Source organism: Dietzia sp. ANT_WB102 (assembly GCF_008369165.1).
Taxonomy (GTDB): domain Bacteria; phylum Actinomycetota; class Actinomycetes; order Mycobacteriales; family Mycobacteriaceae; genus Dietzia.
In genome coordinates this window covers 2,341,776-2,399,446 of the sequence record NZ_VOBA01000001.1, presented here as the reverse complement: position 1 = coordinate 2,399,446, position 57,671 = coordinate 2,341,776, and the positions used below count along the sequence as shown (strand labels likewise).

Annotated in this window: 51 protein-coding genes (2 of these 51 cut by a window edge); 25 read left to right on the top strand and 26 right to left on the bottom strand. The window is 67.8% G+C overall.

Features of this window, described 5'->3' with window-relative positions; all coding sequences use genetic code 11:
• From FQ137_RS11040 to FQ137_RS11010, 7 genes are all read left to right on the top strand, one after another.
• On the top strand, positions 1-260 hold the 3' portion of the coding sequence (locus tag FQ137_RS11040) for a TfoX/Sxy family protein (RefSeq protein WP_149292420.1). 103 nt of this gene lie to the left of the window's left edge; 260 of the gene's 363 nt are visible here — the last part of the coding sequence; its start codon lies off the left edge, out of view; its stop codon occupies positions 258-260.
• A 16-nt stretch (positions 261-276) separates the two neighbouring features.
• Positions 277-1,182: an ABC transporter ATP-binding protein gene (locus tag FQ137_RS11035; protein WP_149292419.1), complete on the top strand. Its 906-nt coding sequence runs from the start codon at positions 277-279 to the stop codon at positions 1,180-1,182.
• A complete protein-coding gene (locus tag FQ137_RS11030) occupies positions 1,182-2,777 on the top strand; it encodes an ABC transporter permease (RefSeq protein ID WP_149292418.1) in 1,596 nt (531 codons plus the stop codon). Before FQ137_RS11035 ends, FQ137_RS11030 begins: the two co-directional genes overlap by 1 nt.
• A gap of 97 nt (positions 2,778-2,874) precedes the next feature.
• On the top strand, positions 2,875-4,323 hold the full coding sequence (locus tag FQ137_RS11025) for an SDR family NAD(P)-dependent oxidoreductase (RefSeq protein WP_149292417.1): 1,449 nt from the start codon (positions 2,875-2,877) through the stop codon (positions 4,321-4,323).
• A 46-nt stretch (positions 4,324-4,369) separates the two neighbouring features.
• The gene (locus FQ137_RS11020) at positions 4,370-5,374 is read left to right on the top strand and encodes a nucleoside hydrolase (protein ID WP_149292416.1); all 1,005 of its coding nucleotides are present in this window, start codon (positions 4,370-4,372) and stop codon (positions 5,372-5,374) included.
• Between the two features lie 187 nt (positions 5,375-5,561).
• Positions 5,562-6,980: an acyltransferase gene (locus FQ137_RS11015; RefSeq protein WP_149292415.1), complete on the top strand. Its 1,419-nt coding sequence runs from the start codon at positions 5,562-5,564 to the stop codon at positions 6,978-6,980.
• A gap of 154 nt (positions 6,981-7,134) precedes the next feature.
• Positions 7,135-7,926 (top strand): class I SAM-dependent methyltransferase, encoded by a 792-nt coding sequence (locus tag FQ137_RS11010; RefSeq protein ID WP_149292414.1) that lies wholly within the window; start codon positions 7,135-7,137, stop codon positions 7,924-7,926.
• A gap of 224 nt (positions 7,927-8,150) precedes the next feature.
• Here FQ137_RS11010 and meaB read toward each other — a convergent pair whose 3' ends face one another.
• From meaB to FQ137_RS10995, 3 genes are all read right to left on the bottom strand, one after another.
• The gene (gene meaB / locus FQ137_RS11005) at positions 8,151-9,158 is read right to left on the bottom strand and encodes a methylmalonyl Co-A mutase-associated GTPase MeaB (protein ID WP_188064906.1); all 1,008 of its coding nucleotides are present in this window, start codon (positions 9,156-9,158) and stop codon (positions 8,151-8,153) included.
• 92 nt (positions 9,159-9,250) lie between these two features.
• Positions 9,251-11,539 (bottom strand): methylmalonyl-CoA mutase, encoded by a 2,289-nt coding sequence (scpA, locus tag FQ137_RS11000; protein WP_149292412.1) that lies wholly within the window; start codon positions 11,537-11,539, stop codon positions 9,251-9,253.
• Between the two features lies 1 nt (position 11,540).
• Positions 11,541-13,379, bottom strand: coding sequence for a methylmalonyl-CoA mutase family protein (locus tag FQ137_RS10995; RefSeq protein WP_223146516.1), 1,839 nt, complete (start codon positions 13,377-13,379; stop codon positions 11,541-11,543).
• A 140-nt stretch (positions 13,380-13,519) separates the two neighbouring features.
• On the opposite strand from FQ137_RS10995, the gene FQ137_RS10990 reads away from it, so the two are divergent.
• Entirely contained in the window at positions 13,520-14,155 is a 636-nt protein-coding gene (locus FQ137_RS10990) for a TVP38/TMEM64 family protein (RefSeq protein ID WP_255584010.1), read from the top strand.
• Here the strand turns inward: FQ137_RS10990 and FQ137_RS10985 are convergent.
• On the bottom strand, positions 14,139-14,960 hold the full coding sequence (locus FQ137_RS10985; protein ID WP_188064904.1) for a DUF3097 domain-containing protein: 822 nt from the start codon (positions 14,958-14,960) through the stop codon (positions 14,139-14,141). The genes FQ137_RS10990 and FQ137_RS10985 overlap by 17 nt on opposite strands.
• Before the next feature lie 67 nt (positions 14,961-15,027).
• Between FQ137_RS10985 and FQ137_RS10980 the strand changes: the two genes are divergently transcribed.
• Positions 15,028-15,840 carry a hypothetical protein gene (locus FQ137_RS10980; RefSeq protein ID WP_149292411.1) on the top strand — a complete coding sequence of 271 codons (813 nt, stop codon included), beginning with the start codon at positions 15,028-15,030 and terminating at the stop codon, positions 15,838-15,840.
• A 13-nt stretch (positions 15,841-15,853) separates the two neighbouring features.
• Here FQ137_RS10980 and FQ137_RS10975 read toward each other — a convergent pair whose 3' ends face one another.
• The 8 genes from FQ137_RS10975 to FQ137_RS10940 form a co-directional block, all read right to left on the bottom strand.
• The gene (locus tag FQ137_RS10975; protein ID WP_149292410.1) at positions 15,854-16,900 is read right to left on the bottom strand and encodes a ferrochelatase; all 1,047 of its coding nucleotides are present in this window, start codon (positions 16,898-16,900) and stop codon (positions 15,854-15,856) included.
• Between the two features lies 1 nt (position 16,901).
• A complete protein-coding gene (gene inhA / locus FQ137_RS10970; RefSeq protein ID WP_149292409.1) occupies positions 16,902-17,744 on the bottom strand; it encodes an NADH-dependent enoyl-ACP reductase InhA in 843 nt (280 codons plus the stop codon).
• 1 nt (position 17,745) lies between these two features.
• Positions 17,746-18,477 (bottom strand): 3-oxoacyl-ACP reductase FabG1, encoded by a 732-nt coding sequence (gene fabG1 / locus FQ137_RS10965; protein WP_149292408.1) that lies wholly within the window; start codon positions 18,475-18,477, stop codon positions 17,746-17,748.
• Between the two features lie 65 nt (positions 18,478-18,542).
• The gene (locus tag FQ137_RS10960; protein WP_149292407.1) at positions 18,543-19,523 is read right to left on the bottom strand and encodes a VWA domain-containing protein; all 981 of its coding nucleotides are present in this window, start codon (positions 19,521-19,523) and stop codon (positions 18,543-18,545) included.
• A complete protein-coding gene (locus FQ137_RS10955; RefSeq protein WP_149292406.1) occupies positions 19,520-20,503 on the bottom strand; it encodes a DUF58 domain-containing protein in 984 nt (327 codons plus the stop codon). Before FQ137_RS10955 ends, FQ137_RS10960 begins: the two co-directional genes overlap by 4 nt.
• The gene (locus FQ137_RS10950) at positions 20,500-21,639 is read right to left on the bottom strand and encodes an AAA family ATPase (RefSeq protein WP_370452388.1); all 1,140 of its coding nucleotides are present in this window, start codon (positions 21,637-21,639) and stop codon (positions 20,500-20,502) included. The genes FQ137_RS10955 and FQ137_RS10950 overlap by 4 nt, the downstream gene beginning before the upstream one ends.
• Before the next feature lie 14 nt (positions 21,640-21,653).
• Positions 21,654-23,216 (bottom strand): NlpC/P60 family protein, encoded by a 1,563-nt coding sequence (locus FQ137_RS15590; RefSeq protein ID WP_255584007.1) that lies wholly within the window; start codon positions 23,214-23,216, stop codon positions 21,654-21,656.
• A 269-nt stretch (positions 23,217-23,485) separates the two neighbouring features.
• Positions 23,486-24,019 (bottom strand): DUF6676 family protein, encoded by a 534-nt coding sequence (locus FQ137_RS10940; protein WP_149292405.1) that lies wholly within the window; start codon positions 24,017-24,019, stop codon positions 23,486-23,488.
• 253 nt (positions 24,020-24,272) lie between these two features.
• Between FQ137_RS10940 and FQ137_RS10935 the strand changes: the two genes are divergently transcribed.
• The 5 genes from FQ137_RS10935 to FQ137_RS10915 all read left to right on the top strand — a co-directional run bounded on the left by FQ137_RS10935 (position 24,273) and on the right by FQ137_RS10915 (position 31,579).
• The gene (locus FQ137_RS10935; RefSeq protein WP_149292404.1) at positions 24,273-27,086 is read left to right on the top strand and encodes an aconitate hydratase; all 2,814 of its coding nucleotides are present in this window, start codon (positions 24,273-24,275) and stop codon (positions 27,084-27,086) included.
• A gap of 95 nt (positions 27,087-27,181) precedes the next feature.
• Entirely contained in the window at positions 27,182-27,751 is a 570-nt protein-coding gene (locus tag FQ137_RS10930) for a TetR/AcrR family transcriptional regulator (protein ID WP_149292403.1), read from the top strand.
• 46 nt (positions 27,752-27,797) lie between these two features.
• Complete coding sequence (locus tag FQ137_RS10925; protein WP_149292402.1) at positions 27,798-28,667, top strand: aldo/keto reductase; 870 nt, start codon at positions 27,798-27,800, stop codon at positions 28,665-28,667.
• Positions 28,668-28,676: 9 nt separating this feature from the next.
• Complete coding sequence (locus tag FQ137_RS10920; RefSeq protein ID WP_149292401.1) at positions 28,677-30,041, top strand: MFS transporter; 1,365 nt, start codon at positions 28,677-28,679, stop codon at positions 30,039-30,041.
• Positions 30,038-31,579 (top strand): pyridoxal-dependent decarboxylase, encoded by a 1,542-nt coding sequence (locus FQ137_RS10915; protein ID WP_149292400.1) that lies wholly within the window; start codon positions 30,038-30,040, stop codon positions 31,577-31,579. Before FQ137_RS10920 ends, FQ137_RS10915 begins: the two co-directional genes overlap by 4 nt.
• A gap of 56 nt (positions 31,580-31,635) precedes the next feature.
• Here FQ137_RS10915 and FQ137_RS10910 read toward each other — a convergent pair whose 3' ends face one another.
• The 3 genes from FQ137_RS10910 to FQ137_RS10900 all read right to left on the bottom strand — a co-directional run bounded on the left by FQ137_RS10910 (position 31,636) and on the right by FQ137_RS10900 (position 34,325).
• On the bottom strand, positions 31,636-31,986 hold the full coding sequence (locus FQ137_RS10910; protein WP_149292399.1) for a hypothetical protein: 351 nt from the start codon (positions 31,984-31,986) through the stop codon (positions 31,636-31,638).
• 90 nt (positions 31,987-32,076) lie between these two features.
• Complete coding sequence (locus FQ137_RS10905; protein ID WP_149292398.1) at positions 32,077-32,514, bottom strand: universal stress protein; 438 nt, start codon at positions 32,512-32,514, stop codon at positions 32,077-32,079.
• 179 nt (positions 32,515-32,693) lie between these two features.
• Positions 32,694-34,325, bottom strand: coding sequence for an ABC-F family ATP-binding cassette domain-containing protein (locus tag FQ137_RS10900; RefSeq protein ID WP_149292397.1), 1,632 nt, complete (start codon positions 34,323-34,325; stop codon positions 32,694-32,696).
• A gap of 160 nt (positions 34,326-34,485) precedes the next feature.
• On the opposite strand from FQ137_RS10900, the gene FQ137_RS10895 reads away from it, so the two are divergent.
• On the top strand, positions 34,486-35,646 hold the full coding sequence (locus FQ137_RS10895; RefSeq protein ID WP_149292396.1) for a lycopene cyclase family protein: 1,161 nt from the start codon (positions 34,486-34,488) through the stop codon (positions 35,644-35,646).
• Between the two features lie 94 nt (positions 35,647-35,740).
• Here FQ137_RS10895 and FQ137_RS10890 read toward each other — a convergent pair whose 3' ends face one another.
• Genes FQ137_RS10890 through FQ137_RS10860 form a run of 7 tightly spaced genes read right to left on the bottom strand, consistent with a single transcriptional unit; the run spans position 35,741 to position 42,165 of the window.
• Positions 35,741-36,205 carry a metal-sulfur cluster assembly factor gene (locus FQ137_RS10890; RefSeq protein WP_149292395.1) on the bottom strand — a complete coding sequence of 155 codons (465 nt, stop codon included), beginning with the start codon at positions 36,203-36,205 and terminating at the stop codon, positions 35,741-35,743.
• Between the two features lie 4 nt (positions 36,206-36,209).
• A complete protein-coding gene (sufU, locus tag FQ137_RS10885; RefSeq protein WP_149292394.1) occupies positions 36,210-36,662 on the bottom strand; it encodes a Fe-S cluster assembly sulfur transfer protein SufU in 453 nt (150 codons plus the stop codon).
• Positions 36,659-37,918 carry a cysteine desulfurase gene (locus FQ137_RS10880; protein WP_149292393.1) on the bottom strand — a complete coding sequence of 420 codons (1,260 nt, stop codon included), beginning with the start codon at positions 37,916-37,918 and terminating at the stop codon, positions 36,659-36,661. Before FQ137_RS10880 ends, sufU begins: the two co-directional genes overlap by 4 nt.
• 17 nt (positions 37,919-37,935) lie before the next feature.
• The gene (gene sufC / locus FQ137_RS10875) at positions 37,936-38,706 is read right to left on the bottom strand and encodes a Fe-S cluster assembly ATPase SufC (RefSeq protein WP_149292392.1); all 771 of its coding nucleotides are present in this window, start codon (positions 38,704-38,706) and stop codon (positions 37,936-37,938) included.
• A gap of 59 nt (positions 38,707-38,765) precedes the next feature.
• A complete protein-coding gene (gene sufD, locus FQ137_RS10870) occupies positions 38,766-39,974 on the bottom strand; it encodes a Fe-S cluster assembly protein SufD (protein ID WP_149292391.1) in 1,209 nt (402 codons plus the stop codon).
• Positions 39,975-39,979: 5 nt separating this feature from the next.
• The gene (sufB, locus tag FQ137_RS10865; protein ID WP_149292390.1) at positions 39,980-41,431 is read right to left on the bottom strand and encodes a Fe-S cluster assembly protein SufB; all 1,452 of its coding nucleotides are present in this window, start codon (positions 41,429-41,431) and stop codon (positions 39,980-39,982) included.
• A complete protein-coding gene (locus FQ137_RS10860; protein WP_149292389.1) occupies positions 41,428-42,165 on the bottom strand; it encodes a metalloregulator ArsR/SmtB family transcription factor in 738 nt (245 codons plus the stop codon). The genes sufB and FQ137_RS10860 overlap by 4 nt, the downstream gene beginning before the upstream one ends.
• A gap of 159 nt (positions 42,166-42,324) precedes the next feature.
• On the opposite strand from FQ137_RS10860, the gene mptB reads away from it, so the two are divergent.
• From mptB to FQ137_RS10840, 4 genes are read left to right on the top strand one after another with little or no spacing between them, the layout of a single operon-like run.
• Positions 42,325-43,932 (top strand): polyprenol phosphomannose-dependent alpha 1,6 mannosyltransferase MptB, encoded by a 1,608-nt coding sequence (mptB, locus tag FQ137_RS10855; RefSeq protein ID WP_149292388.1) that lies wholly within the window; start codon positions 42,325-42,327, stop codon positions 43,930-43,932.
• Between the two features lie 4 nt (positions 43,933-43,936).
• The gene (locus tag FQ137_RS10850) at positions 43,937-44,872 is read left to right on the top strand and encodes an ABC transporter ATP-binding protein (RefSeq protein ID WP_149292387.1); all 936 of its coding nucleotides are present in this window, start codon (positions 43,937-43,939) and stop codon (positions 44,870-44,872) included.
• Positions 44,869-45,660, top strand: a complete 792-nt coding sequence (locus FQ137_RS10845; protein WP_149292386.1) for an ABC transporter permease — start codon at positions 44,869-44,871, stop codon at positions 45,658-45,660. Before FQ137_RS10850 ends, FQ137_RS10845 begins: the two co-directional genes overlap by 4 nt.
• Positions 45,661-45,698: 38 nt before the next feature.
• Positions 45,699-46,682 carry a heme A synthase gene (locus FQ137_RS10840; RefSeq protein ID WP_188064902.1) on the top strand — a complete coding sequence of 328 codons (984 nt, stop codon included), beginning with the start codon at positions 45,699-45,701 and terminating at the stop codon, positions 46,680-46,682.
• Positions 46,683-46,776: 94 nt separating this feature from the next.
• Here FQ137_RS10840 and FQ137_RS15585 read toward each other — a convergent pair whose 3' ends face one another.
• Positions 46,777-47,457, bottom strand: coding sequence for a hypothetical protein (locus FQ137_RS15585; RefSeq protein ID WP_255583994.1), 681 nt, complete (start codon positions 47,455-47,457; stop codon positions 46,777-46,779).
• A 911-nt stretch (positions 47,458-48,368) separates the two neighbouring features.
• On the opposite strand from FQ137_RS15585, the gene FQ137_RS10830 reads away from it, so the two are divergent.
• Entirely contained in the window at positions 48,369-49,337 is a 969-nt protein-coding gene (locus tag FQ137_RS10830) for a quinone oxidoreductase (protein WP_149292385.1), read from the top strand.
• 20 nt (positions 49,338-49,357) lie between these two features.
• Here the strand turns inward: FQ137_RS10830 and FQ137_RS10825 are convergent, their stop codons facing one another.
• Entirely contained in the window at positions 49,358-50,374 is a 1,017-nt protein-coding gene (locus FQ137_RS10825) for a heme o synthase (RefSeq protein ID WP_370452358.1), read from the bottom strand.
• 176 nt (positions 50,375-50,550) lie between these two features.
• On the opposite strand from FQ137_RS10825, the gene tkt reads away from it, so the two are divergent.
• From tkt to pgl, 5 genes are read left to right on the top strand one after another with little or no spacing between them, the layout of a single operon-like run.
• Positions 50,551-52,662 carry a transketolase gene (tkt, locus tag FQ137_RS10820; RefSeq protein WP_149292384.1) on the top strand — a complete coding sequence of 704 codons (2,112 nt, stop codon included), beginning with the start codon at positions 50,551-50,553 and terminating at the stop codon, positions 52,660-52,662.
• Positions 52,659-53,765 (top strand): transaldolase, encoded by a 1,107-nt coding sequence (gene tal / locus FQ137_RS10815; RefSeq protein WP_149292383.1) that lies wholly within the window; start codon positions 52,659-52,661, stop codon positions 53,763-53,765. Before tkt ends, tal begins: the two co-directional genes overlap by 4 nt.
• A 38-nt stretch (positions 53,766-53,803) precedes the next feature.
• Positions 53,804-55,342 carry a glucose-6-phosphate dehydrogenase gene (gene zwf / locus FQ137_RS10810; protein ID WP_149292382.1) on the top strand — a complete coding sequence of 513 codons (1,539 nt, stop codon included), beginning with the start codon at positions 53,804-53,806 and terminating at the stop codon, positions 55,340-55,342.
• Positions 55,327-56,259 (top strand): glucose-6-phosphate dehydrogenase assembly protein OpcA, encoded by a 933-nt coding sequence (locus FQ137_RS10805; protein WP_149292381.1) that lies wholly within the window; start codon positions 55,327-55,329, stop codon positions 56,257-56,259. The genes zwf and FQ137_RS10805 overlap by 16 nt, the downstream gene beginning before the upstream one ends.
• Positions 56,260-56,307: 48 nt before the next feature.
• Positions 56,308-57,030, top strand: a complete 723-nt coding sequence (gene pgl / locus FQ137_RS10800; RefSeq protein WP_149292380.1) for a 6-phosphogluconolactonase — start codon at positions 56,308-56,310, stop codon at positions 57,028-57,030.
• A gap of 91 nt (positions 57,031-57,121) precedes the next feature.
• Here pgl and secG read toward each other — a convergent pair whose 3' ends face one another.
• Complete coding sequence (gene secG, locus FQ137_RS10795) at positions 57,122-57,355, bottom strand: preprotein translocase subunit SecG (protein ID WP_149292379.1); 234 nt, start codon at positions 57,353-57,355, stop codon at positions 57,122-57,124.
• 121 nt (positions 57,356-57,476) lie between these two features.
• A protein-coding gene (gene tpiA, locus FQ137_RS10790; RefSeq protein ID WP_149292378.1) for a triose-phosphate isomerase crosses the window boundary here: on the bottom strand, positions 57,477-57,671 show its 3' portion. 591 nt of this gene lie beyond the right edge of the window; only the last 195 of its 786 coding nucleotides appear in the window; its start codon lies off the right edge, out of view; it ends in the stop codon at positions 57,477-57,479.

Sequence of the window (57,671 nt, the reverse complement as noted above, 5' to 3'; positions counted from 1 at the left end):
GTCACTGCTTCATGGTCGCTGGCAAGATCCTCGTGAGCGCGGGGCGCGACGGCGGAATACTGCTCCGCGTTGCCGCAGAACACGAAGGCGAGCTTCTCCGTCGCCCCGGTGCGACCCGTGCCGAGATGGGTGCCGGGCGGACCATGGGCCCGGGTTGGATCAGCGTCTCGGCCGTCGCGCTGGACAGCGATGCGGGACTGTCGGAGTGGCTCGCCCCCGCCCTGGAATACAACCACGGTGTAGTCGGCCGCACGGAGTGACGGCGGGGTACGAATGATGACGACGAACGACGTGATCGACGTGCGGGGACTGATGAAGTCCTTCGGGAGACTCCGGGCCCTTGACGGAGTCGACTTACGGGTGGAGAAGGGCCGGGTGCACGGGTTTCTCGGGCCAAACGGGGCCGGCAAGTCCACCACCATCCGCGTTCTGCTGGGCTTGCTGCGAGCTGACGGTGGAACGGCGACTGTGCTGGGCGGCGATCCCTGGCGGGACGTCGTGGCTCTGCACCGCCGTCTGGCCTACGTTCCCGGCGACGTCTCCCTGTGGCCCGGGATGAGTGGCGGCGAAGCAATCGACCTGCTCGGGTCGCTGCGTGGTGGCCTCGACGAAGCGCGGCGGGAAGAGCTCATCGAACGTTTCCAGCTGGACCCGTCCAAGCGTGGTCGCCAGTACTCGAAGGGCAACCGGCAGAAGGTCGCCATCATTGCCGCGTTGGCCTCGGACGTCGAACTTCTGATTCTCGACGAGCCCACGAGTGGGCTCGACCCGCTGATGGAGAGAGTGTTCCAGGACGTGATCTCCGAGGCGGTGTCATGCGGCACATCAGTATTGCTGTCGAGCCACATACTGGCCGAGGTGGAGACGTTGGCTGATCGGATCTCGATCATCCGCGACGGCAGGATCGTCCGGACGGGCACCCTGACTGAGCTTCGAGGCGACGCCCGCACCTCGATCGTCGCGACCCTCGAGCGCCTCCCCGGTCCCGGTGCGTTGGGCTCGCTGTCTGACGTACATGTGGACGGCCACCAACTCAACGCCACGACCGAGGCCGACAGGATCGGGGAGGCGATGGAGCTCCTGGTCCCTTATGGTCTTTCGTCGTTGACGGTCGAACCCCCGTCGCTCGAATCGTTGTTCCTGCAGTTGTACGGGTCCGAGACCCGCAGCCAGGTGACCTAATGACCGCTCCTCTCGCCGGCATCGGTACTCTGCTGCGGGCGTCGCTCCGGCACGAGGGACACCGCTTCGCGCCGTGGATCCTCATCGCGACGGCATTGTCCGCGTCGTCGGTCCTCGTCTACCCGTGGCTGTTCCCCGAGACGCAGGAACGACTCGCCTTTGCCACCGCCGTGAGCGCCAATCCTGCACTCGGAATCGTCTTTGGCCCCGCGTTTGATCTGTCGACCGTGGACGGGTTCAACGCCTGGCGCTCGCTTTCGCTCGCGGGCTTCTTCACCGCATTAGGCGCGATCAACACCGTCATCCGCTCCACTCGCGGCCAGGAGGATTCGGGACAGGCCGAACTCCTGGCCTCCGGCGTGCTCGGACGATCGAGTCGTCTGCTCGCAGGTGTGGGGCTGGCACTGCTCGGCTCCCTCGCCGTCGGTGTCGTCGCGGGTGTCGTCACCGGCTTCTGCGGTGGAGGCTGGCAGGCCTCGCTGCTGTTGGGCGCCACCTTCACTGCCTCCGGCTGGATGTTCGCAGGCTTGTCGGCCGTTACCGCTCAACTCGGTTACGACGCCCGAACCGCGCATTCGCTCGCCGTGGGGGCTCTAGGGGTCCTCTTCCTCCTCCGCGCCGTGGCGTACTCGCTGCACGCCCCCGGATGGTCGGTGTGGGTCAACCCCTTGGGGTGGATCACGGAGACTCGACCGGCGACCGGTGACCGCTGGTGGCCGCTGTTCTGTGCCGTATTGCTCGTCTGTGTGTGTCTCGTAGTCGCGTTCGTCTTGCAGGCCCGTCGTGACTTCGGACAGGGAGTCGTGGCGCCGCGGCCCGGTCCGGATCGCGGGCGCGTCAGATCGACGTGGCGGCTCGCGCTCCGCCTCAACCGAGGCGCCATCGTGACGTGGAGCGTCGCGTTTGTAGCGCTCGGGCTGGTGTTCGGATTCTTCGCTACCTCCATCCACGACATCCTGCGTGAGGACTCGGCGGTCACCGCGATCCTCGCCGCGGGAGCGGCCACCCCGGACGACCTGGTCTCACGGTTCCTCGTGACGATCCTCGGGTTCGTCGGGATCATCGCTGCCGTCCCGGGTGTTCAGATCATGCTCAGTGTCCGCTCCGAGGAGATGGATAACCGGGTGGAACCAGTACTGGCCGGCGCGGTTTCCCGCCGCAGGTACTACGCGGGGAACGTCGTGCTGGCCTTCGCCGCTCCGACCCTTTACGTCCTTATCGCAGGCCTGCTGATCGCGACCCTTGCAACCGCTTCCGGTATCGGGGTGACGTTTGCGCGCGTGATGGCGCAGGCAGCCGCCACCGTCCCCGCGGTGTGGACCGTCGTCGCGGTCTCGGTCGCAGTTGTCGGTGCGCGCCCACGCCTCAGTCCCGCCGCGTGGGTGGGCGTGCTGGCATCTTTCGCGCTGACTCTTCTCGGGCCCACCTTCAAGCTCCCCGACGTGTTCCTGGCGATCAGCCCGTTCTGGCACGTGCCGTCGGTCGCGGGCGGTGCCGCAGATCTGGGTGGACTGATCTGGGTCTGTCTCATCACCGCCTTGATGCTGGTGGTGGGCTTCTCGGGGTTCGGCCGTAGGGACCTCGGTCGTACCTGAGCGTTGTCCACCCGAATACCGCCGTGGAAGTAGTACGTCCACCCTGCGGGGGCGGACGGTTTAGGGACGGACCCCCTCGTCGTCGTACCGTATCGGGGTGACCGGCATCGACCCAGAAGACCTCGAGACCTGCCTGCGTGTCCTCGACCAGGCCGCCGAACTCGGCGAGGATCATCCCGACTCGGTTCGGGTGCAGCGGTCGGTGGGACACATGTTCAAGCTCCTCAAGAAGGCGCGCCGCTCCGAGGTGCGTCGTGCCCGGCAGGAAGCGGACAAGGCGGTCATCGAGGCCACCGCCACCGGATCGCCGACCCGGATCGACGACGAGACCGCCGGCATCCGACTGGTCTCCAACGCGCCGGGCGCCGTCGCCGGCCACCTCCAACGCGCGATGGCTTGTTACGTCTGCAAGCAGCGGTTCACGCAGGTCGACGCCTTCTATCACCAGTTGTGCCCGAGGTGTGCGGCACTCAACCGCGCCAGGCGGGACCCCGAGATGGATCTGCGTGGCCGCCGAGCCCTGCTCACTGGGGGCCGCGCGAAGATCGGCATGTACATCGCACTGATGCTCCTGCGGGCGGGCGCCGACGTCACCATCACCACCCGTTTCCCCCGGGACGCCGTCCGTCGCTTTGCGTCGATGGACGATTACCCCGACTGGGCCAATCGCGTGCACGTGATCGGTGTGGATCTGCGAGACCCTGCCCAGGTGGTGGCCCTGGCCGACGAGGTGGCTGCCGCCGGCCCGCTGGACATCCTCATCAACAACGCCGCCCAGACCGTGCGTCGGTCCCCCGGTTCGTACTCCGGGCTCGTCGAGGGCGAATCCGCGCCGATCACGGGGCGCGCCGCAGACATCCCCATGGTCACCATGGGCCGCACCTCCGAGTTGCACCCGGCTGCACTCATGGGCGGCGAGTCCGCTCTCATCGGGACGGACGAGGCGGAGCGCGAAGCCGACCACATCGCGACGCTTGCGCTGCAGGCCGGCTCGGCGTCTCTAGAACGGATGGCCGCCGGCACCGCCATCGACGCAGGCGGGCTACTGCCGGACGTGGTGGACCACAACAGCTGGGTCGCCACCGTCGAGCAGGTTGAGCCGATGGAGATGCTCGAGGTGCAGCTCGCCAACTCGGTAGCGCCGTTCATCCTCGTCTCGCGCCTCCGCCCGGCCATGGCGGCCTCGAAGGCGCGCCGCAAGTACGTGGTCAACGTCTCCGCCATGGAGGGTCAGTTCTCGCGCCGCTACAAGGGCGCCGGCCACCCGCACACCAACATGGCCAAGGCGGGCCTCAACATGCTCACTCGCACCTCCGCCGAGGAGATGTTCACCGAGCACGGCATCCTTATGACCGCGGTGGACACCGGGTGGATCACCGACGAACGCCCGCACGTGACCAAGGTCCGGCTCCACGAGGAGGGCTTCCACGCGCCCCTGGATCTCGTTGACGGCGCCGCGCGCGTGGTCGACCCGATCGTTCGCGGGGAGGCCGGAGAGGACCTCTACGGTTGCTTCCTCAAGGATTTCCACCCCAGCCCGTGGTGACCGTCGGTGTCGGCTCTGCGCGCGGCGCCGGTCGGAGGCGTGTCGGGTGAGCCGGACCCCGGTGCTGCTGGACTGCGACCCCGGCATCGACGACGCCTTAGCGATCACCTATCTGGTGGCCGAGCACCGCGCCGGACGGATCGACCTGGCCGGGCTCGTATGCACGGCAGGTAATGCCAGCCTGGACGACACCGTAGCCAACGCACTGGCCTGGTTGGAGCTGGCCGGCTCCCCGGAACTCCCGGTGGCCGCCGGCGCTTCCGGCCCGATCGCCGTTCCCCACGCGCTAACCCCGGAGACACACGGCCCCCGTGGGGCCGGGCACGCGGAGCTGACGACGACGAGGGGTGCCGATCCTCGCGACGGTGCGCGACTCTGGGTGGACGCGGCCCGCGCGCATCCGGGTGAGCTCGTGGGGATAGTGACCGGTCCGTCGTCCACGCTGGCCCGTGCGGTGGCGCTCGATCCCGCGCTCCCCCGCCTGCTAGGCCGGTTGGTGGTGATGGGCGGGACCTTTCGCGGGCACCCGGGCAACACCACGCCCGTCAGTGAATGGAACGTCGACGTCGACCCTGAGGCCGCCGACCGGGTGTGCCAGGTGTGGGAGGACGCGATCGTCGCCGATCCTGTGGTCATGGCTCCGCTGTGGTGCGGTCTGGACCTGACCGAGCACGCGGTGTGGACCCCGGAGCGGTCGCGGCGGTTGCTCGAGGTATCGGACTCCCCGTTGACCCATCGGTTGGTGGACGCCCTGCGGTTCTACTTCGAGTTCCACGCCTCCGTCGGAGAGGGGTACGTGGCCCAGGTTCATGACCCGTTCGTCGCGTGGATGGCGCTGCACCCGGAAGTCGTGGTCTGGGAGAAGGCGCACTTGCGAGTCGAGTGCGCGGGTGAACACACCCGAGGGATGACGGTGGCAGATGTGCGCGGGCAGCGGGGCGTGGTGGACAACGCGCGGATCGCGTCCGACGTGGTGGTGCCCGGCGGCGCGGATGCCGTACTCGACGAGATCTGTGCGGCAATCGTCTCGTTGGCGGGCCCCCCAGGCTGACCGGTGCACGCCCGACTGAGGGTGGATGCACTCAGTTTGCCATCAGGGATCTGCGCGTTTGAGCCGGTCACGCGGGCGGTCGCGGGACGAAACTAGAACCGGTGTTAGGCTGCTCCGGATGTGCCGGGCGGCTCGTTGACCCGTCCGGACGACACCGTCATCCCACTTCACCGCCCCGGGAGAGTCCATGAGGTCTGTCGCTGCCGCCCTGATTGTCGTCGCGGGTGGAGCGATCGCGGCGGGGATCTCCACTCGCCGCTCCGGGGTAGCCGCCGGGGAGGCCGAGCCACTGGTGGCCACTGTGAGGGCTGCGGTGGTCAATGCCCGAGAGACAGTGCGGCGCCGGGTCCGGCAGCGGCGCGAGATAGCCGTGCCCGCGGCAACATTCCGCGCCGGATCGTCCGCAGGTGCGGCCCCCGCGCGCGGACCGGTCTGGGGGTTCTCTGCCGCCACGGACCCGTCTGCGGACTCTGCGCAGCCCAGGCTTGCCGGGGCCCGGGGATTTGTGCCCGCTCTCGAGGGGATCCGCGGTCTCGCGGCAGTGGGGGTCCTGACCACCCACGTCGCTTTTGTCACCCGTTCGTCCACCGGCTCTCCCGTCAAGCGCCTATTCGGCCGACTCGACCTGGCCGTTGCGGTGTTCTTCGCCAAGTCCGGCTTCCTGTTGTGGCGAGCACATGCCGCCCACGCTCGACGCGACGAACCCGCGACCGCCCGTCCGACCCGCGAGTACCTCCGCTCTCGCCTGGTGCGGATCATGCCGGCCTACGCGGTGTTGGTCGCCGCCGCGATGCTGGTGCTCGAGCAGAACCACGTCAACGGCCCGGCGTCGTGGATCGCGAACCTCACTCTCACGCAGATCTATACCTCGAACTTCCTCGTCGCGGGGCTGACCCACGCGTGGTCGCTGGCGGTCGAGATGGCGTACTACCTCGTCTTCCCGCTGCTGTGGACAGCAATGAAGGAGCTGCGCGGCGGCGCGGCGCGATGGCGGATCCCGGCGATCGCCGCTTTCGGGGCCTCAGGTCTGGTGTTCCCGTTGATTCCGTGGCACGCCCTCGGCCTGCTGCCGGCCGGTCTCAACGTCCAGATCCTTCCGCCGTCGTTCGCTGCGTGGTTCGCCGCGGGAATGCTGCTGGCAGAGTTGGCCACCGCACCTCCCGGTACCCTCGCCCGAATGTGTCGGGATCAGCTCTCGAAGTGGGGATGGTGGGTTGCCGGCAGCGCGACGCTTCTCGCCACTACGGTCCCCGCATGGTTCTCTGAGGGCTTCATCCATCCGGGTCCGATCGAGTTCGCGGCCCGTACCGGTCTCGCGGGGACGATGGCCTTCCTTGTTCTGGCCCCCGTAGTCCTTGCCCCGGAGGGCACGAGGTTCCCTGTGCTGGAGTCAGCCCCGCTTCAGAAGGTCGGTACGTGGTCGTATGGAATTTTCCTGTGGCACCAGCTGGTCCTGATCGGGGCCTTCCCGCTCACCCGTACCCAGCTCTGGGACCGGCGGATGGGCGTCATCTGGCCGGTGACCGTTGCGGGGTCGCTGGCGGCTGGATCGGCTAGCTATCGCTGGCTGGAGCAGCCCGCGCGTCGGGCTCTCGAACGTCGATGAACTCCGATGGATCGAGTCGAATTCAGGACGACGACAGTCCGAATTTCCGCCGCTGCACCGGCTGTTCCCTAGCCGGAATATAGGATAGGCTTGCCTAAACGTTAGTTGCCGGCGCGGCGCCGGTGCCGTACTGCCGGCCCGGAGGAAACCCACCATGACCATCACCCCGCTCCCCCAGCATGAGCGCGATACCGAGTCCGTCGCCGGTCACTGGCTCCTCGCGCGTATCGGCAAGAAAGTCCTGCGTCCCGGAGGCAAGGAGCTGTCGAAATGGCTCGTCTCGGCGACGACGGTGGCCGGCAAGCGCGTGGTGGAGTTCGCACCCGGGCTCGGGCTGACGGCGAGACTTCTGCTGGACGAGGGTCCGGCGTCCTACATGGGCGTGGACTCGGATCCCGAGGCGGTGGCAGTCACCCGTGACGCCATCGACGGACGGGGTGACCTGGTGGTGGCGACCGCCCAGGAGACCGGGCTGGAAACCGCTTCGGCCGACATCATCGTGGGCGAGGCGATGCTCACCATGCAGGGTGACTCCGCCAAGAAGCAGATCGTCGCGGAGGCGGGTCGGGTGCTCGGACCGGGTGGTCGGTACCTGGTCCACGAACTGTGCCTGGTCCCCGACACCCTGGACGGCGAGGTGAAGACGAGCATCCGCAAAGATCTCGCCCGCTCGATCCGCGTGAACGCCCGGCCTCTCACAGTGGCGGAGTGGACGCAGCTGTTCGACGACGCCGGTTTCGAGGTGGAGAGCACCGAGCTTCGTCCGATGTCCCTGCTCAAGCCCATGCGCATGCTCGCCGACGAGGGTGTCGCCGGTGTGTCGCGGATCGTCCGGAACCTGATGCGCGATGCCGACGCCTGCGCGCGCGTGCTCGCGATGCGCAAGACCTTCGTCACCCACGACGAGCACATGAGCGCAGTCGGGTTCGTCCTGCGTAAGCGGTGAGACCCTGCGCCGACACGGGTCTGGCGCTCTCTGGCGCTCGGTGTGCTCCCGCTGTTTCACTCCCGCTACGTCAGACGCACGGGGTGTTTCGGGCGCCCTGCACTGCAGTCGCGCGGCACTGCAGTTGCGCGGCGTTTAGGGCGCCCGGCGTGGAGTCACTGCGTGCAGCGTTTCCTCAGGAACGCTCCCGGGCGACGCTGACGGAGTGACTCCACACGGGTGGGTCAGGAATCGAACGCGTCTATGATCGCCTGAGCTGCCAATGCCGCGGTCAGAGTTCCCTCTCGGACCTGGCGCTCGACCTGCGGTGCGATATGTCGAACGTCCGGGTCGGCGGCCAACCGGGCCATCAGGGTGTCGTGGACCATCGACCACGTCCAGTCGACCTGCTGACGCGCCCGCCGGGCCTCCACCTCACCGATCTCCGCCATCGTGTCCTGGTGCGAGCGGACGGCGTCCCAGAAGCGGTCCAGGCCGTCGCCCTCCAGCCCCGACATGGTCAGGACGGGCACCTTCCACACCGCGTCCGAAGGGCGCACCAGTCGCAACGCGGCCCCGAGCTCACGGGCGGCCCGGGCGGCGTCCTTGACATGCGGCCCGTCGGCCTTGTTGACGGCGACGACGTCCGCCAGCTCGAGAACGCCCTTCTTGATTCCCTGCAGCTGATCCCCGGTGCGAGCGAGGGTGAGGAAGGTGAAGCAGTCGACCATCCCGGCAACCGTCACCTCGGACTGACCGACGCCGACTGTTTCCACGAGGATCACGTCGAAGCCTGCGGCCTCCAGCAGGACCATCGACTCCCGAGTGGCCTTGGCGACGCCACCGAGAGTGCCTGACGTGGGTGAGGGGCGAATATACGCCCTCGGTTCGGTGGACAGGGTGGCCATTCGGGTCTTGTCGCCGAGGATCGAGCCGCCGGTGCGGGTGGACGACGGGTCGACGGCGAGGACCGCGACTTTGTGGCCCTGCTCAACCAGAAACAGCCCGAAGGACTCGATGAACGTCGACTTGCCGACCCCCGGCACCCCGGTGATGCCGACCCGCAGAGCCCCGCCGGCGTGGGGTAGCGCGCCCAGGAGGAGTTGCTGGGCCTTCTCGCGGTGCGCCGGGTTCGTGGACTCCAACAGCGTGATCGCCCGTGCCAGGATTGGGCGGCGGTCTTCGAGGACTCCGGCGAGCAGAGCATCGACGTCGATCTCGCGACGCGGACGCCGCCCGGTGGCCGAGGGCACCGGGCCGCGCACCGTGCCGGTGCCGGCCGTCGTCGACAGACTGCCCGACAGGTTGCCCGACCCGGCGGGGTCGGGTCCGGAGCCGGGGCGGGTCAGGACGTCACCTCCGCGTCGGCCCCCTCACCCTGGGCGGCCGACGACAGGTCGTGGCCGAGCTCGTTGGCCAGGGCGTCGAGGAGTCCGATCGCGGCCTCCGCGATCACGGTGCCTGGGGGGTATATCGCAGCGGCGCCGGCGTCGTAGAGCTCCTGGAAGTCGCCCGGCGGGATGACGCCGCCGACGGTGACCATGATGTCCTCGCGGCCCACCTCGGCCAGCGCAGAACGCAGCGCGGGCACCAGGGTCAGGTGACCGGCGGCCAGGGACGAGACGCCGACTACGTGCACGTCGGCGTCGGAGGCCTGCTGAGCCACTTCCTCCGGCGTCTGGAACAGCGGGCCCATATCGACGTCGAAGCCGAGGTCGGCGAACGCGGTTCCCACGACCTTCTGGCCGCGATCGTGGCCGTCCTGTCCCATCTTGGCCAGCAGGATGCGGGGACGGCGCCCCTCCTGCTCGGCGAATGAATCGGCCATCCGCATGGCCCGGGTGACGTTGTCCACGGCGCCCTCCTTGGTGACTTCCTGCCGGTATACACCGGACAGGGTCTTGATCTCGGCCTTGTGACGACCGTAGACCTTCTCCAGCGCGTCGGAGATCTCTCCGATGCTGGCGCGCTCTCGAGCGGCATCGATCGCGAGAGCGAGCAGGTTGTTCTCGAGATCGCTGCTCGGCCCGCCCGAAGCCGCCTCGGTCAGTCTCGCCAAGGCGGCCTGGCAGGCGTCCTCGTCACGCTCGGCACGCAGCTTGTCCAGCTTGGCCAGCTGCTCGGTGCGGACGCGCGAGTTGTCGACCTTGAGGACCTCGATCTCCTGGTCCTCTGTCACGACGTACTTATTCACGCCGATCACGGGCTGGCGGCCCGAGTCGATGCGTGCCTGAGTGCGGGCGGCAGCCTCTTCGATGCGTAGCTTGGGGATGCCTTCACCGATCGCCTGGGCCATCCCGCCGGCCTCCTCGATCTCGAGAAGATGCAGGCGGGCCTTGTCGGCGAGTTGCGCTGTGAGCCACTCGATGTAGTACGACCCGGCCCACGGGTCGATCGGTCGAGTGGTCCCCGACTCCTGCTGAAGCAGCAGCTGGGTGTTGCGGGCGATGCGCGCGGAGAAGTCCGTGGGAAGTGCCAGCGCCTCATCGAGGGCGTTGGTGTGCAGCGACTGCGTGTGACCCTGGGTGGAGGCCATGGCCTCGATGCAGGTTCGGGCGACGTTGTTGAAGACGTCCTGCGCGGTGAGGGACCAGCCCGAGGTCTGAGAGTGGGTCCGCAGTGACTTGGACTTGGCATTCTTGGGCCCGAACTTCTCGACGAGCTCGCTCCACAGCAGCCGGCCGGCACGCAGCTTGGCGATCTCCATGGAGAAGTTCATGCCGATAGCCCAGAAGAACGACAGTCGTGGGGCGAACTTGTCGATGTCCAGCCCCGCGTCCAGGCCTGCGCGGAGATACTCGACGCCATCGGCCAGCGTGTACGCCAGCTCGAGATCGGCAGTCGCTCCGGCCTCCTGGATGTGGTAGCCGGAGATGGAGATCGAGTTGAACCTCGGCATCTTCTGCGATGTGTAGGCGAAGATGTCGGAGATGATCCGCATGGAGGGCTTGGGCGGATAGATGTATGTGTTGCGGACCATGAACTCTTTGAGGATGTCGTTCTGGATGGTCCCCGCGAGCTGCTCCGGCGACACCCCCTGCTCCTCGGCCGCTACCACGTAGAACGCGAGAATCGGCAGGACTGCGCCGTTCATCGTCATAGACACCGACACCGACGATAGGTCGATGCCGTCGAACAACTCGCGCATGTCGAGGATCGAGTCGATCGCCACGCCGGCCATCCCGACGTCACCCGCGACGCGCGGGTGGTCGGAGTCGTACCCGCGGTGCGTCGCGAGGTCGAACGCGACCGACAGTCCCTTCTGTCCGGCGGCGAGGTTGCGCCGGTAGAAGGCGTTGGACTCTGCCGCTGTGGAGAAGCCCGCATACTGCCGGATGGTCCACGGTTGGTTGACATACATCGACGGGTAGGGCCCGCGGAGGAAGGGCGCTTCACCCGGCACCGTGTCCAACGGGAACGGGGTGACCTCCTCGCCGTCGTCCGTCGGGGCGGTGCCCGCCTCGACGGCGTCACGGTCGACCTTGGTGTAGACGCGCTTGACGTTGATACCCTCCGGCGTCTCCCAATGGGCGTCGGCGGCGAGGCCGTGCTCGACCGCCACCGCTTCGGCTCTGGTGTCCGAGTTGTCGGCGGAGCGGAGTGGAGCGGTACTGAAATCGGGGAAGGTCGTCATGTCACTTCACTTCCAGCTGGTCGAGAAGGGTGGTCAGGGCGGTGACGGCGTCCATGCCGAGGGCCAAGTATCCGTCCGGACGGTCGGTCGCGTCCGCGGGGAAGCCCTTCTCATTGCCGGCGAGGTACACCTTCGACATCCCGGCGTCCCGGAGGGCGCGGACGGCGTCGGCCCCCTCGGTTGCATAGCGCTTGTCCGCGCCGCAGAGCACGGCGATCTGCTCACCCTCTGCGGCCCCGGCGTACTGTCCGGCTTCGGTGACTCCCGGATTGCGTGCCTCGATGCCGCCCGCGGCGAGCAGGTTGGCCACGAACGTCACCCGGGGCGTCGTTTCGGCCTGCGGGCCGAGACCCGCGATGAGGATGGTCGGGCGGGCGCCGGTGGCTTCCAGGTGGGCGTCAGACCGGTCCCTCAGGTCCTCGAATGCGCGGCCATAGCGGTAGGTGTCGCCACCGCGGCGGGACGCGTCAAGGGCCTGCTCGTCGAGATTGGGGAACTCGGATACGCCCGTGATCGGGGCTGTGCGGTGGGCGATGTCAGCGTCGCGAGCCTGGCGCACCCGGGCGATGGCCTCGGCGACGGTACCCGCCTCGATCGCGGCGATCAGGCCGCCCTCGGCCTCGATCGTCTGCAGCGCAGACCACGCGGCGTCGGCGAGTGAGTCGGTGAGCGATTCGACGTACCAGGAGCCACCGGCCGGATCCACGACGTGACCGAGATGGGACTCCTCGAGCAGCAGGAGTTGCGTGTTGCGGGCGATACGCGCGGCGAAGGCGCGGGACGTGTTCTCGAGCCCGCCCGGCACCGAGGCGTCGAACGGGAGGACCGTCACCGTGGTGGCGCCGCCGACACCAGCACCGAACGCGGCGAGGGTGGTGCGGAGCATGTTCACCCAGGGGTCGCGGCGCGACATCATTGCGGACGAGGTGACCGCGTGCTGAGGTGCCCCTCCGGCCTCGGGGGCGCCGAGGAGTTCGGCGACCCGGGCCCAGATGAGCCTGCCGGCACGGAACTTGGCGATCGAGGCGAACTGGTCGTCGGTCGCGGCGAGCCGGAATGAGACCTGGCCGAGTGCGGCCTCGGCGGACAATCCCGCGGAGATCAGCGCTCGCACGTACTCCAGACCTGCCGCGACGGAATACGCCAGCTCCTGGGCGTCTCCGGCGCCGTCGGCGTGGAAGACCGTGCCGTCGGCGACGAAGGTCCGGATTGTCTCCTCCCGCTCCGACACCCGCGCCGCGAGCCGGACCGCGGCGTCGAGTCCGATCGAGTCCGCCCCCGCGTACGCGGAGGTCACGGGCGACGCGCCCAGATCGGCGATGACGGCGGCGCGGTTGGTGACCCCGTCGCCGGCGGAGCGGCGCTCATCGAGCAGGGCGAGGAAAGCCTCTGCGACCTCGGTCAGGTCAGCGCCGGAGTCGAACGTGACCGGAGCCAGATCCAGGTAGACGTCCTTCAGGACAGCAGCCAGATCGGTGGCCCCGGCGGTGAGCCACAGTGCAGAGACGCCCTGGTTCAGCAGGTCCAGTATCTCGGTATTGGCCTCGGAGACCTCGCCCGCGACCTCGACCCGCGAGCTGACGTGCCAGCCGCTCTCCGGCAGTCCCGACCGGTCCCCGCCGCGGACAAACGGGAACTGGCCGGGCGCGGGGCGCTCAGCGATCTCGTCCTCCCGCGTGTACAGCGGGTTGATATCGATGCCGTCCCGAGTGGTGGCGACGAGGGCACGCCACGCGTCCTCCGGCATGTCGGCGGGATCCTTGCGGGCGGCCTTCGCGAGGACGGCTCCCACAGAGGCGTACCAGGAGTGAAGGTCTGGACCTGTGGTCGGACTGGTCACCGGTACCTCGTTCTCTTGTGGAGTGAAGGGGGTCACCCCCGGACTCTAGTCCAGCCCGCGGAGCGCCCGAAACACGCCCGTGTGCCGAGGGGGACTTGTGGGGGAAGTCGTCACCAGCGACGGCGACTACAGTCGTCCCAGTGCGGAACCGGGTGACGGCGTGGGCGGCAGCTGTGGTGCTGGTGATCATCGTGGCGACCCTCGTGCCGACCCCCGGATTGGAACAACTCCGCGACTGGGCGGCACATCTCGGGCCATGGTTCCCGGTCGCGTTCTTCACGGCCTACGCGGTTGTCACCGTCACGCCGGTCCCCCGGTCCACGTTCACCTATTCGGCGGCGGTCCTGTTCACCCCGGCCGTGGCCATCCCATGCTCGCTCGTGGCTACCGGCGTTGCCGCAACGCTCGCGTTTGTCGGGATCCGGCGCCTCGGACACGAGCGGACCGCAGCGCTCCGGGCGGATCCGCGGGTGGCCTCAATTGACGCGAGACTGCGCCGGCGAGGGTGGCTGTCGGTCGGCAGCCTGCGACTGGTACCTGCGGTGCCGTTCTCGGTGGTTAACTACGCCGCCCCACTGACTTCGATCCCCTACCCGCAGTTCCTGCTGGCCACACTCATCGGCAGTGCGCCGGGGACAGTGGCCGCGGTCCTCCTGGGGCATTCGCTGACCGAGGGCGACGGCGTGGCCGCACTGTGGGCCACCGGCGGTTTCGCCGCGGTCGGCCTGGTGGGGATGGTCCTCGACGCCAAGCTGCCGGTCAGGCCGGTTCGGTGACGAAGTCGACCAGTCTCTCCACCGCGCCAAGCAGGGCCGGCTCGATGTCCCGGTAGGAACTCACCGAGGACAAGACGCGGCGGAAACCGTCCGCTGGCTCGCCCCAGCCCAGTCGCTGGCAGATCCCCGTCTTCCAGTCCTCCCCGCGAGGCACCACCGGCCATTCGTCAATACCCACAGCGGAGGGCTTGACCGCCTGCCAGATATCCACGTACGGGTGACCGGTCACCAGGACGTTCTCCCCGAGCCCGGCGACGATCCGAGATTCCTTACTGTCCTTGACGAGGTGGTCCACCAGGACCCCCAGGCGCGCCTGGCGGGTGGGACCGAATTGGGTGACCAGAGAGTGCAGGTCGTCGATCCCGTGCAGCGGCTCGACGACCACGCCCTCGACCCGCAGGTCGTGACCCCAGATCTTCTCGACCAGGGCCGCGTCGTGGATGCCCTCAACCCAGATCCGGCCCGCCCGGGCAGTACGAGCGCGCAACCCCTCGACCTTCCGCGACCCCGACGCGGTGATCGCGGGTCCCCGTTGCGCGACCGGCGCCGGCTTGCGCAGGGTGACCGGAGAACCGTCGATGAGGAACGCCGAGGGGGTCATCGCGAAGAGACGCACCCGGCCCCGCCTGTCCTCGAGTTTGACGAACTCGCCGTCGTACGACCTGTCGAACCCCACCACGGCCCCGCAAAACCCGGACTCGGCGTCCTCCACCACCAGATCGCGTTCGGCGTCGACGACCGGGATCTCCGGTCGTCGACGCCGGGCCGTCCCGGACAGGATGTCGGAGCCGTACATGTCAGCCATGGCAAGACACGGTAGCCGCCGCCTCACCGGGGGTGACCGCGGCACACCGTCGGTAGGATTGATCGTCATGTCCCGACCCCTCACCCGCAGTACGGCGCTCTCCCCTGCGTGGCCGATGCCGCTGCACCTGCTGCGCACCGCGTGGGCGGATCAGCCGTTCGACGTACTGACGGAGTACGTCTCCGGACTGGCCCAGTCCCACCTCCTGGAGATCGTCGGCGAGTCGGTGCCGATGATCGCCGAGGTCTCCCCCGTCGCTGGCCCCGCGGGCCTGCTGCCCGGTCTCGTGACCGCGCTGCGTCGAGCCGGGCGTGCGCACCCGGCCCCGGAGGCGCTGTCGCTGTTGACGATGGCGCCCGGGGACTCCTCAAGCCTGCCGCCGGTCCCCGCCGTCCGAGCGGACGTGGCCGACGCTGGATGGGGCCTCCTCGTCCGCGACCCGGACTCGCGGACGGCCGTGTGTCTCACCTGCGTCCGGCCGCACCCGGACGTGCTCCGGTGGCGGGCCCGCGGTGTGCAGGACTGCCCCGTCCCGCCGCAGCCGCCCGGCCCCTCGGAGGCGCTGGCCGATCTGGGGCGGGCCGTCGTGGAGGCCGCCGAACTCATCGAACGGAGCGCGGTGCGTGCCGACGCTGCAGCCCCCGTCGACATCCCTGCCCATGCGACTCGCCTACCCGAGGGGCTCCCGTCCAGGGTTCTCGAGTTGGTGGACAGGATCGACCGGGTCGAGGCGATCATCTCGGTCGCTCTGGCACAGCCGGAGGTCGGCGTCGACCCCGCTGCGCGCGAGCCGGTACTTCGTCGTCTCGTCGCGGTGAAAGACGCGGCCCGCCGGTCCGCGGTGGCCGCGGCCGGCGAGGCGGCCCTGAGAGAGATCTAGCCCGAGCGGAAATCTAGCGCGCGCAGCAGCCGATCGCGCAGCGCGAACCGTCGCGGTTGCGCCCCAGAGCGGGGACGCTACCGGGACGCTCCTGCGGGGTGCCCGACTCGACCTCGTCGAGCAGTTCGAGGATCATGCCGGCGAACTCCGGACTCGGTCCGGGAGTCGCACAGCGGGTCACCGTCACACCGAGTTCGCGGACTTCGTCGACCAGTTCGGTGTCCAGGTCCCAGATCACTTCGACGTGGTCGGAGATGAACCCGATGGGAACCACCACGACGTCTCGGACCTCCTTCGTCGATGCCAGGTCGCTCACATGGTCCACTACATCCGGTTCCAGCCACGGCACGCTCGGCGGGCCGGAGCGGGACTGCCACACCAGGTCGTAGTCCTCAACGCCGGCCGCTGCTGCAACCAGTCGCGACGCCTCGGCGACCTGACGGCTGTAGAGGCGGCCGCCGAGGGCCGGCGGGCCCGCGGTCTCGTCTGCGGCATTCGGGACGGAGTGGGCCGTGAAGATCACCCGAGCCCCCGGGGCGGCGGAGGCGACCGCCGCCTTGAGATCGGTCGCGAACCGTTGCACGAACAATGGGTGGTCGTAGAACTGACGGAGCCGCACCATGGTCGGCGCTCCCTCGACCTGGTCCCGGGCCCTGGCGATGTCCTCCTGATACTGGGCGCAGCCCGAGTACCCGCCCCAGGCCGACGTCGCGAATACGGCGGCGGTGCGCACGCCGTCGGCCACCATCTGACGCACGGTGTCCTCGACCATCGGCATCCAGTTGCGGTTACCGAAGTAGACAGGCAGGTCGCGTCCTCGGCGGGCCAGTTCGGCCTCCACATTGGTGATGATCTCCCGGTTGAGGTCGTTGATGGGGCTGCGGCCACCGAGATGGCGGTAGTGGGTGGCCACCTCCTCCAGTCGCTCCCGCGGGATCCCTCGGCCCCGGGTGACGTTCTCGAGGAAGGGGATCACGTCCTCCTGCCCCTCGGGCCCGCCAAAGGAGAGCACGAGCAGTGCGTCCACCTGCTGCCCGGTGTCGTCCGTCGATCCGGTCATGTCACTTCTCCTGTCCGCTGAAGGAGACGGTGCCGGCGCCGCCGTCCGCGTAGATGACCGTGCCTGTCGTGGCGGCCATGAGGTCAGAGAGCAGCGCGACTGCTGTCGTCGCGACCGCGGTGGGGTCGTCGACATCCCAGCCCAGCGGCGCCCGCCTGTCCCACTCGTCCTGCATCTGGTCGAGCTCGCCACCGGGGCCGAGTGCGTCCCCGGCGATCGCCTTGGCTGCGAGGGTCTTCACGGGCCCGGCCGCGATGAGGTTCGAGCGGATCCCCTCGGGCCCCAGTTCGCGGGCGACATAGCGGTTGACCGCCTCGAGGGCATTCTTGGCGACCGACATCCAGTTGTAGAACGGCATGGAGAATCGGGGGTCGAAGTCGAGGCCGATGATCGACCCGCCGCGACCCAGGAGGGGACGCACAGCCTTTGCGAGCGCGGCGTAGGAGTAGGCGGAGACCTCGAGCGCCACTGCCACGTCCTTCCACGGCGCGTCGAGGAAGGGATCACCGAGACAGCTGGGCGGAGCGAACCCGATCGAATGGACCACCCCGTCAAGCGAGTCGGTGTGCTCCCGCACTCGGTCGGACAATGCCGCCAGGTCCTCCTCGTTCTGGACGTCGAGCTCGATCACCGGCGGGTGTTCGGGCAGGCGCTTGGAGATGGCTTTGACCAGTGTGGGACGGCCGAACGCGGTGAGGATGACCCGCGCGCCGTGAAGTTGGCAGTGCTTTGCGATGTGGAACGCGATGGACGCGTCGGTGATGACGCCTGTGACGAGGATCGTCTTACCGGACAGCAACCCGGTGCCGCCCTCCACTGTCGCGCCCGTGTCGGTCTCGCTCATATCAGTGCCCCATTCCCATTCCGCCGTCGACCGGGATCACGGCCCCGGAGATGTAACCGGCATCGTCGCCGGCGAGGAAACTCACCACACCGGCCACATCGTCGGCCGACCCCTTACGTCCGAGCGGGATCGCCGCGATGGCCTGCTCCTGCGTCTTGTCGTCCAGCGCAGAGGTCATATCCGTATCGATGAATCCCGGGGCCACGACGTTCGCGGTGATGCTGCGCGATCCGAGTTCGCGGGTGAGCGAGCGCGCCATGCCGATAAGCCCGGCCTTGGAGGAGGCGTAGTTCACCTGGCCCGCGGTACCGGACTGGCCCACCACCGAGCCGATGAAGATCAAGCGACCGAACCTTGCCCGCAGCATTCCTCGGGAGGCCCGCTTGGCCACGCGGAACGCGCCGGCGAGATTGGCGTCCAGCACGCTGGTGAACTGCTCGTCCTTCATCCGCATGAGCAGGGTGTCCTCGGTGATGCCGGCATTGGACACGACGACCTCGACGGGTCCGAACTCCGCCTCGACGGCGGTGAAGGCGGAGTCAACCGAGGCGGGATCGGTGACGTCACACTGCACCCCGAAAAGGCCGTCGGGTGCACCGGATCCGCGGTGGGTGACGGCCACCCGGTGGCCGTCGGAGTGGAGACGCTCAGCCACCGCCCGCCCGATCCCGCGGTTACCTCCGGTCACGAGGACCGTACGGGGGGTGATGTCGCGCGTGCTCTCGGAAACCATGTCCCCCACCCTAGCGAGCCGGGGTGGGCGTTCGGCGCCGGTACATACTCGACTCTCGGTCGGTGTCACGGGATCCTGCGGTGCGCGGACAAGGAGCCTGCGGCGGCTGCCATCGCCAGCAAGGTCCCTACGACGAGCCAGGGCCGGGAGGCGTCGGCATTCTTCCATTCGTAACCGATCTGTTCCTCGAGAGTCCGGTAGACGGAGTCGAGCTCCTCCAGGCTGGAGGCGGTGAAGAAGTCGCCGTCGGAGATATCCGCGATCCGGCGAAGGGATGCGTCGTCGACGGGAACCGGCTGGGGCCTGCCCTGGATGTCGACGGTGCCGTACAGGGTGCCGAACGAGATGGTGGAGACGGGGATGCCCGCCTCCGCGGCGCGTTCGGCGGCGGTGAACGCGCCCCGCTCCTCGGTGGGGTCGGCGGGCACGGTCTCCTTTCCGTCGGAGAGCAACACGATCCTCGCCGGTGGTGCCTGGTCGGGGCCGCCGAGGCTCTCGGTGAACGTGGAGATCGCCTGCGTGGCGGTGTAGATGGCCTCGCCTGTGGCGGTCCGCTCGTCGAGTTTGAGCCGCTCGACCGCGCGGACCACCGGTCCCCGATCGGTGGTGGGGGCGACGAGCATCGACGCGGTACCCGCGTAGGACACCAGACCCAGGTTGACGCCTTGGGTGAGATTGTTGGTGAAGGTCGTGGCGGCCTGTTGCGCGGCCTCGAGCCGCGACGGCGAGACGTCGGTGGCCTCCATGGAGAGGGACACGTCGACGACGAGCATCACGGTCGCCCGGTTCCGTGGGACCTTCTGCTCCCTCTGTGGTCCAGCCAGGGCCACTACGAGGGCGAGCAGCGAGAGCACCAGGAGCACGGCAGGGACGTGCGTGAACCAGTGGCGGCCGCGACGGTCGACGGTTCGCAGGGCCCCGAAATTGCCGAACCGTACGGTCCGCCGCTTCTTCGAGCGCAGCGCGATGACGTACCCCGCGGCGAGTGCGAGGGGCACGACCAGCAGTATCAGCCAGAGCGGGTGCTGGAATTCGGAGAGGCTCACCGCGGCGCCACCTCCTGCGCCCCGGGGTGGTCGTCGGGTAAGTCTCTGGTCAGGCTGTCACCGGTGGGCAGTCCGCCCTGCCGGCGAACGCCGACGAAGTCGATGACGTCGCGTATCCAGTCCCGGTCGGTCCGTAGGGCGAGGACGGGAGCACCGCATCGCCGGAGGGCGGAATGGACACGGTCGCGCTGCTCCTGGGCTGCACGGCGATAGTCGGCGGCGAGGGCGTCGTCGACGTCGAGTTCCAGCACCTCCCCGGTGTTTGGATCCTGCAGGAGTGCCGCCCCCACGGCGGGCAGGGCGATGTCGAGCGGGTCGGACACGTGGACGGCGAGGAACTCGTGGCGGGTGCCGAGGACGCGCAGGGAACGCTCCCAGTTCACCTCGGACAGGAAGTCGGAGATCACCACGACCAGCCCATGCCGACGGGCGGCGTTCCGGACGGCGTGGAGGCAGTCGTCGAGCAAGCCCCCCGAAGAGACACGCGGGGTCGCCCGTGCCACCTCGTCGAGCAGTCGTCGGACGTGATCGCGCCCGCCGGTGGCCCGCAGAACTCGAGGTCGGCCGTCTCCCGTGAGCACCATCCCTACCTGGCTGCCGCCGCCCGCGGAGAGGAAGCCCACAGTGGCGACGGCGGCCTCAACAAGGCGCCGCTTTGTGCCGTAGCGGCTCTCCACGTCGAGGCTGGGCGAAAGGTCCACGATCAGCCAGGTCTCGAGCTCACGATCCGCGATGGTCTGCCGGATGTGCGGGACGGTAGTCCTCGCTGTGACCGACCAATCCATCGTGCGGACGTCGTCCCCGGGTTCGTAGGCCCGTGCCTCTCCGGGCTCGGTTCCCGGCCCCGGCAGGAGACCTCGGTGGTCTCCGTTGAGGACGCCGTCCAGACGGCGCGTGACGAGCAGTTCCAGCTGGGCCAGGGCCGCCCGGGAGGACACATCGGCCGGGTCGTCGCGCCTGCCCGCGTCCGCGGCGTTCACCGTGACGGCGGTGGGCCGGCCTGGGCGGGAACCGCGCTGATCTGCGGGAGCGGCACTGCCTCGAGCACGCGGCGCACAACGGTGTCGGCGGTGACCTCGTCGGCCAGTGCATCGTAGGTCAGCACGAGCCGGTGGCGGAGGACGGCGGGCAGGACGTCAACTACGTCCTGCGGGACCACGTAGTCGCGCCCGCGCACCAAGGCGAGCGCGCGGGCCGCGGTGACGGCGCCGAGCGTCGCGCGCGGAGAAGCGCCGTAGGACAGCCAACGCGCGACGTCCTCGAGGCCGTGTCGTGCGGGTTCGCGCGTGGCGATCGTGACGCGGACGACGTAGTCGACCAACGCGTGATGGACGAACACCTCGCGGACCGCCGTCTGTAGGCGTATCAGGGCGTCCACCCCGAGCACCTGCGTCGGTTCCGGGGGCGTGGTGCCCATCCGGTAGACGATCTCACGTTCTTCCTCCGGGCTCGGGTAATCAACGACGAGCTTGAACAGGAAGCGGTCCCGTTGCGCCTCGGGCAGCTGGTACACGCCCTCGCTCTCGATGGGGTTCTGCGTAGCCATGACGAGGAACGGGCTGGGCATGGGGAAGGTCTGACCGCCGATGGAAACGTGTCCCTCGGCCATGACCTCCAGCAACGCGGACTGGACCTTCGCGGGAGCCCGGTTGATCTCGTCTGCGAGCACGAAGTTGGCCAGGATCGGGCCGAGTTCGACCTCGAACTCCTCGCGCCCCTGACGGTAGATCCGGGTACCGACGATGTCGGCGGGTACCAGGTCCGGGGTGAACTGGAGACGACTGAAGCTGCCCCCCACCACGGTCGCGAAGGTCTCCACGGTGAGGGTCTTGGCCACGCCGGGGACACCCTCGAGCAGGATATGACCCCGCGAGAGCAGGCCGACGAGGATCATCTCGATCAATCGGTCCTGGCCCACCACGACCTTCTTGACCTCGTAGACTGCCCGCTCAAGGAGACGGGCGTCCTCCGCGGCGGTCGACGCGCTCACCGCTGGCGGCTCGCCGTGCTGGCTCGGCGTTTCGGGGTGGGGATCGCTCACCGCGGAGGGCTCCTTCGCGTGGTCGGGTGTTCCGGGCGCCCTGCCGGGGCCGTCCGAACGGGCTGGGGACGACAGTACCGGTGCCCCGGTCAGACCAGCCGCACCACCATCGGCCAGATCCCGGCCATGCGCACCGAGGAGATCTTCACGACGTCGCCGGACTGGGGAGCCTCGACCATCTTGCCGTCACCCAGGTAGAGGGCCACGTGGCCGGGCCAGAACAGCATGTCCCCGCGCTGGCGGGTGGCCACGGGGTGCTGTGGTCCGGCGGTGTACTGGTAGCCGGTGTAGTGCGGGAGGGCTTTACCGATCCCGGCAAACGCGTAGATCATCAGACCTGAGCAGTCGAATCCGATTTTGTTGTAGTCCCCGTGACTGTCGGCGACACCGCCGTCGCGGATACCGCGGGTGGGCCCCTTGGCGTCGCCGCCTCCCCAGGCGTAAGGAACCCCGAGCTGGGATAGGGCCCGGTTGACGACGGTCTCCACGCGAGCACTGTTCGAGGGGGGTCCGGAATTCCCACCCTGGCCGCCTCCCGGCCCGGGTGCCGCTGGCCCGGGTGCCGCCGGCCCCTGGGCGATCGACCCGAAGTCGGCACGGCCGATGGCGTCGGCAACCTGCTGCACGATCCGCTCGGTGTCACCGTTGATACCCGCGTCGATGGCCGCGCCCACGCTGCCGGCGTCGATCGTCCCGCCGAGGGCGCGGGTCGCCTGGTCGGAGGAGCCTCCGGCGAACTGACGTACGGCGCCGAGGTCGAGATGCGAGGGGAGGGCGGACGCAATGTCGGCGGCTTGCTCCCCCGCCTCTGGTTCGGCGGCGAGAGCACTGAGCGCTTCGGCACGCATGGCTTCGGCGTCGACCCCGTCCGTGGCCTCGGTTCGCGGGCCGGCAGGCGTCGCTCCCGACTCCGCGAGGGCTGAACGGTGCTCCTCCAGTTCGCGGGTCAATGTGCCGACCTGCTCCTCGAGAGCGGCGACATCCCCCGCGACCTCGGACACTTCCGCCTCCGCGGAGTCACGACGAGCGGCGGCATCGGAGTAGCGCTGCTCGGCTGCGTCGCGGGCGGCGACGGCGTCGGACTCTTGTCGGGCGGCTTCCTCGGCCGCCGCCACCATGTCCCCCACCACCGTGCGTTGATCAGCCGCGGCGCGCCGGAGATACTCCTGGCGGAGACCTGCGTCCGCCGGACCGCCGGGGTTCAGGATCCCTGACGCCGCGCCAGGTGCGGTGCCCTGGCGGTGCAGCAGGCGGGAGTAGTCGTCGAGCGCGTTCCGCGCGGCCTCGACGCCGGACTCGGCCTGCTCGCGTTCGGCGGAGGTGCGGTCGGCGTGGGCAATGGCGCGATCGAGTTCGATTCGGGCCATTTGCAGGTCGACCAGGCTCTTGTTGACGCTCTCGCGCTGGACCGCGATCTCCTCATGGGTCTGGTCGAGTGTGGCGGTGGCCTCGGCGACGGCACGGATGAGTCCGGAGATGTCCCTCGGTGCGACCGCCGAGATCGGCTGTGCGCCGGAGATCGGCGCGTGTACGACCCCGGCAGCAGTTCCCAGGACCAGCGCAGCGGCCAGTGCCGCCCGGCCCGGTGGTCTTCCACGATTGCCACGCGGGCGCACCCCACGGGCACGATTCGACGAATGGTCAGGCTCCACGTTTCACCTTCCGCTGACCGCACCTGGGTGCGGCTGACCGCGCGACCCGCACGGCGGGACGCGTGACCGAGACGGACTCGGCGGCCGGTGATGCCTTCCCCTGCGCCACTGGTGCCTCATGCCGACTCGGCAGAACCTATTGTTCCTTTAGCACCGTAGGTCACAGGGAACACATGTGAAACATCGATCGGCAAAATACACTGCTGTAACTTCTATAACAGCAGGCGGCGCGGCGTGTCTGAAGCTGGACGTAAAGTCCAAAAGTTCCTTTATCCGCGTGTTCGGCGACGTAACACGACGGCGAAGGCGACGACGACGAGGATGGCCACCACCATGGCGGTCGCGGTCAGGACGCCCCACTGTGGAGCCGGGGCGGTGACTTTCTGGACGAAGATCGACGCGGAGGTCACCGGGTCGGGCTCCTCCCAGGCGTCGTCCTGACCGGCCTCGAGCTGGTGCCGAGGGATGGTGTCACTGGAGCTGCCGATGAACGCCGGGGTCCGCACGAGGATCGTGCCCCCGAACTCGTCGTTGAGGAACATTGCGACGTCGCGGGCGTCCGTGTAGACGGCTGCAGGAGCCTCGGTGTAGACCACCTTGAGGTCCAGGCCCCGGTCGCTGGCTTCCCTCACCACCGTCTGCAGGCCTTCGACGAACGGCTCTGGTGCGGCGACACCGTCATCCGCCAGGTCTGCGACCACGGACTGGTAGTCCAGCCAGTGTGGGACCTCGCCCTCGCGCAACGACACGATCGGCTCGGCCTCGTAGGCGAGCAGCGTCACGGATTCGGCGGGCTTGTCCACGCTCGATATGGTGCCATCTCGTCGTCGTCAACTACGAGTCCACGCGCCGCTCGCGCAGATATCCGCACTCGGATGCCCACGTTCGGGCGTGCCGGAGCCTATACAGGACGGGCGTACTGGTAAATTGGCCACGAAAGACGGATCGCAGGGTTCACAATGGGTCCTGTGTCCGCCCCGGCGTCGCCGTCCGTGAGACGTGTGGTGACACCGGGAGGGATGACGAACCGACATTCGCACCACGAGTGGAGCTGACGTGACAGCAAGCATCGATAGTTTTGGCGCCAAGGGGACCCTTGAGGTCGGCGACGAGACCTATGACATCTACCGCCTGGCGGCGGTCCCGGGAGCCGAGAAACTCCCTTATTCGCTCAAGGTTCTCACCGAGAACCTCCTCCGCACCGAAGACGGCAAGAACGTCACCAAGGCGCACATCGATGCGCTGGCCAACTGGGATCCGAACGCCGAGCCCAGCACGGAGATCCAGTTCACGCCCGCCCGCGTGATCATGCAGGACTTCACTGGCGTGCCTTGCATCGTCGACCTCGCCACGATGCGTGAGGCCGTAGAGACCCTCGGCGGCGACCCGAACAAGGTCAACCCGCTGGCCCCTGCCGAGATGGTCATCGACCACTCGGTCATCATCGAGTCCTTCGGTCGCCACGACTCGTTTGAGAAGAACGTAGAGATCGAGTACCAGCGCAATGAGGAGCGTTACCAGTTCCTCCGTTGGGGCCAGGGTGCCTTCGACGACTTCAAGGTCGTCCCCCCGGGCACCGGCATCGTGCACCAGGTCAACATCGAGTACCTGGCGCGAACCGTCATGGTCCGGGATGGTCAGGCCTACCCCGACACCTGTGTCGGCACGGACTCGCACACCACCATGCAGAATGGTCTCGGCGTCTTGGGCTGGGGCGTCGGCGGCATCGAGGCCGAGGCCGCGATGCTCGGCCAGCCGATCTCCATGCTCATCCCCCGCGTCGTCGGGTTCAAGCTCACCGGCTCGATCAAGCCCGGCGTCACCGCTACCGACGTCGTGTTGACGATCACCGAGATGCTGCGCAAGCACGGCGTCGTGGGCAAGTTCGTCGAGTTCTACGGAGCCGGTGTCGCCGCGGTACCGCTGGCCAACCGCGCGACGATCGGCAACATGAGCCCGGAGTTCGGCTCCACCTGTGCAATGTTCCCGATCGACAGCGAGACCATCGACTATCTGCGGCTCACCGGCCGCGACGAGGAGCAGCTCGCTCTGGTCGAGGCTTACGCCAAGGAGCAGGGCATGTGGCTCGCTCCGGAGGGGCCCGAGCCGGTCTTCTCCGAGTACCTCGAGCTCGATCTGGGCGACGTGGTCCCCTCGATAGCCGGTCCGAAGCGTCCTCAGGACCGCATCGAGCTGTCCGATGCCAAGAGCGCGTTCCGCAAGGACATCCATAACTACGTCGACGCCGACATCGACAAGCTCGGCACCCGTGAGGGGCGCCGGATGCAGGCCGAGGGCGGTGCACCGTCCGACGCCACCGGTGGCGTCCGACTGTCCTTCGCCGACAGCGGCTGCGTGCGGGCCGATGCGTCGGTGGGCGCCGAGGGGCGTCCGTCGCAGCCAGTCGAGTGCAAGGTCGGTGAGAATGAGATGGTGCTGGACCACGGCATCGTCTCCATCGCCTCCATCACCTCGTGCACCAACACGTCCAACCCGTCGGTCATGATCGGCGCCGGTCTGCTCGCACGGAAGGCCCACGAGAAGGGTCTGACCGCCAAGCCGTGGGTCAAGACCTCCATGGCCCCGGGTTCGCAAGTCGTCACCGAGTACTACGAGCGCGCCGGTCTGTGGCCGGACCTGGAGGCCCTCGGCTTCCACCTCGTTGGTTACGGCTGCACCACCTGCATCGGTAACTCCGGCCCACTTCCGGAGGAGATCTCCGCGGCGATCCAGGAGCACGACCTCACTGCGACCGCCGTTCTGTCCGGTAACCGCAACTTCGAGGGTCGGATCAACCAGGACGTCAAGATGAACTACCTGGCGTCCCCGCCGCTGGTCATCGCCTACGCGATCGCCGGCACGATGGACTTCGACTTCGAGACCGACTCCCTGGGCAAGGACAAGGACGGTAACGACGTCTTCCTCGCCGACATCTGGCCCACGGGCGAGGAGATCGAGTCGACCATCAAGGCCTCGATCTCATCCAACGAGTACAAGTCCAAGTACGCAGACGTCTTCGCCGGCGACGAGCGTTGGCGCGGGCTGGCCACGCCGGACGGCAAGACCTTCGAGTGGGACGACAAGTCGACCTACGTCCGTAAGGCTCCGTACTTCGACGGCATGGAGATGGAACCGGCACCCATCGAAGACATCACGGGCGCCCGCGTCCTGGCCAAGCTCGGCGACTCGGTCACCACCGACCACATCTCGCCGGCCTCGACCATCAAGCCGGGCACCCCGGCGGCGCAATACCTCGATGCCAACGGGGTCGAGCGCAAGGACTACAACTCGTTCGGCTCGCGTCGTGGCAACCACGAGGTCATGATCCGCGGTACGTTCGCCAACATCCGTCTGCAGAACCAGCTGCTCGACGGAGTGTCCGGCGGCTACACCCGCGACTTCACCCAGGAGGGCGCGCCGCAGGCGTTCATTTACGACGCTGCCCAGAACTACGCCGAGCAGGGCACCCCGCTCGTCGTGATCGCGGGCAAGGAGTACGGAACCGGCTCCTCGCGTGACTGGGCAGCCAAGGGCACGCGCCTGCTGGGAGTCAAGGCGGTTATCGCCGAGTCGTTCGAGCGTATTCACCGCTCCAACCTCATCGGCATGGGTGTCATCCCGCTGCAGTTCCCCGAGGGCGAGTCGCACGAGACCCTCGGCCTGGACGGCACGGAGACCTTCGACATCTCGGGCATCACCGAGCTGAACAACGGCACCACGCCCAAGACGGTCAAGGTCGTGGCCACCAAGACCGACGGCTCGAAGGTTGAATTCGACGCCGTGGTGCGCATCGACACCCCCGGCGAGGCGGACTACTACCGCAACGACGGCATCCTGCAGTTCGTCCTGCGAAACATGATCAAGGGCTGATCGGCGGCCTCTCACACCGACGGCGGTGCGCGGTTTCCTCAGCTCAGGCGAGGAGACTGCGCACCGCCGCGGTGTATCCGAAAGAAGGTAGCGAGATGCCCAGGGTCAGCCAGGATCACATCGACGCCAGGCGCCAGCAAATTCTGTCGGGCGCACGCGAGTGCTTTGCCGAGTACGGGTTCGAAGGCGCCACCGTGCGTCGACTGGAGCAGGCCACCGGACTGAGCCGGGGGGCCATCTTCCATCACTTCGACGACAAGGACGCGCTCTTTCTCGCCCTTGCCCACGACGACGCCGCTGCCATGGCGGCGACGGTGTCCGAGCAAGGGCTCGTCCAGGTGATGCGGGAAATCCTCGCGGACCCGCAGGAGTTCTCCTGGCTCGGCACGCGGCTGGAGATCGCGCGCCGGATCCGCACTGACCCGGAATTCCGGGAACGATGGACGGACCGTCAGGCCGAGGTCGACGCTGCGGTCGTTGCCCGACTGCGGGAGCAGAAGGCCTCCGGACGGATGCGGACCGATATACCAGCGGACGTGCTGCGCGTCTACCTCGACATCGTGCTGGACGGACTTATCACCCATTTGGCCACAGGACGGGGCACCGAGCACGTGAGCGAGATGTTGGACCTAGTCGAGGCGTCGCTGCGCGTTGCGCAGGGGTGAGCCTGCCCGCCTGCGCGGCCCCCTTCTGCGGGCGTACGTTGGTCGCATGTCCACACCTGATACCCAGATCCCATTGATCACCCTCAACGACGGTCGGTCGATCCCCCAGCTCGGATTCGGCACCTTCCAGGTCCCACCCGCCGACACTGAGAAGGTCGTTACCGACGCCATCGAGGCCGGGTACCGTCACCTCGATACTGCTCAGATGTACGGCAACGAGGAAGGCGTGGGTCGGGCCGTTGCGGCCTCCGGCATCCCGCGCGACCAGTTCTGGATCACGACCAAGCTCAACAACACGTTCCATGAGCGCACGGCCGCTCGTGAGGCCACCGAGCGCTCGCTCGAGGCCTTGGGTGGGCGCCTCGACCTCTACCTCGTACACTGGCCGCTGGCCATGCACGAAGACGTCGCGCGGGTCTGGGAGACGATGGAGGAGATTCGGTCCGAGCTGCCCGTCGATTCGATTGGAGTTTCCAACTTCACGCGGGCGAACCTGGACCGCCTCGCCGAGGCGGGCCTGAGCAGCCCGACGGTCGACCAGATCGAATCGAACCCCTACTTCGTCAACGATGAGCTGCGGGCCGCGTGCGTCGAGCGCGGTATCGCCGTCGAGGCGTGGAGCCCGCTCGCGCAGGGCTCGGTCTTCGGGGACCCCCAGTTGCAGTCCCTCGCCGAGCAGGTCGGTCGGACCGTCTCCCAGGTGGTGTTGCGCTGGACTCTGCAACGCGGTGACATCGTCTTTCCCAAGTCCTCGAACCCGGCCCGGATGCGCGAAAACCTCGAGGTGTTCGATTTCACCCTGTCGGACGAGCAGATGGCCTCGATCACGGCGCTGCACAACGGCACCCGCTCGGGACCGGACCCCGACACCTTCGACTGGCGGTTTCCGCCGCCGACGCGTGCGAACGCGTCCTAGAGTCTGTCCATGACCACCACGGACGCGCCGGACGGCGTGGCGAGCGACCGTTCCACCACGGCCCCGGTGCTCGCCTCGTACGCGGCGGGCAGCCTCGGCACGGGCGCGTTCGGCACCCTGCCGGGTCTCGTCCTGGCCTACTACCTCACCGACTCGATCGGGGTGGCCGCGGCGGTCGCGACCGTTCTGGTTCTGGTACCGAAGGTCATTGACGTCCTGGCCTACCCACTCATCGGCGCCGTCTCGGACCGGGCATCGCACCGCACCGGGTATCGCACGGGTCTGATGCTGTTCGGGGCGCTGGCGCTGCCGCTGCTGTTCGTGGCGACGTTCGCGGCACCGACCGGCTGGAGCACCGGCGCGTCCGGCGTCTGGGTAATGGGCTTTTTCCTGCTGGCCTCGATCGCCTACTCGTGTTTCCAGGTGCCGTACCTGGCACTGCCCGCCGAGCTCACCGATGACGCGGCGGCCCGCGTGACGATCCTGGCGTGGCGCGTGGCGGTGCTCGCCGCGGCGATCCTGCTCACGGGGGGTGGCGGGCCGGCGATTCGTGATGCCGCAGGCGGCGGGCCTGGCGGGTACCTGTTGATGGCCGTCGGGGTGTCCGCGCTGATGCTGGTGGGGATGTTGTGGGCGACATTCGTCGCCGGCCGCCGCACGGTCACGCGTGCCGATGCCCCGGCCGGCGGTCTGGCCCACGAATACCGCGACGGACTCGATGCCCTCCGGGTCACCCGCCCGTTTCGGCTACTGGTCGGCGTGTTCTGCCTGCAGGCCGTCGCGACTGCCGTGATGCTGGCCGGCGGACAGTACGTGGCGACGTACATCCTGGGCGACGAGACCGCGCTGACCGGGTTGTTCCTGGCCCTGGTGGGCCCGGCACTGCTGGTGATGCCCCTGTGGACGCGTCTCGCCCACGCCCGCGGCAAGGTGGCGGCGCTCGGTACGTCCACGGCCCTGTTCACCGCGGCTGCCCTCCTGCTCATCCCGGCGGGCCTCGCTCCCGGCGCCTGGGTGCATCTGCCGGTGGCGTTGGCGGGTGTCGCGTACGCGGGCATGCAGGCTCTACCGATGTCGATGCTACCCGACTGCACGGACTTGGACCGCGAGCTCGGGGGACGACGACGAAGTGGCGCGATGAGCGGCCTGTGGACTGCGTCCGAGACCGGCGCGATGGCGCTGGGTCCGGCCGTCGTACTGACCCTGTTGGCGATCGGGGGCTTCCGCTCCGGCGGGGTGGCCGACCAGCCCGGGACGGCGCACTGGGCGATCGTGTTGGCGTTTTCCCTTGTGCCCGCGATCCTCGCCGGGGCCAGTCTGCTGATGATCAGGTCCCTGGGAAGGTCCTATGACCGATGGACGGAGCGAACATGACACCCGATCCCCTTTCTCTCGCGGTCACCGACCGCGGGGAACACGCACTGGCCCGCCTGGTCGCGATGCGGGCCGAGGACCCGCCCACCACCGGGGGTCGGGTGTTGTCCTACGTCTACGATTCCGGACTCGCCGAACTTGATGAGCTCGCGATGCGCGCAGCCCGCCTGGCTCACGGAGTCAATGGCCTAGACCCGACGGTCTTCTCCTCGGTCGCCCGGATCCACAGGGAGATCGTCGACCGCGTTCGCGCCATCCTCGGCGGCGAGGGCTCAGGAGTCGACGGACAGGGCATCCACGGAAGCGTGACGTCCGGCGGGACCGAGAGCTGCATTCTCGCCTGCCTCGCCGCCCGCGCGGTCTCGCGATCTGAGACGGGCAGTAGTGAGCCGGTCAGTGGCGGCACGATCGTCGCGCCCGTGACTGTGCACGCGGCGTTCCGGAAGGCCGCGCACCTGTTGGGCCTGAGGTTCGTGGGTGTGGAGGTCGATCCCGGGACGGGAAGGGTGAGCGCTGGAGAGCTCCTTGCGTCGGTCGACGAAGACACGGTGTTGGTGGTGTGCTCGGCGCCGGCCTACCCGAACGGCGTGATCGACCCCGTCGCCGAGGTCGCAGCGGGACTCGAGGCACACCACGACCCGCGTATCGGGCTGCACGTCGACGCTTGTTTGGGCGGCTTGGTGCTGCCGTTCTGGCCGGAACCCGTCACCGCAGAGCCCTGGGACCTGCGGGTCGATCGGGTCACGAGCATCTCGGCTGACCTGCACAAGTACGGCTTCGCACCCAAGGGCACCTCCGTACTGCTCACTCGGGGTCGCGAGCGTCACCGGGCGGCGTGGTTCGCCACCGTCGACTGGCCGGGGTATCCGGTTGTCAATCCGACCCTCGCCGGGTCCAAGCCGCTCGAGCCCGCGGCGGCCGCATGGGCGGTTCTCGAGGCTCTCGGGGAGGACGGCCAGCGTGAACTCGTCAGCCGCACCGCCCGGGCCACCGAGCGTCTGGGAGACGGGCTGGCCGGCATCGAGGGCCTGCGGGTGTCGGACCGCGACCCCGGACCGCTGCTCGCAGTGGTCGCGGACGAGTCCGTCTCCGATCGCCGACGCGTACACCCCCACCTTTGGGCCGACGCCTGTGCACGAAGGGGCATCGCCGTCCAAGCGCAACCGGCCTACCGTCAGGAGCGGGGGACCTTGTCGTCGTCGTCCCACCTCACTGTCACGCCGGTGACCGAACGGCTCGTGGAGGAGATCCTTCTAGTTGCGCGTGAAGCCGCTGACGAGGTTCGCGGCCAGGCCGCCCCGGCACCGCCCGCCGGCTTCCGGGAGGTTCTCGAGGCGCTTGACTCGGGGGCTCTCTCCCCCGCCGACCTGCTCGCCCTACCGGAGGACGACGTGCACTCGCTAGTCGCCGGAGTCCTCGAGGGCGACGGTGACACGGCGAGCGCCATGGCACCGTTGCTCGCAGCGATCGAGCGATTGCCCGCGGACATCGGGGCCCGTCTGGTCCGCGCCTATCTCGCCGCCGTCATGGAGTGCTGAACTAGAAACGCCTCCCGACTTGAAGTCGGGAGGCGTTGTCGAACGCAGGTGGACAATCAGACCAAGACCGCGATCGCGACGTTGAGGACGCCGAGCGCACCGGCGACATTGGCGAGGGTGGCTGTGCTGCCCTGCGCCTTAGCCTCCTTGCGTACGCCGATGATTGCGACGACGAGTATGACGATCGCGACGACGAGTTTGATGCCGATCTTCATGTGGTTGAGCGGGTCGCCGTCCTGCATCTCGCGCAGCCCGACCAGCAGGAGGCCGGTGACGACCTGGAGGATAGCGCCGTGCAGGATTGCCTTGTTGACGTGAGGCGCCTTGATTACGGCCAGCCAACCCCCAATGATGCCGGCGAGCCCGACGAAGTGCAGGATGAGAACAATACTGAAAACAATGTCCATGCACCTATTGTTTCAGGGAGCGCAGAATTAGCCCAGTCGAGGCTTGGCTACTCAAGCGTTGAGCCGGTGAATCGCCGCTGATGGACGAGATTACTGATCGCCGGACGCGTGAGGCAGAACAACCACGGGGCAGTGCGCGTGGGGAACGACATGCTGGCTCACCGAGCCCAACAGCATCCCCTTGAAGCCACCCCGTCCCCGGCTACCGACCACCACCAGACGCGCGTCTTGCGACGCCGCGACGATCGCTTCTGCCGGGTGGCCGCGGAGAACGTGCTGCTCCACCTTCGCGTTGTCCCCCAGGCTTTCCCGCACGGCGTCGGCGAGCATCTCGCGAGCGGCGTTCTCCAGCTCGGTTGCACTCTCCCAGCCGGCCATAGCGTAGGGACCGTACACGGTCGGTAACTCGTACGCGGTCAGGGCGATCAGTGGGGCACCGACGGCGCTGGCGTAATCAGACGCCCACTGGAGGGCTCGCAACGAATCAGGCCCCCCGTCAACTCCAACGACGACTGGTCCGGTGTCCATGGGCTGTCCTCCTGTAACGAGAGTGCCGGCGGCACTCGAGCGGTCGTACCCCAACAATGTCTCCACCGTAGTCGGGCCGATGCGCCCTCGCGAGCAAGTGGGCTCGGTCGGTAGCTCCGCACCCTCACACGGGTTCGACGGAGGCATGCGCGAACGTGGCCCTCACTCGCTGCGCTCGCTCACGCCAGTTCGACGATCTCCATGTACTCCTGGCTCCACAGGTCCTCCGTGCCGTCGGGCAGGATGATGACCCGCTCCGGCTCAAGGGCCTCGACGGCGCCTGGGTCGTGGGTGACCAAGACGACCGCGCCCTCATACGTCCGTAGAGCATCCAGTACTTGCTCGCGTGAGATCGGGTCCAGGTTGTTGGTCGGCTCGTCGAGCAGCAGCACGTTGGCCGCCGACGAGACGAGCCCTGCAAGCGCCAGACGGGTCCGCTCGCCGCCGGAGAGGGTGCCCGCCGGCTGCTCGAGCTGGGGGCCGGAGAACATGAAAGCGCCGAGCAGACCCCGCAGGTCCTGCTCCCCCGCGTCCGGTGCAGCGTGCCGGATGTTCTCCCACACGCTCGTGTTCATATCGAGGGTGTCGTGCTCCTGGGCGAAGTATCCGATCTTCAGCCCGTGACCGGAGACGACGCCCCCCTCGCCGTCGGTGCGCTCGACGCCGGCCAGCAGTTTGAGCAGTGTGGTCTTTCCGGCACCGTTGTAGCCGAGCACCACTACGCGACTGCCACGGTCGATCGCCAGGTCAACCCCGGCGAACACCTCGAGCGAGCCATACATTTTGGTGAGCCCCTTGGCGAAAAGCGGTGTCTTGCCGCAGGCCGCCGGCGTGGGGAACTTGATTCGCGCCGCCTTGTCGGCCACGCGGACCTCGTCAAGATTGTCGATCATTGCTTCAGCGCGGCGGACCATCTGCTTGGCGGCGGCGGCCTTGGTGGCCTTGGCACCCAGCTTGGCTGCCTGCATCTTGAGTTGCGACGCCTTCTTCTCCGCATTCGCCTTCTCGCGCCGGCGACGAGCTTCGTCGGTGGCGCGCGCGTCGAGGTACTTCTTCCAGCCCATGTTGTAGGCGTCGATTTCCCCGCGCACCGCGTCGAGGAACCACACTCGATTAACAACTGCTTCGAGAAGTTCGACGTCGTGCGAGATGATGATCAGCCCGCCCTCGTGCTTCTCAAGGAACTGGCGCAGCCACGTGATCGAGTCGGCGTCGAGGTGGTTGGTGGGCTCATCAAGCAGCAGCATCGTCTGCGACTTTCCGGCGCCGTCGGAGGCGGCGAACAGAATCCGCGCCAACTCCACGCGGCGGCGTTGCCCACCGGACAGGGTGCCCAAATTCTGGGTGAGGATCCGGTCTTCCAGTCCCAGGCTGTTGCAGATGCGGGCGGCCTCGCTCTCGGCCTCGTAACCCCCGCGGGCGGAGAACTCGTCCTCGAGTCGACCGTACCGGCGGACGGCCTTGTCCATGGCTTTGTCGTCCTCGGCCTCGACCATCTGGGTCTGGGCCTCGGTCATGTCGGCCATGAGTACGTCCAGCCCACGTGCGGAGAGGACTCGGCTGCGCGCGAGCTGATCCATGTTGCCCTCGCGCGGATCCTGTGGCAGATAACCCAGGTCGCTGGTCCGTGTGACGCTGCCGGCGTAGGGCTCGCCCTCACCGGCGAGGATTCTCATCGTCGTCGTCTTCCCCGCTCCGTTACGTCCCACCAGGCCGATCCGGTCGCCGGGCTGGACCCGCAACGAGGACCCGTCCATGTGGAGCAGGGTGCGCACGCCGGCGCGCACCTCCAGGTCGTCGATGGTGATCACGTGCGCGGGTACCTCGCTGTTGCGTTCGGGGAAAGGATGCGGCCCGCCAAGACGTGCTCCGAGCCGACCTGCCACTCTACCTGCGGCGCGAGGCCCTCGGCGACTCCGGTGACCTGCGTCTCGGCTGAATCGAGGCCGCGCGGCGGTAGTGTCGATTCTGATGAACGCTACGGGTGGTGGTCTATTCGACGTCGCTGTCGTCGGGCTCGGACCCGCTGGCCGCGCGCTCGCCTCCAGATGTGCCGCAGCAGGTCTCTCCGTACTCGCTGTTGATCCGAACCCCGACGCGCCGTGGCGCCAGACGCTCTCAGTGTGGTCGGATCAGATCCCGCCGTGGTTGCGCGTCGACGCCTGTGGGATCGACGTGCTCGCCCTCACCGTCGCGGACCCGGTCCTCTACGCGCCGGACAGGGCCGTACTGCACCGTGAATACGCCGTACTCAACAACGACGCATTGCGACGCGCACTGCCGCTCGGTCCCGGAGTCTCCGTCGAGTCTGCGGAGATCGATGATGCGGGGCTGCGCGACCTGACCGCTCGTGCCCAGCGCGTAGTGGACTGCCGCGGCGCCGGAGGGCGGCTCAACCAGGGGCCCCTGCAGACGGCCTACGGAATCATCGTGGACGCGGCCGACGCGGCTCCCGCACTGGGCGGGGACATCGCGCTGTTCATGGACTGGCGCACCGACTACGACGACGACGAGACCAGCCCCAGTTTTCTGTACGCGATCCCCGTCGGCCCGGATCGGGTTCTCCTCGAGGAGACGTGTCTGGCCGGACTGCCCGCGCCCGGTCACGCCACCCTTGCCGCCCGACTGCGCTCAAGATTGGTAGGCAGGGGCGTGTCCACCGCGGCTATCGAGTCGCCGCTATCAGTAGAGCGCGTACGCATTCCACTTCTGCCCCGACCCGGGGTGCCGGGTGATCCACTGGTCGAGGCCTTCGGCACCGCCGGCGGTCACGGGCACGCGGCGACGGGGTACTCCGTGGCGGCGATGCTTGCGGCGGTACCGGCAGTGGTGCACGCGATCGACGCGGGTTTCCCGCTTCCGGTTCCCCGGTCTCCGCTGACTACGACACTCCACGGCGTCGGCCTGAGGGCCCTGCTGCGGGCCGATGCCAGCACACTGATGGCGCTGTTCAACGCGTTCGGCCGCCTCGACGGTCGACGCCAACAGTGGTTCCTCGACGCGTCGAGCCCGTCCTACCAGGTGGCCGCGGCGATGTGGGGCATGTGGCTCTCCATGCCCGCCCGTGCCAAGGCAGGTCTTGTCGAGGCAGTGCTGCGTTCCCCGCCGTCGCGAGGAGAACAGGTCCGATGAGCACGGCGATGATCGCATTGCAGGGTCGGGCCCACGAACGCGACGAGCGCCTGCCCCGTAATGAATAGGGCAGGCGCTCTTCGGAGTTCCGTGGCTACACGGTGAAGCCGATCGCGCGGAGCTGCTCGCGACCGTCGTCGGTGATCTTCTGCGGGCCCCACGGTGGCATCCAGACCCAGTTGAGCTCGAGCTCGTTGACCAGATCGGCGCCGACGGTCGCACTGACCGCCTGGTCCTCGATCACGTCCGTGAGGGGGCATTCGGCGGAGGTCAGCGTCATGTCGACGCGAGCGATCATCGACCCCTCGGTCTTGCCCGGCCGAACCCAGATGTCGTAGACCAGACCCAGATCAACAACGTTGATGCCGAGTTCAGGGTCCACCACATCGCGCATGGCCTCCTCAAGATCTGCGACCAGCGCGAGGTCCTCCGCGGACTGCACCGGACGGTTGGGATCCGGCTTGAACTCGCGATCGCGGGCGGTGCCCACGGCATTCTCCGACGCCGGTGCCTGGTCAGCGCCCGTCGCGTTGGTGGCAGGTGTCATCTGCTCAGTCATGTCATCACTCCTGATGCTGATCGGTCTGTTGCGTGAGTGCGTCCTTGAAGGCCATCCATCCCAGCAGTGCGCACTTGACACGCGCCGGGTAGCGAGACACCCCGGAGAGGGCTACCGCATCGTCGAGGAGTTCTTCGTTCCCCTCATTCTGTCCCCGGGAGGAGATCATCGACTGGAATGCGTCGAGGATTTCCATCGATTCGGGAACGGGGCGTCCGACCAGAAGGTCGGCCATCATCGAGGTGGAGGCCTGGCTGATCGAGCAACCCTGCGCGTCGTAGGACACGTCCTCCACGATTGCGAGGTCGTCGGACAACTGCAACCGCAGAGTCAGCTCGTCGCCGCAGGTCGGGTTGACGTGGTGTACCTCGGCCCCGAACGGCTCGCGCAGCCCGCTGTGGTGCGGGTGGCGATAGTGGTCGAGGATGACTTCCTGGTACATCTGCTCGAGCTTCACGTGAGCGACCCCTCCACTCCGAAAAATTGTTGAGCCCGTCGCAAGGATCGGGCGAGAGCCTCGACCTCGTCGAGGGTGTTGTACAGGGCGAACGAGGCCCGGACGGTGGACTGCACGCCGAGGCGGCGGTGCAGCGGCCACGCGCAGTGGTGACCCACCCGGACCGCCACACCGTCGTCGTCGAGCACCTGGCTCACGTCGTGGGCGTGGATCCCGTCTACGGCGAAGGAGACTGCACCGCCGCGCGAGACCATGTTCGTCGGCCCGACGATTCGGATCCCCGGGATCTGGCTGAGCGCGTCGAGGGCTGCCACAGTGAGGGACTCCTCGTGGCGGGCAATGGTCTCCATTCCGATCGCCTCGAGATACCTAACGGCCGCGGCCAGCCCGACAGCCTGGGACACCATGGGCACCCCTGCCTCGAACCGCTGGGGCGGTTCGGCGTAGGTCGACTCCTCCATGGTGACGGTGGAGATCATCGACCCGCCGGTCAGGACCGGCGGCATGGCGTGCAGGAGTTCGCGCCGTCCGTACAGAACGCCGATCCCGGTGGGTCCGAGCATCTTGTGACCGGAGAACGCCGCGAAGTCGACGCCGAGGGCGTGGAAGTCCACCGCCATGTGCGGGACCGATTGGCAGGCGTCCAGGACGACCAGCGCACCGACCGCCTTGGCGGAGGCGACGACCCGGGCCACGTCCGTGACCGCACCGGTGACGTTGGACTGGTGGGTCACGGCGACGACCTTGACCGCGTCGGTCAGTTCGATGGAGTCAAGGTCGATCCGGCCGTCGTCGGTGACGCCGTACCAGCGCAGGGTGGCCCCCGTTCGTCGGCACAACTCTTGCCACGGCACCAGGTTGGCGTGGTGCTCGAGTTCGCTGATCACGACCTCGTCCCCGGGGCCGACCGCGTAGTCGCCGAAGCGGTCGTCGCCGAGGGCGAATGCCACGAGGTTGAGCGCCTCCGTAGCGTTCTTGGTGAAGACCAACTCGTCGACGTCGGCGCCCACGAACCGCGCGATGTCCGCCCGGGCACCCTCGTATGCATCCGTCGCCTCCTCCGCGAGCTGGTGGGCGCCGCGGTGCACGGCCGCATTGGAATGCAGCAGGAATTCCCGCTCGGCGTCCAGCACCTGTGTCGGGCGCTGGGAGGTCGCCCCCGAATCCAGGTAGACCAGGGGTTTTCCGTCACGGACCGTCCGTTGCAGGATCGGGAAATCCGAACGGATGGCGGTGAGGTCGAGGGTCGCGGTCATGTCTCCCTGCTGTCTGATCAGGCGTTCGCGGGCGTGAGGTACTTCTCGTATCCCTCAGCTTCGAGTTCGTCGGCCAGTTCGGGACCGCCGGAGGCAGCGATCCGACCGTCGACGAAGACGTGAACGCTGTCGGGCTTCACGTACTGCAGGATCCGGGTGTAGTGCGTGATGAGCAGAACGCCACCGTTCTCCTCGGCCTTGTAGCGGTTGACCCCTTCGGACACCACACGTAGCGCGTCCACGTCGAGACCGGAATCGGTCTCGTCTAGCACGGCGATCTTGGGCTTGAGCAGATCCAGCTGCAGGATCTCGTGGCGCTTCTTCTCGCCACCGGAGAAGCCCTCGTTAACGTTGCGCTCAGAGAATGCCGGGTCGAATTCGAGGTCGGTCATGGCCTCCTTGACCTCCTTGATCCAGTGCCGCAACTTGGGCGCCTCGCCCCGCACGGCAGTGGCCGCGGTGCGCAGGAAGTTGGCGGTGGAGACCCCGGGGATCTCGGTCGGGTACTGCATGGCCAGGAACAGTCCGGCGCGCGCCCGCTCGTCGACCTCCATTGCCAGGACGTCCTCGCCGTCGAGCGTGACGGTCCCGCCGGTGACCTCGTACTTCGGGTGGCCGGCGATGACATAGGCCAGGGTCGACTTGCCGGAACCGTTCGGGCCCATGATGACGTGGGTCTTACCGGACTCGATTGTCAGGTCGACGCCCTTGAGGATATCGACGGTCTCAGCGGCGTCGTCGGTGGCGGCGACGCGGGCGGTGAGGCCCTTGATCTCGAGAATGGTCATTGGTGTGCTCGCAATCTTCTGTGAAAACTATCGGGGATGGTCTCTGGAACTGCCGCGGCTCACATGCCGGAGGACTGCAGTTCCAGCTCGACGGCCTCGGTGATCCGCTCGCGTACCTCGGGCACGCCGATGCGATCGATAACCTCGCCGAAGAACCCCCGGACCACGAGGCGACGCGCGTCGGACTCGGGGATGCCTCTCGACATGAGGTAGAACAGGTGCTCCTCGTCGAAGCGCCCGACGGCGCTGGCGTGACCCGCTCCGGCGATCTCGCCGGTCTCGATCTCGAGGTTGGGCACGGAGTCGGCGCGAGCCCCGTCGGTGAGGACGAGGTTGCGGTTCATCTCGTAGGTGTCGGTCCCCTCGGCCGCAGCGCGGATGATGACGTCTCCGATCCAGACCGTATGCGCGTCGGGCAGCGTCGACTTGGCGTCGCCCTGCAGCGCCCCCTTGTAGAGGATCCGGGAAGTGCAGTGGGGCACCGAGTGGTCGACCAAGAGCCGGTGTTCGATGTGCTGACCGTCGTCGGCGTAGTACAGGCCGTTGATCTTGACCGTGCCACCCGGGGCCGTGAAGTTTGCGAACGGCGCGATCCGCACGAGCTCGCCACCAAAGGTCACGGCGGTGTAGGTGAGGGTTGCGTCGCGACCGACCTGCAGATGGTGATTGGCCAGGTGCAGAGCGTCGTCGTCCCAGTCCTGGATCAGGACCACCTCGAGGTGCGCCGAGTCGCCGACGACAAACTCGACGTTCTCGGCGATCGTCCCCCCGCCGCGCTGGTCCACGACGAACGTGGCGTTGGCGAACGGCTCCAGGCGGATCTGGAAGTGGCCGTAGGCCAGCTCGCCCTCCCCGGGCCCGTCGACCGTGAGGTACACGGGCTCGTCCAGCACGGTCTCCTTGGCGACGGTGAGCACAGTCGCGTGCTCCACGGAGCAAAAGGCCTGGGCCGCCACGCGGTCGCGCGGTGCACCAGCCTGGCCGATCCGTCGGTCGTCCGTGCCGACGGTCTCGACCGCGAGTCCGTCACGCTCGGCCACGGAGACGAGCAGGTTGCCCGTGGCTGCGACGCGCGTTCCGTCGTGGATGCCGCGCAGCCGCTTGAGCGGGGTGAAACGCCAGATCTCGTCCTTGTGCACCGGTACCTCGAAGGCGCCGACGTCGAAGGATGAGAACTGGTCCCCCTTGGTCGCGTTGACGAGGATGCTGTTGCCCTTCGTGTCCGGCGCGGTGCCGGATCCGGTCGTGGGTGTAGTGGTGTCGGTCATAGTGGTCAGCCCACCGATCCTTCCATCTGGAGTTCGATCAGGCGGTTGAGCTCGAGGGCGTACTCCATGGGGAGTTCCTTGGCGATCGGCTCGACGAAACCGCGGACGATCATCGCCATCGCCTCATCCTCGGCCAGGCCGCGACTCATGAGGTAGAACATCTGGTCCTGGCTCACCTTGGAGACGGTCGCCTCGTGGCCCAGCGTCACATCGTCCTCGCGGATGTCGATGTAGGGATAGGTGTCCGACCGGCTGATGTTGTCGACCAGCAGGGCATCACACTCGACGTTGGACTTAGAGCCCTTCGCGCCGGCGTTGATCTGGACCAACCCGCGGTACGCAGAGCGGCCGCCCCCGCGGGCCACTGACTTGGAGACGATGTTCGAGGACGTATTAGGGGCCAGGTGGAGCATCTTGGACCCGGTGTCCTGGTGCTGGCCCTCTCCGGCGAACGCCACCGAGAGAACCTCACCCTTGGCGTACTCGCCGGTCATCCACACCGCCGGGTACTTCATGGTCACCTTGGAGCCGATGTTGCCGTCGATCCACTCCATGGTGGCGCCCTCTTCGGCCCGGGCACGCTTGGTGACGAGGTTGTACACGTTGTTCGACCAGTTCTGGATGGTCGTGTAGCGGCACCGGCCGCCCTTCTTGACGATGATCTCGACGACCGCCGAGTGCAACGAGTCCGACTTGTAGATCGGCGCCGTGCAGCCCTCGACGTAGTGCACGTAGGCGCCCTCGTCGACGATGATCAGCGTCCGCTCGAACTGGCCCATGTTCTCGGTGTTGATGCGGAAGTAGGCCTGAAGCGGGATGTCCACGTGGACACCCTTGGGGACGTAGATGAACGATCCGCCCGACCACACGGCCGCGTTGAGCGCGGAAAACTTGTTGTCGCCAGCCGGGATCACGGAGCCGAAGTACTCCTCGAAGTATTCGGGGTGCTCCTTGAGTGCGGTATCGGTGTCCAAGAAGATGACTCCCTGGCTCTCCAGGTCCTCACGGATCTGGTGATACACGACCTCGGACTCGTACTGAGCGGCGACACCGGACACCAGGCGCTGCTTCTCCGCCTCGGGGATCCCGAGCTTGTCGTAGGTGTTCTTGATGTCCTCGGGCAGGTCCTCCCAGCTGGTAGCCTGCTTCTCCGTGGAACGGACGAAGTACTTGATGTTGTCGAAGTCGATTCCGGACAGATCCGAACCCCAGGTGGGCATCGGCTTCTTGTCGAAGATCTTCAGTGCCTTGAGACGCTTGTCGAGCATCCACTCGGACTCGTTCTTCTTGGCGGAGATGTCACGCACGACCGCCTCGGACAGGCCGCGTTGCGCAGTGGCACCGGCGTCGTCCGAGTCGTGCCAGCCATAGTTGTACTGGCCGATGGAGGCGATTCGTTCCTCATCGGTGGTCGGCTCCGTGACGTCGGCCGTCACCTGATCTGGGGTGATGGTCATCGCACTGTCCTTTCGGCGGTCGGTGCCGACGCGGATGCGTCGGCGGGTGCAGGGATCGTGGCCGCGAGGTCGTTCACGGTAACAATCCCGGTCGGGATGTTCGTCGTGCAGGCGCAGTTGCCGCCCGCGATGGTGGCGAGTCGCTGGACGTGGGTGCCGACAAGCTCGGACACCACCTCCTGCTCGGCTGCACACAGTTCGGGGAACCTGGAGGCGACGTTCCATACCGGGCAGTGATGCTGGCAGATCTGCAGCCCCGTGCCAGCCTCCTCCACGGACGACGCGTACCCCGCCCCGGAGAGGGCGGTGGCGATGTCGACCGCCGCGCGCTCGACGTCCTCCGGCCCCTCGGCCGGGCGGACGTGACCGATCACCGAGCGAACGCGTTCACGGGCGAACTCGGTAACTGCCGCTGTGCCGCCGATGCGACGCAGAGCAGTCAGCGCCTCGACGGCCAGATGGTCGTAGCCGTGCCGAGCGGTGCTGCGTCCGGTGGCCGTCATCTGGAACGCCTTTGCCGGGCGACCGCGGGTGCCAGCCGGCCGGGTACGGACCGCTTCCACCTCGCCGCTCTCGACAAGGTGGTCCAAGTGGCGTCGCACACCGGCGGCTGTGAGTCCGAGCTCGTGCCCGATCTCGGTGGCCGTCAGTGCCCCACGCTCCAACAGGAGTTCCCGGATTGACGAGCGGGTGTCAGGACGCGTGCTGCTGTCGAACACGTGCTGCACGCTCATACGCCACTCCCTTCCGGTTATGCTCGGTGCGCCCAAGCGGGACGCACCTACTGATATTACGCAACACTTGTGTTTCGGAAATATTCCCCCACCCCCGGGCGCGCCTTGCCGGGGCGAGGTGTGTGCAACGACAGCGGCGGTGGAGGAAGGATCGGAACTGTGGCACGCGATTCTTCGAGGCGCGGTGCAGGGTCGGTCACCTCACGTCTTCACTCGCAGGAGCGGTTCACCGGATCGCCGGTGTCCGCGGAGATGGCCCGCCTGCGCCGCATTCGACGGATCGGCACCACCGCGGCGGTCGCGATGGCTGTTGGCGCGCTCGGTGCGGGAGCCTTGCCGGTCCTGCAGAACCCAATCGCCGGTGAGCGGCTGTTCGGGTTGTGGCTACGGCTGCAGCAGTCCTCGATGACGGTCGTCATGGTCGGGATGGTCACGGTCACCCTGTGCTGGCTGCTGCTGGCCCCCTACGTTCTGGGGCAGGATCGCCGGGGCCGGATCAGCGGCCGGATCGACCGGTCGACACTCGACCGGGTCATCGCTTCGTGGGCGCTTCCTCTCGCATTGGCGCCACCGATGTTCAGTCGGGACGTCTATAGCTATCTCGCCCAGGGGGCGATCGGCAATTCGCTCGACGATCCCTACCGCCTCGGCCCTGTCTCCGCACTGGGCGCAACTCACCCGCTCACCATCAACGTCCCCGACATCTGGCGTGATACGCCCAACCAATACGGCCCGTTGTTCTTGGGAATCCAGAAGGTCATCCACGGGCTCACCGGCGACGACGTGGTGCTCGGCACGATCCTGCACCGGGTCGTAGCGGTCTTCGGGATCCTCATGCTCGGCTGGGCCGTGCCGCGGCTCGCAGAGTACTGCGGCGTGTCAGACGTCGCCGCCCTTTGGCTGGCTGTGGCCAACCCCCTGGTGCTGTTCCACCTGGTCTCCGGCATCCACTCCGAATCTCTCATGATGGGACTGCTCGCGATCGGACTGGTCCTGGCGCTGCGTGCCGTGGACTCCGCCAAATCCGGGTGGCGCGACACCTTACTGTTCGTCCTGGGCACGGTCCTGGTCACCGGTTCGGCACTAGTCAAGCTCCCCACCGTGGTCGCTCTCGGATTCCTAGGCATGGCGCTTGCGAGGCGCTGGGGCGGCGGCGGGTCCGCCACCGTGCGCGCGGCACTGTCCATGCTCGTTGTCGGCGGCGTGACCACGGCGATGGCGATGCTCGTCACGTCGTCCGGTCTGGGCTGGATCACCAAGTTGGGCGCGGCCACCTCACTGCGGAGTTGGCTCTCCCCGCCCACGGCTATCGGTGTGATCGTCGGCGGCATTGGCCAGTATCTCGGGCTCGGGGACCACACAGAGCAGATCCTCGTCATGGTGCAGACCGCCGCGTTAGTGGCCGCCGGCGCATTCACCGTCCGCATGCTGTTCGCGGTCCAGTCCGGCCGGATCAACCCGGTTGGAGGGCTCGGGGTGTCCATGGCCGCAATCGTCCTGTGTTTTCCCGTCGTGCAGCCCTGGTATGTCCTGTGGGCTCTGATTCCGCTTGCGGCGTGGGCATCGCGGATGACCTTCCGACTCCCCGTGGTGGCGGTGAGCGCCGTGCTGGCCTGCTTCACCCTCCCACCGGGCGCGGGACTTCCCCCGTTCGTGACCGTTCAGGCCTGGGCAGCGACCGTGGTGGTGGTCGTGCTCCTGCTCATCGCGCTGTTCCGTTGGCCGGGGCTGTTGCGCTACCGCCTCCCGAACCGGCCTAGACTCTGAACCTGTGACTTCTCCGACGGACCCGCCCGCTCTGCACGTCGAGGGTCTCGTCAAGAGATTCGGCCCCACGACCGCCGTCGCAGGCCTCGACCTGCGCCTCGAGCGCGGGCAGGTCATGGCCCTGCTGGGCCCCAACGGTGCCGGCAAAACCACCACTGTCGAGATCTGTGAGGGATTCGTCCGTCCCGATGAGGGAACCGTGCGTGTCCTGGGTATGGATCCGGTCACCGACCGTCAGCAGGTCCGAAGCCGGATCGGGATGATGCTCCAGGGTGGCGGCTCCTACCCCGCTGCCCGGGTCGGTGAGATGCTCCGGCTGGTGGCGTCCTATTACGCTGACCCCCTCGATCCGGACTGGCTCCTCGGTGAGCTCGGGCTCAACGCGCACGCCAGAACCCCCTATCGCCGGCTGTCGGGGGGTCAACAACAACGGCTGTCCCTGGCTATCGCGGTCATCGGGCGGCCGGAGCTGGTCTTCCTCGACGAGCCGACCGCCGGTCTCGACGCCCAGTCACGCCGGGCCGTGTGGGACCTGGTTCACGCGCTGCGTCGCGACGGCGCCGCGGTACTGCTCACGACCCACCTCATGGACGAGGCTGCCTCGTTGGCCGATGAGGTCGTGATCATCGACCATGGCGGTCGCGTCGCCTCCGGGAGCCCGGCCGAGCTCGAACGCACCGGGGCCACCGAGGGCGTCACCCTCGTCGTCGACGGTGAGGTGGCCCCGTCTCTGCTCGCGGACGCACTCGGCGAGGAGCACACGGTCGCGGCCGGGGCCACTGCCGGAATCCTCGAGGTCAACGGCCCGGTCTCACCCGAAATCATGACCGCCATGTGTGCCGCTCTTGAGCGGTCCGGCGTCCAGCTCACCTCCCTGGCCACCCGCACCAGGAGCCTCGAGGAGGTCTTCCTCGACCTGACAGGACGGGATCTGCGATGACCCACGCCCAGACCGACGGCAACCGCTTCGCGCCAGGCACCTTCGCCCGGCCGTCCGCGCCAGCTTCCCACGCCCGGATGACCGCTGCCCAGACCCGCATGGAGCTGGCCCTGTTCCTGCGCAACGGTGAACAGCTCCTCGTGGCCCTGGTCATCCCCATCGCGATCCTGCTCGCCCTGACCACGATCGAGTTCGGCGCGGTGCCCGAGCCGCGGATCGACTACGCGATTACCGCGGTGCTGACCATCTCCGTGATGGGCACTGCCTTCACCGGCCAGGCGATCGCCGTGGGATTCGATCGACGTTACGGCGCCCTCAAACGCCTCGGCGGCACTCCCCTCCCGCCCGCCGTCATCATCGCGGGCAAGATTCTGGCGACGCTGGTGCTGGTTGCGGGTCAGGCGGTCGTCCTCGGCGCCATCGCCGCTCTACTGGGGTGGCGTCCCAGTGTCCCCGGAATGGCGGTCGGAGCACTCGTGATTGCTCTGGGATCGGTGGCGTTCTCTTCCATGGGACTACTGCTCGGGGGCACCCTGCGCGCGGAGATCGTCCTCGCGCTGGCCAACCTCATCTGGTTCGTGCTCATCGGTGGCGCCGGACTCGCGATCGGGGTGGTCGACCTGCCCTCCGGCGTGACGGACCTCCTCGTCGTCGTTCCCTCCTACGCGCTGACCACCGCATTGGGCACCGCACTCGGCGGCGGTCTGCCCGCTCTGGCCGCCCTGTCCTTGCTTTTGTGGACGGCGGCGTGCGGAGGACTTGCCGTGCGTCACTTCTCGTTCACCTGATAGCAGAACCCGGCGCCCTGCGGCCTAGAATCAGGCCCGTGACCTCGACTGCGCACGCCCAGACCTCCGGAACGCCGGCCGTGAGCGACCCCGGGCGGTTCGCCGGACCACTGTCCCGCCTGCCGATGCCGTCGATTCGCGTCCAGAAGGGTCTCGCACTCGCCAACGTCATCGCGCAGGTCGGCATCATGACCACCGGCGTCACCGTTCGCGTCACCGCCTCCGGCCTCGGCTGCGAGACGTGGCCGCAGTGCAACGAGGACAGCTTCGTTCCCGTCCCCGGCGCCATGCCGGCACTGCACCAAGCTGTCGAGTTCGGCAATCGCCTACTCACCTTTGTGCTCGCCGCGATCGCGGTGGCACTTCTACTCGCCGTGTACCGCGCAGGGCGCCGCCGCGGGATCAAGGCACTCGCCTGGGCGATGCCCGCTGGCATCCTCGCACAGGCCCTGATCGGCGGGATCACCGTGCTGGCCGGACTGGTGTGGTGGACCGTGGCGCTGCACCTGCTGCCCTCGATGATCCTCGCGTGGCTGGCGGCCGTCCTCTTCGTGCGCATCGGAGAGGACGACACCGCGCCGCGCCGACGGGTCATGCACCAGGTCATGACGTGGTTGACCTTACTGTCGGCCGTCCTGCTCACCGGGGTGCTCGCCACCGGAACGATGGTCACCGGGGCCGGTCCCCACGCCGGCGACGCCCGCATCAGCGCCGCAGACCGCCTCCAGATGCCCATTCAGTGGCTCGTCCACTTCCACGCCGAACTCATGGTGGGCTACGTCTGCCTGCTCATCGGCTTGCTGGCCGGGCTCATCGCACTTCGGACAGAGGGACCCGCGATCCGGCGGTGTGCGATCCTCATCGGGCTCATCGCGGCACAGGCGGTCATCGGGATTACTCAATACCAGCTCGGGGTCCCCGAGCTCCTGGTCGTGGCGCACGTGACGCTCGCAGGCGCGATTACCGCCGTCACGAGTGCACTGTGGGCAGCGGGGGTCATCAGAGACCGCATTCCCGCCTAGCCGGTCGGGGTGCGCCCCGACCGAGCATCGCTCCCTGCGAGCCAACGACAGCGGCCCCGCCATCCGGCGGGGCCGCTGAGGTTCTTACGGGGAATCAGACCAGCGAGCCCGATCCCGCCATTCGCTTCCAGTGCCCGGCCGGAACATCGGTACGAGAGACCAGCTCGCGCGTCCAGTCGGAACCAGTGAGGCCGGGGATCCCGTCGCGAACTGCCTCGGCATCCGAGAGTCGGTCGACCATCGTGTCGCCGAGCACCCCATCCGCGCCGATCAGGGTGATGCGGACCCCGCGGCGGCCCACAGGCTGGATGACTACATCCGCCGAGCCGCCGTGTCGGGCCAGGAACTTCTCGACGACCTTCACCGTCTTGGCCGGAGGGGTCGGGCCGGCCGGAACCGGCGCGGGCTCGATCTTCTCCGCGGGAGCCTTCTCGGCCGGCTGAGCCTTCGCGGCGGCAGGCTTCTCCTTCTCCATCGAGGCCTCATCGACCGAGGTCGTGGCCGCCGGCTGAGATGCAGCCGGCGAGTCCGCGGGACGGTCGGCTGCGGACGGTGCGGATTCGGCCGAGCTCGCGGCCTCCGAACTCTCAGCCTTGTCGTTTACCTGCGCGGCAGGGGCAGCAGGCGCGGTGGCGCCACCCAACGTCAGGCCTCCGGACTTCCCGCCACCCGGCGCCTTGGCCTTGCCCCCGCCGCCCAGAGCGAGACCACCGGACTTCTTCTCCGCCGGCGACTCGTCCTTCTTCTCCGCCGACGCCTTGTCGGCCTTCTGCAAAGCGGGAGCTGCGTCGTCCGCTGGGGCGGCGGACGAGGCGACTGCTGCCGGCTTTGTTTCGTCCGCTGGCGTCTCGTCCTTCCGGCCGCTTCCGGCGGCCGCAACCGCGCCAGCTGCCGCCGCAGCTCCGGCCCCCCCACCCAGGACGAGTGTGCTGGCCGACCCTCCGCCGGGGGCCTTGGCAGCGGAACTTCCCCCGAGCTTCAGTCCCCCGCCGGACGAAGCCGCCGGAGCGGGCTGTGGTTGAGCGGATTCTGTCGAAGTGGTCTGAGTCGGAGTGGCAGCTGGCTTCTCCGACGGCGCCACCTCCGGGGTCTGCTCGGTACCGCCGGAAGATACTGTCTGCCGCGATCCGGTCGACTCCGATGTGTCCCCGGATGGGGCCTCGGTTGCCGCAGAGGTTGTTGACGCCGCGGTCGGTGCGGATGACGACGAGGCGCCGGGATCGCCACCGTCAACCTCGGTGATCCGTGAACCGTGCAGCGTGGACTCACCTCCGCCTGGGGCGCGTGGGGCGCGGCGCCCGATGGCGATTCCACTGCCCGCGGGGGCATTCGCGTCTTGCGCGGGCGACGCCTTAACCGAGGATGCTGCACCCTGTGCAGGCTCGGCGACTTCCGGGGACGCAGTTTCCGGAGCCTGCGTCTGGGGTGTCGACGTCGACGGAGCGTCCCCGGCGGCCGCCGGGGATGGGCTGGGCGCGGTTGCCGCCCCGGACCCACTCGTGACGATCTCGGGCCCTCCGTTCTTCCGGACTCGCGGCCCCCCGGCGTACTGAGAAAGGATCTGCAGGCTCATGGGGGTAGCCTATCGCCTCCCCCACCCCTCGTCCGCCGGCACTCCCACGTATGAGCGAACCGGAGGCCGTGCACCGGCTGCGTCTGGCGCTGCCCTGTCAGATACTGACTGTTATGAGAGCAATTGAGATCTCCAGGCACGGCGGGCCCGAGGTGCTCACGTCGGTCGAGGTGGGCGTGCCCTCACCGGGCCCCGGCGAGGTACTGGTGCGGACCACCGCTATCGGGGTCAATTACATCGACACCTATTTCCGCGAGGGCCTCTACTCCCGCGACCTGCCCTTCATCCCGGGTAGCGAAGGGGCCGGTGTGGTCGAAAAACTTGGTGAGGGCACGCCTGACCTGACTGTCGGCGACAGGGTGTCGTGGTGCCAGGTACCCGGCTCGTACGCTCAGTACATCGTGGCACCGGCCGAGTCGCTGGTGACGGTGCCCGAGGGGATCGACGACGAGGTGGCGGCATCGATGCTGCTGCAGGGGCTCACTGCGCATTATCTGATCACTGACACCCACAGGGCCGTACCCGGTGACACCGTGATGATCACCGCCGGAGCGGGCGGAGTCGGTCAATTGCTTATCCAGTTGGCCACAACCCGCGGATACCAGGTCATCACCACCACTTCGACGGAAGAGAAGGCGGAACTGTGTCGGAATCTGGGGGCGCACCACGTGCTGCTCTACCCCGACGCAACGCCGGGGAAGGTCCGCGAGTTGTCCGGAGGCGGCGTCTCCGTGGTGTTCGACGGGGTGGGCAGAGACACGTTCGACGACAGTCTGGCCTCACTGGCCCGCCGTGGGACTCTGGTGCTGTTCGGAGCGGCGAGCGGTCCGGTTGCCCCGGTGGACCCGCAGCGGCTCAACGCGGCCGGCTCGGTGTTTCTCACGCGGCCGAGCCTCGGTGACTTCATTGCCGACACCACCGAGTTCCGGGATCGAGCCGGCGAGGTCCTCGGGGGGATCGTAGACGGCTCGCTGAGGCTGAGCGTGGGCGCGACGTACGGGCTCTCGGAGGCGGCGGAGGCACACCGAGCGCTCCAGTCCAGGGAAACCACCGGATCCGTCACGCTCGATCCCGCTCGCTGAGCAGCGGGTGGGGCGGCCGGTCAGGCGATCTGGAGCATTTCCGCCACCGTCTGGAGTCCGAGGACCGCGTCGACGGACAGTGCGACGAACACTCCGGCGAGGTAGTTGTTCGACAGGATGAACAGCTTGAGGGGCTTGACCTCCATCCCGCGCCGCACACCGGCTTCCAGGCGGTGGGCCATGACGATGAACCACACGCCGAAGCCGACGGCGCCGGCCGCGTACACCCAGCCGGCCGCGGGAATCAACGCGAACGTGCACAGGACCGTCACCCACGTGTAGATGGTGATGCGACGGGTGACGCCCTCCGGCGACATGATCACCGGCAGCATCGGTACGCCGGCAGCCTCGTAATCCTCCTTGTAGCGCATTGCCAGCGCCCAGGTGTGCGGAGGCGTCCAGAAGAAGATGACGAGGAACAGCACCACCGCCTGCCACCAGTTGTTCGGGTGACCGTCCGGCAAATTGTCAGTGATGACGGCCCACGACACGAACACCGGCATACACCCGGCGGCCCCGCCCCACACCACGTTCTGGGCGGTGCGGCGCTTGAGGATCATCGAGTAGACGATGACGTAGAAGAGGATCGTGATGAGGATAAAGAAGGCGGCGAGCCAGCTGTTCGCGAGGAGACCGAGCCAGAGCATGCTGGCCACGCCGAGCACCAGTCCGAAGATCAGCGCGGCACGGGGGGTGATCGCGTGGCGTGCGAGCGGACGGCGCTCGGTTCGCTTCATCACCTGGTCGATGTCGTAGTCGACCACCATGTTGAGGGAGTTCGCGCTCGCTGCGCCCATCCACCCACCGACCAAGGTCAACAAAACGAGCGACAGGTGGATGTGGCCGCGATCGGCTTGCAACAATGCCGGGATCGCGGCGACGAGCAGCAATTCGATGACGCGTGGCTTGGTGAGGGCGATGTACGCCATCACCACGTCGACCACACGGGCTCGCCCGCTCGCCGGAGCCGGCCGCCCCGTGGACTCTGGAGGAGGGGACGACGGCCCCTCACTCCGGGTCGGGGTGGAATCGTGCACCGGAACTCCTCGCAGCAGACGTGAACGCACTACTCGGCCGATACTACGTTCCTCCTGCGCGGTCTGCGAAAGGGCGGGGGCGGGGACTGCATGACCCGCTACGCCCGCGACCACTAAGGTGGTTCACGACATACGCGCGGATCCGCGCCGCACCCTCAGACCCGGGAGAACCACAAGTGACCAGCGCGTCGGAGATCACCGAGCTCACCACTGCACGCCATCCGTCCGACTGGACGGAACTCGACACCCGCGCCGTGGACACCGCTAGGGTCCTCGCGGCCGAGGCGGTGCAGAACTGCGGTAGCGGCCACCCTGGTACCGCGATGAGTCTCGCGCCGCTCGCCTACACGCTGTACCAGCGGATCATGCGACACGACCCGTCCAATCCGACGTGGGTCGGCCGGGACCGCTTCGTCCTGTCGTGTGGGCATGCCTCGCTCACCCAGTACATCCAGTTGTACTTCGCCGGCTTCGGGTTGGAACTGGAGGACATCAAGGCGCTACGAACCTGGGGTTCCAAGACGCCCGGGCATCCGGAGTGGCGACACACCGCGGGCGTCGAGATCACGACCGGCCCGCTCGGACAGGGACTGTCCGCCGCCGTGGGCATGGCAATGGCCGCGCGCTACGAGCGCGGACTGTTCGATCCGGACACCTCGCCCGGCAAGAGCCCGTTCGACCACTTCATCTATGTGATCGCGTCTGACGGTGACGTGCAGGAGGGGGTCACCGCCGAGGCGTCCTCACTGGCCGGGACCCAGCAGCTCGGCAACCTGATCGCGATCTACGACGACAACGAGATCTCGATCGAAGACGACACGAAGATCGCGTTCAACGAGGATGTCGCAGCGCGGTACGAGGCTTACGGCTGGCACGTCCAGACCGTGAACGGTGGTGAGGACGTTGCCGCCATCGAGGAGGCGATCGCGGACGCGCGTGCGGTCACCGACAAGCCGTCCCTCATCGTCCTGCGTACGGTCATCGCCTATCCGGCACCCACCATGATGAATACCGGGGCCTCGCACGGTGCGGCTCTCGGCCAGGACGAGGTCGACGCGGTCAAGGAGGTGCTCGGCATGGGCGGCACCGAACCGTTCACCGTCGAGGACGAGGTGATTGCGCACACGCGGGCCGCCCGGGACAGGGGTGCGCGCGTCCACGCGCAGTGGAGCGACATGTTCCACGCCTGGGCGGAGGCGAACCCCGAGCGTAAGCTGCTGTTCGACCGCCTCTACTCGGGCGAGCTCCCAGACGGGTGGGATAGCGGACTTCCCACCTGGGACGCCGATCCCAAGGGTGTCGCCACACGCAAGGCGTCGGCCGAGGCGATCCAAGCCCTGGGGGCCACTCTCCCCGAGCTGTGGGGCGGCTCCGCGGACCTGGCTGGCTCCAACAACACACCCATCAAGGACGCGGATTCCTTCGGTCCGTCCACGATCTCGACCGATACGTGGACCGCGTCCCCGTACGGACGAAACCTTCACTTCGGTGTCCGTGAACACGCCATGGGCGCGATCCTCAACGGCATCGCCCTCCACGGCCCGACCCGGCCATACGGCGGGACATTCCTCATCTTCAGTGATTACATGCGCCCGGCCGTCCGCCTGGCCGCGCTCCAGGGGAGCAACGCCTACTACGTCTGGACGCACGATTCGATCGGCCTCGGCGAAGACGGGCCCACCCACCAGCCGGTCGAGCAGCTCGCGGCACTACGCGCCATCCCGGGTCTGGCGGTGCTGCGCCCGGCGGACGCCAACGAGACCGCTGCAGCGTGGCGCGCCATGCTCAAGGCATTGGACGGGCCCAAGGGTCTGTGCCTGACCCGCCAGAACGTACCGGTCCTCGAGGGCACGAAGGAGCTCGCACGGGAGGGTGTCGAACGTGGTGGCTACGTCCTCGTCGAGGCGTCCACCGGCACGCCCGAGGTCATCCTCATCGGCACCGGGTCGGAGGTCCAGTTGGCGGTTCAGGCCCGAGGGGTCCTCGAGTCGGAGGGCGTGCCGACCCGTGTGGTCTCCATGCCGTGTGTGGAGTTCTTCGACCAGCAGGACGCGGACTACCGAGAGTCGGTGCTTCCCCGCTCAGTCCGCGCCCGTGCCAGCGTCGAGGCCGGCATCGCGATGCCGTGGCACCGGTTCCTCGGAGACGCCGGGCGGGCCGTCTCGCTCGAGCACTTCGGCGCCTCGGCGCCCTACCAGACCCTGTTTACCGAATTCGGGATCACCGCAGACGCTGTGGTCTCGGCCGCCCGCGAGTCGCTCGCGGCCGTTGCTGGGGAGGCATCATGACCAACGCTAATCTCGCTGCCCTGAGCGCCGCCGGCGTCTCCGTGTGGCTCGACGATCTTTCTCGCCAGCTCCTTGCCTCCGGCGAACTCGAGAATCGGATGTCCGCATATTCGATTGTCGGTGTGACGACCAACCCGGCCATTTTCCAGTCGGCGTTGGCGGACTCCTCCGCGTACGAGAGTGCGCTCACCGACGCAGTCCACGCCGACCGCGATGTGGACTCGGTCGTACGGGCGCTGACCACGTCGGACGTCCGTGACGCGTGTGACGTCCTGGCCGGCGTTCATCGGGCGACCGACGGTGTGGATGGCCGCGTCTCCCTCGAGGTCGATCCGAGGCTGGCGGATGACACCGCCGCGACCGTCACGCAGGCGGTCGAGCTCTCCGAGGTGGTTGACCGGCCGAACGTCATGATCAAGATCCCTGCGACAGCCGCGGGGCTGCCGGCCATCACGGACGTGATCGGTAAAGGCATTGACGTCAACGTCACTCTGATCTTCTCCGCGGAGCAGTACCGAAAGGTCGCGCAGGCATACCTGACCGGACTCGAGCAGGCCGCCGCAGCCGGGCACGACCTGTCCACCATTCACTCCGTGGCCTCAGTGTTCGTCTCCAGGCTCGACTCCGAGATCGATTCCCGCCTCCCGGAGACCTCTGATCTGCGGGGCCAGGCTGGGCTGGCGAACGCGCGCCTCTGTCAGGAGGTCTTCGACGAGGTATTCGATCCGGCGGGGCGCTTTGGCGAGCTCGCCGACCGCGGAGCCCGGCCCCAGCGGCTGCTCTGGGCCTCGACCGGAGTCAAGGATCCGGCCTACCCGGACACTCTGTATGTGACCGGTCTGGTTACTCACGGCACGGTGAATACCATGCCGTTCGCCACCATCGAGGCGTTCGCGGACCACGGCGTCGTGACTGGTGATACGGTCCGCGACACGGCCGAGGACTCCCGCGCCACCCTTGAGGCGTTGCAGGGCGAGGGTATCGACCTCGACGAGGTCTTCGCGCTCCTCGAACAGCAGGGCGTGCAGAAGTTCGTCACCGCCTGGGACGACCTGCTCGACACGGTAAGGGCGCGGATCGACGAGATCCCGACAGGGTCGTGATCGGCCCGGACAGCGGGGGAAGACGGGACGTCGCAGACGTGGAGGGGACCCCGGAGGGGTGGCGCAATCCACTCCGCGACCCACGGGACCGTCGCCTCCCCCGGATCGCGGGCCCGTCCGGTCTCGTGATCTTCGGTGTCACCGGCGACCTGTCCAAGAAGAAGCTCATCCCCGCCATCTACGACCTGGCCAACCGCGGCCTGCTTCCGCCGGGGTTCTCCTTGATCGGCTTCGGTCGCCGACGGTGGTCGCACGAAGAGTTCGCCGGTTTCGCTCGTGAACAGGCGCGGGAGCGGTGCCGGACCCCGTTCCGAGAGGACGTGTGGGAGCAGCTCGCCGCCGGTTTGAGGTTCGTCACGGGGACGTTCGACGACGACGACGGCTTCGACCGCCTGGCGGACCAGCTCGGGGCCCTCGAAGAAGAACGCGGCACGGCCGGAAATTACGCGTTCTACCTCTCCATCCCCCCGGACGATTTCCCGATCGTGTGCCGACACCTCGATCGCACTGGGTGCACCCGGGCACCTGAAGGCTCCTGGCGTCGGGTGGTCATCGAGAAGCCGTTCGGGCACGATCTCACCAGCGCACGCGAGCTTAATGACGTGGTGGGGGCGGTCTTCCCCGAGGACTCGGTGTTTCGGATCGATCACTACCTGGGGAAAGAGACTGTCCAGAACATCCTCGCCTTGCGTTTCGCCAACCAGCTCTTCGAGCCGGTATGGAATGCCAATCATGTCGACCACGTCCAGATCACCATGGCGGAGGACATCGGCCTGGGTGGCCGCGCCGGATACTACGACGGCATCGGCGCGGCCCGGGACGTCATCCAGAACCATCTCATCCAGCTGATGGCGTTGGTCGCGATGGAGGAACCGACCGACTTCTCCGCCGCAGCGCTCCGGGCGGAGAAGACCAAAGTCCTCGAATCGACCTCGCTCGCGTTGCCGATTGCGGAGACCGCGGCGCGAGGTCAGTACACAGGGGGCTGGCAGGGGTCCGAGCAAGTGGTGGGACTCAAGGACGAGGAAGGCTACGACCCGTCTTCGACCACCGAGACCTACGCTGCGATCACGCTCGAAGTTCACAACCGGCGTTGGGCGGGGGTCCCGTTCTACCTCCGCACCGGCAAGCGGCTGGGGCGGCGGGTGACCGAGATCGCCGTGGTCTTCCGCCGCGCTCCCCACCTGCCGTTCGACGCGACTATGACCCAGGAGCTCGGCCAGAACGCGCTGGTCATCAGGGTTCAGCCCGATGAGGGCGTCACGCTGCGCTTCGGTTCCAAGGTTCCGGGCACGGCGATGGAGGTCCGCGACGTCAACATGGACTTCGCCTACGGCGAGGCGTTCACCGAGTCCTCCCCCGAGGCCTACGAACGACTCATCCTCGACGTCCTCCTCGGTGAGCCCTCGCTCTTCCCGGTCTCCCGCGAGGTCGAACTGAGCTGGCAGCTCCTCGACCCCGTCCTGCGGGAATGGGAGTCGAATGGGACGCCCGAGCAGTACCAGGCGGGTACGTGGGGGCCGAAGGGCGCCGACGAGATACTGGCCCGGAGCGGCCGCACATGGAGGCGACCGTGATCATCGACCTACCGGACACCTCCACCCGTGACATCTCCAAGAAACTAGTGCAGATCCGTGAGGAGGCCGGACTGAGCACGATCGGCCGGGTCCTCACTCTGATCGTCCTCACCGATCACGTCCGGGGCAGCGAATCCGCGATCGAGGCGGCCAACGAGGCAAGTCGCGAACACCCGTGCCGGGTCATTGTGGTCATCCGAGGACCCCGGGCGGACGCCGACAGGCTCGACGGTCAGATCCGGGTCGGGGGGGACGCAGGGGCCGCGGAGGTCGTCGTGTTGCGGACCTCCGGAGCCATGGCCTCCCAGTCGGCCTCACTCGTCACGCCTCTGTTGCTGCCGGACACCCCGCTGGCCGTGTGGTGGCCCCGCCACTCCCCCACTCTGTTGTCCCAGGATCGGGTGGGCAGACTCGCCCGGCGTCGAATCGTCGATTCCGATGCCGAGGGCCATCCCACCGATGCCCTGGCCAAGCGGGCCGCCGGCTATTCGCCGGGCGACACCGACCTAGCGTGGGCACGCATCACACACTGGCGTTCATTGCTCGCGGCGACACTCGACCGCCCGCCGTTCGAGCCGATCACAGGAGCGACTGTGTGCGGCCCGGAGCGGGCGGCCTCGGTGGACCTGGCCGGTGGATGGCTCGCATCCCGGCTCGGGATAGATGTCCTCCGTGCTGTCGGTCCGAGCATGGTCGTGCTGGAGCGGGCGTCCGGGTCCATCGTCCTCGAACAGATCAATGCGACCTCCGCCGAGCTACGCATCACCGGCCAGGCACCCACGCGGGTCGCGCTGGTCGGTCGCAGTATCGCCGACTGTCTGGCAGAGGAGCTACGGCGAATGGACACCGACGGGGTTTACGCCGATGCGCTGGCCAATCACGATCGGGTCATCTACACCTCGGCCTCGGTACGCTGAGAGGAGCTTTCGACAGTTCCCACTCACACCATCACCACAGGAGCGCCGATGTCAGTCAGCCGTCATCTCGTACACCCTGATGTGGAGGCTCTCGCCGAAGCGGCAGCCCTCGCCGTCGCCGGGCACCTCACCGAACGGATCGCTGCGGCCGGGAGCGCGACCCTGTCCCTGACGGGCGGCTCGCTCGGTGTGAAAACCGCCGCCGCGCTCGCTGGCGGCGACATCGACTGGGATTGCGTGACCATTTATCTCGGTGATGAGCGCTTCGTCCCCGCCGACGACCCGGAACGCAACGACGGGCAACTGGACGCCGTCCTGCTCGGAGAGATCGCTGACCGCGCCACCGTTCACCGTTGGCCGGCCCGTGGCCCGGAGTTCGACGACGTCGATGCCGCGGCCGAGGCATTCCTTGCGTCGGTGGAGCTGCCCACGGGCGATGAGCCCCTGTTCGATGTCACCCTCCTGGGAATGGGGCCCGAAGGCCACATCGACTCCATCTTCCCGCACACCCCAGCCGTCGAGGAATCGGAACGGCTCGCGGTGGGGGTGCGTGACTGCCCCAAACCCCCGCCGGAGCGTCTCACCTTCACCCTCCCCGCCGTGCGGCGGTCGCGCCACGTCCTCGTCGTAGCCGCCGGGGACGGGAAGGCCCAGGCCGTGGCGAACGGCCTCGGGGGTGCCGATCCCGCGGACTGGCCCGTCGCCGGAGCGGTGGGAACGGAGTCGACCACCTACCACCTGGACGGTCCGGCCGCCTCGATGCTGGGCTGAATACACAGAAGCGGGGTGCGTCCTTTCCATGGATCGGAAGGGACGCACCCCGCTTCGGCGGCCCGGTAGGGCCCGCCATAGGACTGGACGGTCAGCCGAACCTGACCATGAGCCCGACCGCCACGATGGCGATGACCCACAGGATCGCCACGACCACCGTGACGCGGTCGAGGTTCCGCTCGACGACGCTGGAACCGGAGAGGCTGGACTGGACACCTCCGCCGAACAGCGAGGACAAGCCGCCACCCTTGCCGCGGTGCAGCAGGATGAACAGCATCAGCAGCAGGCTGGTGATGACGAGGAAGATGTCCAGGGCGAGCTTCATGTAGAGATCGTGCCTCACGTCGGTCGGGCGGTCGGGTGCGACCGCTACAGACTACCCGGTCGGGTGTCCGCGTCTAATCCAGGCGCGCTCGGCCCGTCAAGAACCGGCGCGCCGGGACTTCTCAGGGCAGAGGACCGCCGGCGGCGATCGCGGACAACTGCGCGAACTCGTCGGGTTTGAGCGACGCCCCGCCCACCAGTCCGCCGTCGACATCGGTCTGCTCAAGGAGCTCGGCGACGTTGGACGCGTTGACGCTGCCTCCGTACAGGATCCGCATCTGCTCGGCCGTCGAGGCGTCGGACAGGTCCGCCACAGC

Bases quoted from the DNA above. Each gene is read 5' to 3' on its own strand.
- FQ137_RS10905 (WP_149292398.1), bottom strand. From the start codon at position 32,514: ATGGACACCGGACCAGTCGTCGTTGGAGTTGACGGGGGGCCTGATTCG.
- FQ137_RS11035 (WP_149292419.1), top strand. From the start codon at position 277: ATGACGACGAACGACGTGATCGACGTGCGGGGACTGATGAAGTCCTTC.
- FQ137_RS10980 (WP_149292411.1), top strand. From the start codon at position 15,028: ATGTCCCGACCCCTCACCCGCAGTACGGCGCTCTCCCCTGCGTGGCCG.
- FQ137_RS11030 (WP_149292418.1), top strand. From the start codon at position 1,182: ATGACCGCTCCTCTCGCCGGCATCGGTACTCTGCTGCGGGCGTCGCTC.
- sufB (WP_149292390.1), bottom strand. From the start codon at position 41,431: ATGACCATCACCCCAGATCAGGTGACGGCCGACGTCACGGAGCCGACC.
- FQ137_RS11015 (WP_149292415.1), top strand. From the start codon at position 5,562: ATGAGGTCTGTCGCTGCCGCCCTGATTGTCGTCGCGGGTGGAGCGATC.
- FQ137_RS10920 (WP_149292401.1), top strand. From the start codon at position 28,677: ATGACCACCACGGACGCGCCGGACGGCGTGGCGAGCGACCGTTCCACC.
- scpA (WP_149292412.1), bottom strand. From the start codon at position 11,539: ATGACGACCTTCCCCGATTTCAGTACCGCTCCACTCCGCTCCGCCGAC.
- FQ137_RS10845 (WP_149292386.1), top strand. From the start codon at position 44,869: ATGACCCACGCCCAGACCGACGGCAACCGCTTCGCGCCAGGCACCTTC.
- FQ137_RS10880 (WP_149292393.1), bottom strand. From the start codon at position 37,918: ATGACCGCGACCCTCGACCTCACCGCCATCCGTTCGGATTTCCCGATC.
- FQ137_RS10895 (WP_149292396.1), top strand. From the start codon at position 34,486: ATGAACGCTACGGGTGGTGGTCTATTCGACGTCGCTGTCGTCGGGCTC.
- sufD (WP_149292391.1), bottom strand. From the start codon at position 39,974: ATGACCGACACCACTACACCCACGACCGGATCCGGCACCGCGCCGGAC.
- FQ137_RS10805 (WP_149292381.1), top strand. From the start codon at position 55,327: ATGGAGGCGACCGTGATCATCGACCTACCGGACACCTCCACCCGTGAC.
- tal (WP_149292383.1), top strand. From the start codon at position 52,659: ATGACCAACGCTAATCTCGCTGCCCTGAGCGCCGCCGGCGTCTCCGTG.
- FQ137_RS10930 (WP_149292403.1), top strand. From the start codon at position 27,182: ATGCCCAGGGTCAGCCAGGATCACATCGACGCCAGGCGCCAGCAAATT.
- FQ137_RS10830 (WP_149292385.1), top strand. From the start codon at position 48,369: ATGAGAGCAATTGAGATCTCCAGGCACGGCGGGCCCGAGGTGCTCACG.
- FQ137_RS10910 (WP_149292399.1), bottom strand. From the start codon at position 31,986: ATGGACATTGTTTTCAGTATTGTTCTCATCCTGCACTTCGTCGGGCTC.
- FQ137_RS11010 (WP_149292414.1), top strand. From the start codon at position 7,135: ATGACCATCACCCCGCTCCCCCAGCATGAGCGCGATACCGAGTCCGTC.
- sufC (WP_149292392.1), bottom strand. From the start codon at position 38,706: ATGACCATTCTCGAGATCAAGGGCCTCACCGCCCGCGTCGCCGCCACC.
- FQ137_RS10890 (WP_149292395.1), bottom strand. From the start codon at position 36,205: ATGACTGAGCAGATGACACCTGCCACCAACGCGACGGGCGCTGACCAG.
- fabG1 (WP_149292408.1), bottom strand. From the start codon at position 18,477: ATGGTTTCCGAGAGCACGCGCGACATCACCCCCCGTACGGTCCTCGTG.
- pgl (WP_149292380.1), top strand. From the start codon at position 56,308: ATGTCAGTCAGCCGTCATCTCGTACACCCTGATGTGGAGGCTCTCGCC.
- FQ137_RS10915 (WP_149292400.1), top strand. From the start codon at position 30,038: ATGACACCCGATCCCCTTTCTCTCGCGGTCACCGACCGCGGGGAACAC.
- secG (WP_149292379.1), bottom strand. From the start codon at position 57,355: ATGAAGCTCGCCCTGGACATCTTCCTCGTCATCACCAGCCTGCTGCTG.
- inhA (WP_149292409.1), bottom strand. From the start codon at position 17,744: ATGAGCGAGACCGACACGGGCGCGACAGTGGAGGGCGGCACCGGGTTG.
- FQ137_RS10925 (WP_149292402.1), top strand. From the start codon at position 27,798: ATGTCCACACCTGATACCCAGATCCCATTGATCACCCTCAACGACGGT.
- FQ137_RS10985 (WP_188064904.1), bottom strand. From the start codon at position 14,960: ATGGCTGACATGTACGGCTCCGACATCCTGTCCGGGACGGCCCGGCGT.
- FQ137_RS10860 (WP_149292389.1), bottom strand. From the start codon at position 42,165: ATGAGCGTGCAGCACGTGTTCGACAGCAGCACGCGTCCTGACACCCGC.
- FQ137_RS10975 (WP_149292410.1), bottom strand. From the start codon at position 16,900: ATGACCGGATCGACGGACGACACCGGGCAGCAGGTGGACGCACTGCTC.